Annotated in this window: 48 protein-coding genes (1 of these 48 cut by a window edge); 45 read left to right on the forward strand and 3 right to left on the reverse strand. The window is 56.6% G+C overall.

Going from position 1 to position 52,740, the window contains the following annotated elements; genetic code table 11:
* Positions 1–254: the end of a LysE family translocator gene (locus DQG13_RS10245; protein WP_113019656.1), read on the forward strand. It extends 343 nt beyond the left edge of the window; 254 of the gene's 597 nt are visible here — the last part of the coding sequence; its start codon lies off the left edge, out of view; it ends in the stop codon at positions 252–254.
* A 51-nt stretch (positions 255–305) separates the two neighbouring features.
* Here the strand turns inward: DQG13_RS10245 and lexA are convergent, their stop codons facing one another.
* Positions 306–926: a transcriptional repressor LexA gene (gene lexA / locus DQG13_RS10250; RefSeq protein WP_113019657.1), complete on the reverse strand. Its 621-nt coding sequence runs from the start codon at positions 924–926 to the stop codon at positions 306–308.
* A gap of 170 nt (positions 927–1,096) precedes the next feature.
* Here lexA and DQG13_RS10255 point away from each other — a divergent pair, with 170 nt between their 5' ends.
* The 40 genes from DQG13_RS10255 to gluQRS all read left to right on the forward strand — a co-directional run bounded on the left by DQG13_RS10255 (position 1,097) and on the right by gluQRS (position 46,611).
* Positions 1,097–1,456 carry a LysM peptidoglycan-binding domain-containing protein gene (locus tag DQG13_RS10255; RefSeq protein ID WP_113019658.1) on the forward strand — a complete coding sequence of 120 codons (360 nt, stop codon included), beginning with the start codon at positions 1,097–1,099 and terminating at the stop codon, positions 1,454–1,456.
* A gap of 205 nt (positions 1,457–1,661) precedes the next feature.
* Positions 1,662–1,847 (forward strand): DUF896 domain-containing protein, encoded by a 186-nt coding sequence (locus DQG13_RS10260; RefSeq protein WP_113019659.1) that lies wholly within the window; start codon positions 1,662–1,664, stop codon positions 1,845–1,847.
* A gap of 44 nt (positions 1,848–1,891) precedes the next feature.
* Entirely contained in the window at positions 1,892–2,413 is a 522-nt protein-coding gene (locus DQG13_RS10265; protein WP_146767137.1) for a hypothetical protein, read from the forward strand.
* A 37-nt stretch (positions 2,414–2,450) separates the two neighbouring features.
* On the forward strand, positions 2,451–3,248 hold the full coding sequence (locus tag DQG13_RS10270) for an HAD family hydrolase (RefSeq protein WP_113019661.1): 798 nt from the start codon (positions 2,451–2,453) through the stop codon (positions 3,246–3,248).
* 125 nt (positions 3,249–3,373) lie between these two features.
* Positions 3,374–6,820 carry a methionine synthase gene (metH, locus tag DQG13_RS10275; protein ID WP_113019662.1) on the forward strand — a complete coding sequence of 1,149 codons (3,447 nt, stop codon included), beginning with the start codon at positions 3,374–3,376 and terminating at the stop codon, positions 6,818–6,820.
* 36 nt (positions 6,821–6,856) lie between these two features.
* The gene (rnz, locus tag DQG13_RS10280) at positions 6,857–7,795 is read left to right on the forward strand and encodes a ribonuclease Z (protein WP_113019663.1); all 939 of its coding nucleotides are present in this window, start codon (positions 6,857–6,859) and stop codon (positions 7,793–7,795) included.
* A gap of 417 nt (positions 7,796–8,212) precedes the next feature.
* On the forward strand, positions 8,213–9,499 hold the full coding sequence (murA, locus tag DQG13_RS10285; RefSeq protein WP_113019664.1) for a UDP-N-acetylglucosamine 1-carboxyvinyltransferase: 1,287 nt from the start codon (positions 8,213–8,215) through the stop codon (positions 9,497–9,499).
* A 357-nt stretch (positions 9,500–9,856) separates the two neighbouring features.
* Positions 9,857–12,166 carry a DEAD/DEAH box helicase gene (locus tag DQG13_RS10290; protein WP_113019665.1) on the forward strand — a complete coding sequence of 770 codons (2,310 nt, stop codon included), beginning with the start codon at positions 9,857–9,859 and terminating at the stop codon, positions 12,164–12,166.
* Positions 12,163–13,719 carry a ribonuclease H-like domain-containing protein gene (locus tag DQG13_RS10295; protein ID WP_113019666.1) on the forward strand — a complete coding sequence of 519 codons (1,557 nt, stop codon included), beginning with the start codon at positions 12,163–12,165 and terminating at the stop codon, positions 13,717–13,719. The genes DQG13_RS10290 and DQG13_RS10295 overlap by 4 nt, the downstream gene beginning before the upstream one ends.
* A 91-nt stretch (positions 13,720–13,810) precedes the next feature.
* A complete protein-coding gene (locus DQG13_RS10300; protein WP_113019667.1) occupies positions 13,811–14,620 on the forward strand; it encodes an Fpg/Nei family DNA glycosylase in 810 nt (269 codons plus the stop codon).
* Between the two features lie 18 nt (positions 14,621–14,638).
* Positions 14,639–15,484 (forward strand): deoxyribonuclease IV, encoded by an 846-nt coding sequence (locus tag DQG13_RS10305; RefSeq protein WP_113019668.1) that lies wholly within the window; start codon positions 14,639–14,641, stop codon positions 15,482–15,484.
* The gene (locus tag DQG13_RS10310) at positions 15,481–15,819 is read left to right on the forward strand and encodes a cyclic-phosphate processing receiver domain-containing protein (protein WP_113019669.1); all 339 of its coding nucleotides are present in this window, start codon (positions 15,481–15,483) and stop codon (positions 15,817–15,819) included. The genes DQG13_RS10305 and DQG13_RS10310 overlap by 4 nt, the downstream gene beginning before the upstream one ends.
* A 55-nt stretch (positions 15,820–15,874) precedes the next feature.
* A complete protein-coding gene (locus DQG13_RS10315; RefSeq protein WP_113019670.1) occupies positions 15,875–16,645 on the forward strand; it encodes an ABC transporter ATP-binding protein in 771 nt (256 codons plus the stop codon).
* Positions 16,646–17,094: 449 nt separating this feature from the next.
* Positions 17,095–18,768, forward strand: a complete 1,674-nt coding sequence (locus tag DQG13_RS10320; RefSeq protein WP_113019671.1) for a serine/threonine-protein kinase — start codon at positions 17,095–17,097, stop codon at positions 18,766–18,768.
* Positions 18,769–18,938: 170 nt separating this feature from the next.
* Positions 18,939–20,063, forward strand: coding sequence for a CpaE/TadZ family protein (locus DQG13_RS10325; protein ID WP_113019672.1), 1,125 nt, complete (start codon positions 18,939–18,941; stop codon positions 20,061–20,063).
* Complete coding sequence (locus DQG13_RS10330) at positions 20,056–21,309, forward strand: TadA family conjugal transfer-associated ATPase (RefSeq protein WP_113019673.1); 1,254 nt, start codon at positions 20,056–20,058, stop codon at positions 21,307–21,309. Before DQG13_RS10325 ends, DQG13_RS10330 begins: the two co-directional genes overlap by 8 nt.
* Entirely contained in the window at positions 21,306–22,127 is an 822-nt protein-coding gene (locus DQG13_RS10335) for a type II secretion system F family protein (protein ID WP_113019674.1), read from the forward strand. Before DQG13_RS10330 ends, DQG13_RS10335 begins: the two co-directional genes overlap by 4 nt.
* Positions 22,124–22,873 (forward strand): type II secretion system F family protein, encoded by a 750-nt coding sequence (locus tag DQG13_RS10340; protein ID WP_113019675.1) that lies wholly within the window; start codon positions 22,124–22,126, stop codon positions 22,871–22,873. Before DQG13_RS10335 ends, DQG13_RS10340 begins: the two co-directional genes overlap by 4 nt.
* A gap of 23 nt (positions 22,874–22,896) precedes the next feature.
* Positions 22,897–23,106, forward strand: a complete 210-nt coding sequence (locus tag DQG13_RS10345; protein ID WP_113019676.1) for a Flp1 family type IVb pilin — start codon at positions 22,897–22,899, stop codon at positions 23,104–23,106.
* A gap of 80 nt (positions 23,107–23,186) precedes the next feature.
* Positions 23,187–24,188 carry a TadE/TadG family type IV pilus assembly protein gene (locus DQG13_RS10350; protein WP_113019677.1) on the forward strand — a complete coding sequence of 334 codons (1,002 nt, stop codon included), beginning with the start codon at positions 23,187–23,189 and terminating at the stop codon, positions 24,186–24,188.
* 24 nt (positions 24,189–24,212) lie between these two features.
* Positions 24,213–26,474 (forward strand): coiled-coil domain-containing protein, encoded by a 2,262-nt coding sequence (locus DQG13_RS10355; protein ID WP_146767138.1) that lies wholly within the window; start codon positions 24,213–24,215, stop codon positions 26,472–26,474.
* A complete protein-coding gene (locus DQG13_RS10360; protein WP_181592682.1) occupies positions 26,467–27,123 on the forward strand; it encodes a TadE family protein in 657 nt (218 codons plus the stop codon). Before DQG13_RS10355 ends, DQG13_RS10360 begins: the two co-directional genes overlap by 8 nt.
* Positions 27,124–27,127: 4 nt before the next feature.
* Positions 27,128–27,658, forward strand: a complete 531-nt coding sequence (locus tag DQG13_RS10365) for an A24 family peptidase (RefSeq protein ID WP_181592683.1) — start codon at positions 27,128–27,130, stop codon at positions 27,656–27,658.
* Positions 27,646–29,133 (forward strand): FHA domain-containing protein, encoded by a 1,488-nt coding sequence (locus DQG13_RS10370; protein ID WP_113019680.1) that lies wholly within the window; start codon positions 27,646–27,648, stop codon positions 29,131–29,133. Before DQG13_RS10365 ends, DQG13_RS10370 begins: the two co-directional genes overlap by 13 nt.
* A gap of 46 nt (positions 29,134–29,179) precedes the next feature.
* The gene (locus DQG13_RS10375; protein ID WP_113019681.1) at positions 29,180–29,470 is read left to right on the forward strand and encodes a Dabb family protein; all 291 of its coding nucleotides are present in this window, start codon (positions 29,180–29,182) and stop codon (positions 29,468–29,470) included.
* Between the two features lie 350 nt (positions 29,471–29,820).
* Positions 29,821–30,087, forward strand: a complete 267-nt coding sequence (locus DQG13_RS10380) for a hypothetical protein (protein ID WP_113019682.1) — start codon at positions 29,821–29,823, stop codon at positions 30,085–30,087.
* 136 nt (positions 30,088–30,223) lie between these two features.
* Entirely contained in the window at positions 30,224–31,306 is a 1,083-nt protein-coding gene (locus DQG13_RS10385) for a M42 family metallopeptidase (protein ID WP_113019708.1), read from the forward strand.
* Positions 31,307–33,247 carry an ABC-F family ATP-binding cassette domain-containing protein gene (locus DQG13_RS10390; protein WP_113019683.1) on the forward strand — a complete coding sequence of 647 codons (1,941 nt, stop codon included), beginning with the start codon at positions 31,307–31,309 and terminating at the stop codon, positions 33,245–33,247.
* A gap of 96 nt (positions 33,248–33,343) precedes the next feature.
* Positions 33,344–34,963, forward strand: coding sequence for an ABC-F family ATP-binding cassette domain-containing protein (locus DQG13_RS10395; protein ID WP_113019684.1), 1,620 nt, complete (start codon positions 33,344–33,346; stop codon positions 34,961–34,963).
* Positions 34,963–35,481: a hypothetical protein gene (locus DQG13_RS10400; protein WP_113019685.1), complete on the forward strand. Its 519-nt coding sequence runs from the start codon at positions 34,963–34,965 to the stop codon at positions 35,479–35,481. Before DQG13_RS10395 ends, DQG13_RS10400 begins: the two co-directional genes overlap by 1 nt.
* Positions 35,482–35,525: 44 nt before the next feature.
* The gene (locus tag DQG13_RS10405; RefSeq protein WP_113019686.1) at positions 35,526–35,999 is read left to right on the forward strand and encodes a low molecular weight protein-tyrosine-phosphatase; all 474 of its coding nucleotides are present in this window, start codon (positions 35,526–35,528) and stop codon (positions 35,997–35,999) included.
* 54 nt (positions 36,000–36,053) lie between these two features.
* On the forward strand, positions 36,054–37,607 hold the full coding sequence (locus DQG13_RS10410) for an FAD-dependent oxidoreductase (RefSeq protein WP_113019687.1): 1,554 nt from the start codon (positions 36,054–36,056) through the stop codon (positions 37,605–37,607).
* A 95-nt stretch (positions 37,608–37,702) separates the two neighbouring features.
* A complete protein-coding gene (locus DQG13_RS30735; RefSeq protein ID WP_181592684.1) occupies positions 37,703–37,873 on the forward strand; it encodes a hypothetical protein in 171 nt (56 codons plus the stop codon).
* 256 nt (positions 37,874–38,129) lie between these two features.
* On the forward strand, positions 38,130–39,893 hold the full coding sequence (locus DQG13_RS10415) for a cache domain-containing sensor histidine kinase (RefSeq protein WP_113019688.1): 1,764 nt from the start codon (positions 38,130–38,132) through the stop codon (positions 39,891–39,893).
* Positions 39,886–41,511, forward strand: a complete 1,626-nt coding sequence (locus tag DQG13_RS10420) for a response regulator (protein WP_113019689.1) — start codon at positions 39,886–39,888, stop codon at positions 41,509–41,511. Before DQG13_RS10415 ends, DQG13_RS10420 begins: the two co-directional genes overlap by 8 nt.
* A 133-nt stretch (positions 41,512–41,644) precedes the next feature.
* Positions 41,645–43,021 carry an ABC transporter substrate-binding protein gene (locus DQG13_RS10425; protein WP_113019690.1) on the forward strand — a complete coding sequence of 459 codons (1,377 nt, stop codon included), beginning with the start codon at positions 41,645–41,647 and terminating at the stop codon, positions 43,019–43,021.
* A 243-nt stretch (positions 43,022–43,264) separates the two neighbouring features.
* Positions 43,265–44,161, forward strand: a complete 897-nt coding sequence (locus DQG13_RS10430) for a carbohydrate ABC transporter permease (RefSeq protein WP_113019691.1) — start codon at positions 43,265–43,267, stop codon at positions 44,159–44,161.
* 17 nt (positions 44,162–44,178) lie between these two features.
* Positions 44,179–45,048 (forward strand): carbohydrate ABC transporter permease, encoded by an 870-nt coding sequence (locus DQG13_RS10435; protein ID WP_113019692.1) that lies wholly within the window; start codon positions 44,179–44,181, stop codon positions 45,046–45,048.
* Positions 45,049–45,218: 170 nt separating this feature from the next.
* On the forward strand, positions 45,219–45,641 hold the full coding sequence (locus tag DQG13_RS10440) for a hypothetical protein (RefSeq protein WP_181592685.1): 423 nt from the start codon (positions 45,219–45,221) through the stop codon (positions 45,639–45,641).
* A gap of 7 nt (positions 45,642–45,648) precedes the next feature.
* Positions 45,649–46,611 carry a tRNA glutamyl-Q(34) synthetase GluQRS gene (gluQRS, locus tag DQG13_RS10445; RefSeq protein ID WP_113019693.1) on the forward strand — a complete coding sequence of 321 codons (963 nt, stop codon included), beginning with the start codon at positions 45,649–45,651 and terminating at the stop codon, positions 46,609–46,611.
* 13 nt (positions 46,612–46,624) lie between these two features.
* Here gluQRS and DQG13_RS10450 read toward each other — a convergent pair whose 3' ends face one another.
* A complete protein-coding gene (locus DQG13_RS10450; protein ID WP_113019694.1) occupies positions 46,625–47,842 on the reverse strand; it encodes an aminotransferase-like domain-containing protein in 1,218 nt (405 codons plus the stop codon).
* 748 nt (positions 47,843–48,590) lie between these two features.
* A complete protein-coding gene (locus DQG13_RS10455) occupies positions 48,591–49,085 on the reverse strand; it encodes a MarR family winged helix-turn-helix transcriptional regulator (RefSeq protein WP_113019695.1) in 495 nt (164 codons plus the stop codon).
* Between the two features lie 204 nt (positions 49,086–49,289).
* On the opposite strand from DQG13_RS10455, the gene DQG13_RS10460 reads away from it, so the two are divergent.
* From DQG13_RS10460 to DQG13_RS10475, 4 genes are all read left to right on the forward strand, one after another.
* Entirely contained in the window at positions 49,290–50,519 is a 1,230-nt protein-coding gene (locus tag DQG13_RS10460; RefSeq protein WP_113019696.1) for an MFS transporter, read from the forward strand.
* Positions 50,520–50,680: 161 nt separating this feature from the next.
* A complete protein-coding gene (locus DQG13_RS10465) occupies positions 50,681–50,956 on the forward strand; it encodes a hypothetical protein (protein ID WP_113019697.1) in 276 nt (91 codons plus the stop codon).
* Positions 50,957–50,958: 2 nt separating this feature from the next.
* Positions 50,959–51,444: a hypothetical protein gene (locus tag DQG13_RS10470; protein WP_113019698.1), complete on the forward strand. Its 486-nt coding sequence runs from the start codon at positions 50,959–50,961 to the stop codon at positions 51,442–51,444.
* A partial coding sequence (locus DQG13_RS10475; protein WP_181592686.1) for a DEAD/DEAH box helicase occupies positions 51,441–52,740 on the forward strand: 1,300 nt, incomplete at its 3' end. The genes DQG13_RS10470 and DQG13_RS10475, both read left to right, overlap by 4 nt.

Genomic DNA, 52,740 nt, shown 5'->3' on the forward strand with positions numbered 1-52,740 from the left:
TGACATTGACCAACCCCGGGACATGGATTGCCTACGCAGGAGCTTATGCAGCCATTCAGTCCGATCTGAGCGGCGGCTGGGGGCTGGATTATGTGCTTGGAGTAGGGCTGGGTTCCGGCTTGTGGTGGTGCTTCCTCAGCCTCTTCGCAGGCTGGCTGCGGACCAAGCTGGATCAGGGCAGGAGGGAGGTTATGTACCGGGTTTCCGGAGCAATAATCATCTTCTTCGGCATCTGGGGAGTTCTTCAGCTGTAAACTCAAAGCCGGCCATTCGGTAAAAAGAATGCCGGCTTTCTTGTGATGTGGTTAATGGATATCCCGGAATAGTCCGATTACCTTGCCTAAAATGGTGACATTCTTCAAACGGATTGGCTCCATGGACGGATTCTCGGGCTGCAGCCGGATATGATCCTTCTCCTTGTAGAAGCGCTTGACGGTGGCTTCGTCCTCTTCCGTCATAGCCACCACAATTTCTCCGTTGTGGGCATTGGCCTGCTGCCTGACGATGACATAATCCCCGTCGCGGATGCCGGCGTCGATCATGCTCTCGCCCATGACGCTCAGCATAAAGACCTGATCATCATGCACCATGTGGGCGGGAAGCGGGAAATATCCTTCAATATTCTCCGTAGCCGTAATGGGAACGCCTGCCGTTACCTTGCCTACCAGCGGCACCTGCTTGATGGAGTGGGAGAACATCTCCAAACCTTCTTCGCCTCCCAGAATCTCGATGGCTCTGGGCTTGGTGGGGTCGCGGCGAATCATGCCTTTCTTCTCCAGGCGCTCCAGATGACCGTGCACAGTGGAGCTGGATGCCAATCCCACGGCTTCTCCAATCTCGCGGACGGAGGGGGGATAGCCTTTATCGCGGACTTCATTTTTGATAAATTCGAGGATCGCTTGCTGCCGATTGGAAATCCTGCTCATTCTGATCACTCCAGTATGGAAATAATTATTAAAATTATAACACAGAACCGGAGTTCGCACAAACATAAGTTCGAATGTTATTTTTGCGAACGTTTGTTTGTTTTTTCGTTGACACAAACGTTTGTTCGTGATATGCTCATTCCAGAACAAATGTTTGGGAGTGATCCGGAATGAAGATGAATCCGAACCGACTGATGAGACGATTGATTATGATGGCTGGGGTTGTTGCTTCCCTTCTGTCTGTTGCCATATTGCACGCTTATGCAGGGAATGATCCGGAAGAGGCGGCCGCTTCTCAGAGCTATACCAGCTATGTGGCAGCTTCCGTTGCTGTGCAGCCCGTTGCCTACAAGCAGCCTGTCAAGACCGTTTATACGGTTGATGTATGCCCCGGGGATACCTTATGGGAGATCGCTGCTGCCCATTTGCCGGAGGGAGAGAGCGTACGTTCGTATATGAACAAAATCAAAAAGGAGAACGGCCTTAAGAACGCCGACATCCGGGCCGGACAAATTCTTGTTCTTCCTTAATGGAATGCATCGTTGGACCATACACCGTGCCGCAGAGACCTTTTCAATCGGAGGAGACGGGTTTATTCCCACCTCCCGGGGAAGGTTTCTTTGTCTTTTTTGCATGGCCCTTGACAATCTTTCGGTGGAATGGCAAAGTAAAATAAGCTTCTTATCGAAGCAACTCGGGAAGCGGTTCAAACAGAAGTCAACAGGAGGAGCAGAGATGGAAGAACTCATCCAGAGGATCAATGAACTGGCCCGCAAGGCCAAAACCTCCGGACTTACGGATGAAGAATTGGAAGAACGCAATGAGCTTCGCCGCAAATATATTGATTCCTTTAAGGCATCCATGAAGGATCAGCTGAAGCATATCAAATATATCGGCGATGAAGACAACGGAAAGGCTTAGGGATTGACCGATTTTCATCCTTACTAATAGAAGGGGTCGTCAACGTGTCGCGTAAATGGGAACGTATGGTCGTCAAGAATCAAAGAACGGTAAACCGTTCGCGCAAGAAAAGCGGAATGGCTACAATTGAAGAAACCAGCCGCAAAAAGGATGCAGATGTTGTTATCAAAGGGCGCAGCTGGATGTTTGCCAGCCTGCTGGCGGTATTCGGTCTGTTCTATCTCATTACCTCGGCGGTAAACGGTGTTCCGATGAACGCCTTATATTGGTTCACGGGCTTAAGCTATGTTCTGCTGGGGGTTCTGATCTATCTGGTCCGCAGACCGGTAATCAGCATCGGCAAAAACTATATCACTCTTCGCCGGTTTGCAGGGGATAAGCGAATCGGCTCCGACAGCATCGAAGAGCTTACCATGAACAAGGGGCATATCATCATTCAAGTGAAGAACGTAAAGAAAAAATATATCTACACCAAGCTTCAGCACCGTTTCCCCATGGACGAGCTGAACGCCAAGCTGCGTGAATTCGCCGTCCGGGAGAGAGTTCCCTTCAAGGACGAAACCTAACAACCCTAGTAACCTTAATTCGGAAGGAAGAGAGACATTGGCATTGAAAGCTGTTTTGTTCGATTTGGATGATACGCTCCTTTGGGATGACCGGAGTGTCAGCGAAGCTTTTTTAGCCACATGCTTGGCCGCTTCGCAGAAGTATCCCGCCATCCAGCCTGCGGAGCTGGAAGCCTCTGTACGCCAGGAAGCCCGCGTTTTGTATGAAAGCTATGAAACCTTTCCGTTCACCAAAATGATCGGCATCAACCCTTTCGAGGCCTTCTGGGCCCATTTTTCCGAAGGGGAGCATGAAATGTTCCGCAAGCTGGAGCAGCAATCCCCGGCTTACCGGATCGAGGCCTGGACCAAGGGTTTGCAGGGGGTCGGCATTGATGACCCTGAGCTGGGCAAGGAGCTGGCGGAACGTTTCCCCGTGGAGCGCAGAAAGCGGCCTTTGGTTTACGAAGAAACCTTCCGGCTGCTGGATGGCCTGAAGGGAAAGGTCAAGCTGCTGCTTTTGACCAACGGAGCGCCTGATCTGCAGCGGGAGAAAATCGCCGGCGTTGCCAACCTGGAAAGCTACTTCGACCATATTGTCATCTCCGGCGTGTTCGGGGAAGGCAAACCGGCAGAATCCATTTTTCGGCATGCGGCTCGGCTGTTGGAGATTGAACCTGCCGAGGGCCTGATGGTTGGCGACAAGCTGACCACGGATATTCTGGGCTCCGGACGGGTGGGGATGCCTAATGTGTGGATCAACCGCCATGGCATCACCCGCACGGATGAGATTGTGCCCACCCACGAAGTGGCCAATCTGGAAGAATTAATTGCCCTGATCCAATCCTTACTTTAATAAGCTTTCCTCCTAAAACGCCGGCTGCCCCTGGGGAGTCAGGCGTTTTTGACCACATCTGTCTTTTTGGCAAGGATACCGGATTGACCCAAGCTTCGCAGCAGAGAAAGGGATGACTCTTGAATATGAAACCAACGCTTGAAGAGCAGTTACAGAAAAAGATTATGATTTTGGACGGCGCCATGGGCACGATGATTCAACAGGAGGATCTGACTGCTGCGGATTTTGGCGGGGAGGATCTGGAGGGGTGCAACGAGTATCTCTGCATCACCCGCCCGGATGTGATCTCGAACATTCATGATGCTTATTTTGAAGCCGGGGCGGATATCATTGAAACCAACAGCTTCGGCTCCACCTCTGTGGTATTGGCTGAATACGGGCTGGAGGCAAAAGCGCGTGAGCTGAATCTGGCGGCAGCCAGGCTTGCCGTTCAGTCTGCGAAGAAATATACCACGCCGGAGCAGCCCCGTTATGTGGCGGGAGCTTTGGGGCCAACCACCAAAACCCTGTCGGTTACCGGAGGCGTTACCTTTGACCAGCTAACGGATAGCTACTATGAGCAGGCGCTGGCTTTGATTGAAGGCGGAGTAGACGCGCTTCTTTTGGAAACCTCCCAGGATACACTGAACGTTAAAGCGGGCAGCATCGGCGTCCGGCGAGCTATGGAGGATCTGGGCGTCCGTCTGCCCATTATGATCTCCGGCACCATCGAACCCATGGGCACCACCTTGGCCGGGCAAACCATCGAATCCTTCTATATTTCCCTGGAGCATCTGAAGCCCGTCTCCATTGGCTTGAATTGCGCTACCGGCCCGGAGTTTATGCGGGATCATATCCGGACGCTGTCCCAGATCGCTTCCTGCTCCGTGAGCTGTTATCCCAATGCGGGGCTTCCCGACGAAAATGGACAATACCACGAAACTCCTGACACTCTGGCTCGGAAGATGGCCGGATTTGCCGAGCAGGGGTGGCTCAATATTGCCGGCGGCTGCTGCGGAACGACGCCTGCACATATCCGGGCTATGGCAGAGACGCTGTCCGGTTATGCGCCCCGCTCTCAGGCCGGCTCCCATCCTTCGGCAGTATCCGGTATCGACACCGTTTATATTGAACACGAAAACCGACCCTATATGGTGGGGGAAAGAACCAATGTTCTGGGCTCTCCCAAATTCAAACGGCTGATCGCCGAAGGCAAGTTCGAGGAGGCGGCGGAGATCGCCCGGGCCCAGGTGAAGGGCGGCGCTCACGTGGTGGATGTCAGCCTTCAGGATGCCGAGCGGGATGAAGTGGCGGATGTGGAGCAGTTTATGCAGGAGCTGGTGAAGAAGGTTAAGGCTCCTGTGGTTATTGACACCACCAATGCCGCGGCAGTGGAGATAGCGCTGAAATATACCCAGGGCAAAGCCATCATCAACTCCGTCAACCTGGAAGAGGGGGAGGAGCGGATTGAAAAGATCGTTCCCCTTGTTCACCGGTACGGCGCTGCGCTTGTATTTATGTGCATTGATGAGGATGGGCAGGCTGTGTCCAGCGAGAAGCGGTTCCAGGTAGCCAAACGGGGCTATGAGCTTTTGACGGGAAAATACGGCATTGCTCCGGAGGATATTATTTTCGATCCTATGGTTTTCCCGGTGGGAACAGGCGATGCCCAGTATCTGGGTTCGGCCAGTGAAACCATCGAAACGGTGCGGAAGATCAAAACCGCTTTTCCCGAAACGAAAACCATCATGGGAGTCAGCAATGTTTCCTTTGCCCTTCCCCCGGCAGGACGCGAGGTACTGAACTCCGTTTATTTGTATCATTGCACCAAAGCGGGGCTGGATTTCGCCATTGTCAACACCCAGCGCCTGCAGCGTTATCCGTCCATTCCCGAGGAAGAGCGCAAGCTGACGGAGGACCTGATTTTTAACACCAACGATGAAACCCTGGCAGCGTTCGTGGCCTATTTCCGCGAGAAAAAGGTAGAGAAAACCGTAAAAACCTCCAATATGACGGTGGAGGAACGCCTGGCCGCTTACGTGGTGGAGGGCACCAAGGAAGGGTTGCATCCGGACCTGGATGCGGCCATGCAGACCTACAGTCCGCTTGAAATTATCAACGGTCCTTTGATGGCGGGCATGGAGGAGGTCGGACGGCTGTTCAACAACAATGAACTGATTGTCGCCGAGGTGCTGCAGAGTGCGGAGGTGATGAAGGCCTCTGTTACGTATCTGGAGCCTTTTATGGAAAAGAATGAATCTGCCGTCAAAGGCAAAATTATTCTCGCCACTGTCAAGGGAGACGTGCATGACATCGGCAAAAACCTGGTGGAAATCATCCTCTCCAACAACGGCTACCAGATTATAAATCTGGGCATCAAGGTGCCGCCGGAGCAGCTGATTCAGGCATACCGTAAGGAAAAGCCCGATGTAATCGGCCTCTCCGGGCTCTTGGTGAAATCCGCCCAGCAGATGGTGACCACGGCGCAAGATCTGCGTACCGCCGGCATTGATGTGCCGATTATTGTGGGAGGGGCCGCCCTGACCCGGAAGTTTACCAAAACCCGGATTGCCCCGGAATATGACGGACTGGTGCTGTATGCCAAGGATGCCATGGACGGGCTGGATATTGCCAATAAATTGAGCGATTCCGCGGAACGGGCGATTCTGGCAGAGGAGCTGCGAAGGGCCAAGGAATCCCAACTGGCAGAGGCCGAAAAAAGCGGACAGGAGCTGCCCCAGGCTGTTCGTGTGCGGAATACTTCCATCAACAGGGAGCTTCCCGCTTATATTCCGCCCGATCTGGAACGGCATGTGCTGCGGGATTATCCCATCTCCCATTTGCTGCCGTATATCAACTTCGAGATGCTGCTTGGCCGGCATTTGGGCATCCGCGGCTCCGTGGAGGAGGCGCTCAAAAACAGCGACCCCAAAGCGCTGGAGATCAAGGAAGTAGTGGATGGCATTCTCCAGGAGGCGGTCCGGAGCGGCATTATCCGGGCGCAGGGGATGTACCGGTTTTTCCCGGCCCAGTCGGATGGCGATACGGTTATTGTATATGATCCTGCGGATGCGGGGAAAATATTGGAAAGATTCCATTTTCCCAGACAGGAAGCGGAGCCTTATCTGTGCCTGGCCGATTACCTCAAGCCGGTGGAAAGCGGTGTGATGGATACGGTAGGTTTCCTGGTGGTCACCACCGGGCGGGGAGTCCGGGAACTGGCGGAGCAATGGAAGGAGAGCGGGGATTATCTGCGCTCTCACGCCCTGCAGGCCACTGCGCTGGAGCTGGCGGAGGCCTTCGCCGAGCGGATTCACCAGATGATGCGGGATGTGTGGGGTTATCCCGACCCGGCGGATATGACCATGAAGCAGCGCTTCGGCGCTCGTTACCAAGGGATTCGGGTGTCCTTCGGCTATCCGGCCTGCCCCAATCTGGAGGACCAGGAGCAGCTGTTCCGGCTGATGAACCCTGGGGACATCGGCGTGGAGCTGACGGAGGGCTGCATGATGGACCCGGAAGCTTCCGTGACGGCCATGGTGTTCTCCCATCCCCAGGCGCAATATTTCAATGTGGAAAAAGTGCAGCGTTAGTCATTCAAAAGGAAACGAGAAACGGAGCTGTCGGGTATGGAATTGGTTTTTTTGGGCACCGGGGCAGGCATGCCCTCGCGGCGCCGCAATGTAACCTCCATCGCGCTGAACCTGCTGGATGAAACCGGCGGGTTCTGGCTGTTCGATTGCGGGGAGGGAACCCAGCAGCAAATTCTGCAATCCCCGGTGCGGCTGGGACGGACAGACAGAATTTTCATTACGCATCTGCACGGCGACCATCTGTACGGCTTGCCGGGCATTCTGACCAGCCGCTCCTACCAGGGAGGGGAAGGAAAGCTTACGCTGTATGGGCCCGTAGGTTTGCGGCAATTTACGGAGACGGCGCTGACCTTAAGCCAGGCCAGGCTGTCTTATGAGCTGGACGTTGTGGAAATTGTCGAGGAAGGCGTCATTGCCGAAGACGGCATGTTCCGGGTGGAAGCCAGGCGCTTGGATCACCGGATCGAGAGCTTTGGCTACCGCATTGTGGAAAAGGATAAGGAAGGCAAGCTGGACGCCGCCAGGCTGAAGGAGCTGGGCGTTCCCTTCGGCCCGTTGTACGGGGCTCTGAAGCAGGGCCGTTCTGTTACCCTGGAGGATGGCAGGATCATCAGTAGCGCAGATGTGGTGGGGCCTGCCGTTCCCGGCCGGATTGTGGCGATTTTGGGAGATACGCTTAAAACGGAATCGGCTGTCGAATTGGCAAAAAATGCCGATGTGGTGGTCCATGAAGCTACCTTCGACCGGTCGAAGGCGGACATGGCGGCGCGCTTTCATCACTCGACTACGGTGGACGCTGCCCAAACGGCGCTTCAGGCCGGTGCTCAGGTGCTCATCATGACGCACATCAGCTCCCGCTACGGGGAGGAAGAGACGGAAATGCTGCAGCAGGAGGCCCGCGAAATCTTCGCCAACGCCTATGTAGCCGAGGATTTCTGGTCGTACCGGATTCCGTACCGGATTTCCATGGAGTGAGATGCCGCGCCGTTGTTCCCGCGGTTGTGGGGTGCGGATGTTCCATTGTATGCGCAATGCGGATGTTCCGCTGGCCGCGGACAGACGATCCGTTATTTTGTTCATTTGGCTCGTTTCAAGATTTTCACGGACAGACGTTCCGCTATTTCCCTCCAGAAGCATGGGGACCCTTCGTTTTTTCATGCTTAACGAATCCTGTGTCCGCTCCGGAGAAAAAAGGGCGGATTTTTGCGAAATAACGGAACCACGGTCCGGCAAACTAGATGCATAACGCGTCCAACAATGCCGCCAGGCGTCTATCCTTGTCTTTTTCATAAAAATAGGCTTATTGCTCATTGACGAAGCCCTTGTGAAAAGTTATAAATAAATATGTGAAAACATATAATGGCCTATTCTGGAGCAGGAGTTAACATACACATGAAATGGATACAAGTAGAATCCGACCGTCCGTTGTCCGGTTCCGTACATATTCAGGGTTCCAAAAACAGCTCCTTGGCCTTGCTGGCAGCCGCCTGCATGTCCGGTGAACCCGTTGTGCTGCAAGGAATCCCCTATTTGCTGGATATGCAAGTGATCAAGAACATTACAGCCTCCATCGGCATCCGTATGGATTGCCGGGAGAACGGCGATATTTTCATAGATGCAAGCGGTCTCTCCCATTCCGATTTGGACCGGAAGGGAACCTCGGCTTACCGGGCTTCCTATTATTTTGTCGGCGCTTTGCTGGCCAGAACGGGTACCGTCACCATCGGGTATCCGGGCGGGGACAACTTTGTTTCCCGTCCCATCGACCAGCATATCAAGGCCTTGAAGGCGCTTGGCGCCACCTTTGAATTTAACGAGGATCATTATGTTGTGCGGGCCTCCAAGCTGAAGGGAGCCTCTATCTTTTTCGATACCATCACCTTCGGCGCCACCATCAACGCTATGCTGGCGGCGGTGCTGGCCGAAGGAAGGACGGAGCTGCACAATGCCGCGCGGGACCCCGAGGTGGTGGATACCGCCAACCTGCTGAACCGGATGGGCGCCAAAATTGTGGGAGCAGGTACAGATTGCATCCGCATTGAAGGCGTGCGCGAGCTCTCCGGCTGTACTTATTCCGTCATCCCGGACCGCCTCATTGCCGGCGCATTTCTGATGGCCGCAGGCATTACGGGCGGAGCGGTTACGGTTGAGGATATTATCCCCGAGCATCTCAGCTCCTGTCTGGCCAAGCTGAAGGAAATCGGGCTGGAGCTGGAGATCCGCGATTCCAGCATTACCGCTTATGGCGGAGGGCTGCTGAAGGCTACCCGGGTGCGGACCGGCATGTATCCTTTGTTCGCCACGGATATGCAGCAGCCGTTAACGTCCTTGCTGCTGTTCGCCCAGGGAAGAAGCATCGTTTCGGAGAAAATTTATCCCGAACGTTTCAGCCACGTGCCCCAGCTGCGCAGAATGGGCGCCCAGATCGAGGTGCGGTCGGGCAGCGCCTTTATTAAGGGCGGGCAGCCCTTGACGGGCAGCCATGTCCATGCCACGGATGTGCGGGCCGGCACATGCCTGATTCTGGCCGGACTTGGCGCGGAAGGGAAGACGTTTATCTCCGGAGTGGAGCATATTGAGCGGGGATATGCCGATGTGATCGGCATGTTCCGGACTTTGGGAGCTCGGGTGGAGCTTCTGAGCAACGTTTCCGAAGAAGCTGCCGTGGGCAGAGCATAATTGGTTTTACGGGCCTTCCCGGCACTCCGGGAGGGCCTTTATATGATCCCGCTTGGGCGGCAATTTGCATCTTCCAACGGGCAATAAGGTTTTGTTATTCCCCGGGCAAGCGCAGGAATTGACAGGCCTCTTACCCATTCGCGCTTATCCCGGTTGAAGTAGTCCGGAAATATCAGAGTTCGGCGATTCAAGGCTCTTTTTTGCGCATCGGCCTATGCGGAAGAGCCTATTTGGCGTTGGCCCGTGCAGGAAAAAATGACAAAACCGATTGCCGACCGAACGTATATTCTGTACAATGGAAACATCTGTGCAGCTTGTTCAAGGAACTGGGCTGCGAGAGGAAGGTGTGCAATCATAATGAATCCTTTAACAGGCAAAGCCTCATCCGTTGAGGAAACCATAGAGCTGTTGCGGCGGACGCCGGAAATTGCCCGCAATATTACCCATTGGCGGACCATCCCTCCCCGGGATGCGGTGTATGCGCCTTTCCCGGAGATGATTCATCCCAAGTTGCGCCAGGCTTTGCAGGAGCGGGGGATTACAGGCTTGTACCGCCATCAGGCGGATGCTTTCCAAGCCGTGCTGGACGGGCAGCATGTAGTGGCGGTAACGCCAACCGCCTCCGGCAAAACCTTTTGCTACAATCTGCCGGTATTAAACCGGATTCTGTCCGACGACAGCGCCCGGGCGCTGTATCTGTTTCCCACGAAGGCGTTAGCCCAGGACCAGGTGGCGGAGCTGAAGGGGCTGGTAGACAGCATGGAGGTGGACCTGAAGGCTCACACCTATGACGGGGACACCTCTCCTGCGGCGCGGACGGCGATCCGCAATGCGGGGCATATTGTAGTAACCAACCCGGATATGCTGCATTCGGCGATTTTGCCTCACCATACCAAGTGGGTCAAGCTCTTCGAGAATCTGAACTATGTGGTCATCGATGAGGTCCATTCTTACCGGGGAGTTTTCGGCAGCCACGTGGCCAATGTGATCCGGCGGCTCAAGCGAATTTGCCGCTTTTACGGCTCAAGGCCGCAGTTTATCTGCGCTTCGGCCACCATTGAGAACCCGAAGGAACATGCGGAGCGGCTGATCGGCGAAAGCATGGCGCTTATAGACAATAACGGGGCCCCGGCAGGGGAGAAGCATTTTGTGTTTTACAATCCCCCGGTGGTGAACCAGCAGTTGGGCATCCGCCGGAGCAGTGTGCTGGAAACCCAAAAAATTGCCGCAGCGCTTCTGAAGCATGGCGTGCAAACCATTGTGTTTGCCAGGAGCCGGGTCCGGGTGGAAATTCTGCTCACCTACCTTCAGGATTTGGTGGCCCATGAGCTGGGAGCCAAGACTATCCGGGGCTATCGTGGGGGCTATTTGCCCAAACAGCGCAGAGAGATTGAGCGGGGCTTGCGCAACGGGGAAATCCGCGGCGTGGTCAGCACCAACGCCCTGGAGCTGGGGATTGATATCGGGCAGCTGCAGGCCTGCGTGATGAACGGCTACCCGGGAACCATCGCCAGCACCTGGCAGCAATCCGGCCGGGCGGGGCGCAGGCAGGAGAGCTCCGTTACTGTTCTCGTGGCCAGCAGCAATCCGCTGGATCAATACATCATCGACAATCCCCGGTACTTTTTTGAAAGGCCGCCGGAGCGGGCCTTGATCTCCCCGGATAATCTGGTAATTTTAGTTGACCACATTAAATGTGCGGCGTATGAGCTCCCGTTTGAGGAGGGGGAATGCTTCGGGGAGGAAGCTCTGGCGGATATTCTGGAGTTTCTGGTGGAGGAGCGCATTCTGCATAAGGTGGACCGGCGGTGGTACTGGATGGAGCAATCCTTCCCGGCTCATGACATTTCCCTGCGGTCGGCGGCTCAGGAGAACGTGGTCATTATTGACATAACCAGCGGCAGCAAGGTGATTGGGGAGATGGACCGGTTCGGGGCCATGACCCTGCTTCACGAGGAGGCCATCTATATCCACGAGGGAGTCCAGTATCAGGTGGAGAAGCTGGATTACGAGGAAAAGAAGGCTTACGTGCGCGAGGTCAGTGTGGATTATTTCACCGATGCCAATCTGGCTGTGCAGCTGAAGGTGCTCCAGGTCCATAAGGAGGAGCGGGCGGAGGGGCTGGTCCGCCAGTTCGGAGAGGTCACCGTCAACGCCAAGGCCACGATTTTCAAGAAAATCAAGCTCCGCACTCATGAGAATATCGGTTCGGGTCCGATCCATCTGCCGGAGGAGGAGCTGCATACCAACTCCTACTGGTTTTCGGTGGATGAGGAGATTTTGCAGGGGAGAAATGCCAATGATCTGCAGTTTGCGCTGCTGGGAGTGGCGAACATCCTGGTTTCGCTGGCGCCGCTTTATCTGATGTGCGATCCCTCGGATATTCGGGTGGTGCCCCAGGTGCGGGCCGTCCACAACAAGCAGCCCACCATTTTCCTGTATGACCGTTATCCCGGAGGCATCGGGTTAAGCGAGCGGCTCTACGAGGTGCACGGACAGCTGCTGCGCCAGGCCAGAGACACCATCCAGCGCTGCGGCTGCATGAGCGGCTGCCCGGCCTGTGTGGGGCCGATTGAGGAGGTAGGTTTGTTGGGCAAACAATTGGCAGGGGAGCTGTTGGGCCATCTTTTGGATTCCCATGAGAAGGGGGAAGAAGGAAGCGCATGAGCGGATTAAAGGACCGGCTGCGCCGTTATGTTGGTCAAAATGCGGAAGCGGCATCTGATTCGGCAAAGGATTCTTCTGCCGGGGCGGAGCATGGGGAGCCGTCAGAGGCTTCGGCGGAGCCTGTGCCGGTGTCTGCTGCCGGAAGGGAGGCTTCGGCGCTGCTGCCGGCAGAGGAGTCTCGCCGGGAATGGGAGGAGTCTTTGGGAGCGCAATGGGACCGGCTGGATGCCGCGCTGGTCCACACGGAAGAGGGAGACTTTATCCGCCGCAAGCTCAGCTACTCTGCGGATTATATACACGGCTCCTGCAGGCTGGCTGATTTGTACCGTCATGCCGGGGAATTGCTGGCTTTTGCCCAGGATGGGGAGAGTGCGCCTGTTACGGCAGAGGAGCTGGTCTTCTTCGATACGGAGACAACGGGATTGGGCCACGGCGCAGGCAATGTGGCGTTTATGGTGGGATTGGGCTATTGGCAAAGCGGAACCTTTATGGTGGAACAGCTGTTCATCCGCAATCCGGCAGAGGAGCTGGCCATGCTCAGCTACTTGAAAACCATGCTGGAGCGGTTCCGGTTTATGGTTTCCTACAACGGCAAGTCCTTTGACTGGCCGCTTTTGCAAACCCGCTTCGTCATGCACCGGATGCGCGGTCCGGAGCCCGAGCCCTTTCATCTGGATTTCCTCTATGCCTCCCGCAGTCTGTGGCGGCATACCCTGCCCTCCTGCAAGCTGGGGAAGGTGGAGGAGACGCAGCTGGATTTTGTGCGGGAGGATGATGTGCCCGGCTCGATGGCGCCGGCGCTCTATTTTTTGTACCTGGCGGAAAAGAAACCCGACTCGATTGCTCCTGTTTTTTTTCATAACGGATTGGATATTCTGTCGCTGGCCGGTCTGGCTGTCCTGTTCGCCAAGGCGCTGCAGGGGGAGTATAACAGCTTAAGCCGGGTGCCGGAGGAGCAGTTCCGTTACGGTCTTTGGCTTTCCCGGATGGGGCGCTCGGGGCTGTCTGCCGTGACCATGGACCATCTTTATCGCTGTGTCCTTCAGGACGGGGAAAAAAGCGCAGCCTACCAGTACCTGGCCACTCCTCTGGCGGCTTATTACAAACAATGCGGACAATGGGAGCAGGCCACCGCTCTGTGGTGCAAAGCCATTGCCTCCGGCAAGGAAGCCCCGTCTTCCCTGGGACCGTCCCTTATTCCGTATATCGAGATGGCGATGTACTGCGAGCACCGCCAAAAAAGCTACGAGGATGCCCTGATGTATGCCGACGAGGCGCTGCAATGGGCCGAGGAAAGGCATCGTCTCTTGCAAGCCGCCTCAAGGCGCGCTTCCGGAAGGGGCAAACCCTCCAGGAGAAAAACAGGCGCTGTGCCCTTGGAGGAGGAGCTTCTGGAGCTGGCAGGAGCAGCCGATAAGGCCGGCAAGCCGGATAAGGCGGGAGAAATGGCCAAGGAGCTGCTGAAGCGTACGGAGCGTCTGAAGAAGAAGCTCCAGCGGTCAGCGGGCGACGCTGCAGGCCGGTACGCTCAAGAAGAGCAGGCGGAAGCGTAATCGGGCGGGGGCCCGATTTTGTGCATAAGAGAATAAACTCTGCGGTGTGGCGCATGCTAATGGAAAAACATCCCACCACGGAGGTTAAACCATGCCTGAGCTGCCCGAGATGGAAACCTATCGACAACTATTGATTCCGCGGCTTGCGGGAAAAGCCGTAACCGGCGTGCAGATTGAAAGGGAGAAGTCCATTAATGTGCCGGCGGCGGATTTTACCGCGGCTGTGCTGGGGGTGCGGGTGCAGGGAATTTCCCGGCGGGCCAAGCATCTTCTTTTTCATATGGAGCAAAATCGGGTGCTGCTGCTTCACCTTATGCTGGGCGGAGCGATGGTATGGGGCACTCCCGAGGAACGTCCCAACCGGACGGTTCAGGTGGAGCTGGCTTTTGGCGGTGACCGTCTCTATTTTATCGGACTGCGGCTGGGTTATCTTCATCTGCATCAGGAGGAGGAGGCTGTCCGTTTGCTGCGGAAGCTGGGCCCCGAGCCGTTTGATCCGGCGTTTACGGAACGGGAGTTTATCGGTCTTTTTGGCCAAAAGCGGGGTTATCTGAAAACCGCTCTTGTGGACCAATCCGTACTTTCGGGAATCGGCAACTGCTATTCGGATGAAATTTGCTTCACGGCGGGGATTTTGCCTCAGCGCAAGCTGGACAGTCTATCCGAGGAAGAGCTTGTCCGGCTGTTTCAGGCCATGCGGTCAACGTTGTCCGAAGCCGCCTCCCATGGCGGTTATATGGATATTCCTTTGTTCAAGGGCGATACGCTGACAGGGGGCTTTGACCCGCTTTGCCGGGTGTACGACCGGGAAGGCGAGCCTTGTGTCAGGTGCGGAACGGCGATTGCGCGAGTGGATTTTGCCTCGAAGAAATCATTTTCCTGTCCGGGCTGCCAGCATTAAGGAAACGGGAGGAACGCCATGCGTATCGGCTGCCATATCAGTATCCGCCGCGGCTATCTGCAGGCCGCCAGGACTGCCGTCTCTCTGGGGGCGCAGTCCTTTCAGTATTTCCCCAAAAATCCCCGCAGCCTTGTCCTGAAAAGCTGGGACCGCAGGGATGCTGCCGCGTGCGCGGCATTTTGCCGGGAATTTGGCCTTGTTTCCATTGCCCACACCCCTTACCCGGTCAATCTGGCGGTGCCGCCCGGAGAGCTGCGCGATTTGACTGTACGTTCCTTGCGCAATGATTTGGAGATTGCGGAGGATTGCGGCAGCTTGGGGATTATCGTCCACTTTGGCAAGGGCAAGCAGATTAATCCGTTACAAGACTATCAAAATATACTACAATGTATAAATGAGGTTTTGTCCCGATGGGAAGGGAATACGCTGTTTCTGCTGGAAAATTTGGCGGGAGAAGGCGGCAGCATGGGTACCACCCTGGAGGAGCTATGCCAAATCCGCAGGCTCTCCGATTATCCGGATAAAATCGGGTTTTGTCTGGACACCTGCCATTTGTTCGCCAGCGGAGTGTGGAGGCCGGGACATATGCAGGATTGGACGGCAAAAGGGGAAGCGTTGGGTTATTTTGCAGAATTGAAGGCCGTTCATCTCAATGATTCCCGCTATCCGTCCGGGTCAGGCAAGGACCGGCATGCTCCCATTGGCAGCGGCCATATCGGTGTGGAGGAGTTCCGCTCGTTCTTCTCCTATTTGGGGGAGCGGGACCTGCCTGCGGTTTTGGAAACGGAGCCCGGGCTTGACGGCACACACCGGGAGGAGCTGGCCTTGGTCAAGCAATTGATGATGGAAGGAGATGCTCCATGATCCATGTATTTATGGACGATGCCCGGCCCAGGCCTCAAGGCTTCACCCTTGCCCGCACGGCAGAGGAATGCCTGTTGTTATTGGAGCTGGAGGAGGTGGACCTGCTGTCCCTGGACCATGATATGGGGTTCGATCAGCCGAGTGGGCTGGAGGTAGCCAAGGAGATTGTGCGGCGGTCCTTGTTCCCTCGGGAAATCTACCTGCACTCCTCCAACATGGTTGCCCGATCGCAAATGTTTCAGGCGCTTTATCCTTTCCGCCCGGAGGGGACGCGGATTCATACCGGACCGGTTCCGGAGGAGCTGCTCCGCCGGATCGCCGGGGAGTGCGGGTAGGGCGGGGGCGGTAGGAATCAAGTTTGGAGAGAGATAGATAGAGAGGAGAACAACCATGATCAGGATGGAAGATATCAAATTTATCCGCAACCAACGGACCATACTGGACAACATTAATCTTACGATGGAAAAAGGGCAGCATTGGGTTATTCTTGGCCGCAACGGCTCAGGCAAAACCACGCTGCTGGAGCTGATGACGGGATATCAATTTCCCAGCTCGGGCAAGGTTCAGGTGCTGGGCCACCGTTATGGGCAGGTGGACATCCGCGAGGTGCGGAAGGAAATCGGCTACATCAGCCAGTCCCTGATTGAGCGTTTGGCCCTGAAGGACCCGGTATGGGAAGTGGTGGCTACGGGGGAATACGCGTTTTTGCGCTTTTACCAAACCATTGACCCGGCGGTTATCGAAAAAGCGGAGGGGCTTCTCCGGCAGGTGCGGCTGCATCATCTGAAAGACCAGCCCTTCGGTACCCTGTCTCAAGGCGAGCGGAAAAAGGTTGTGCTGGCCAGGGCGCTGATGGCCAATCCGGCGCTTTTGGTTATGGATGAGATGTGTTCGGGTCTGGACCTGTATGAGCGGGAAAAGCTGCTGCAGGATATCGGCGAACTGGGGGCGGCCGGAGAGTCGCGGATGATGGTATACGTCACCCACCATTTGGAGGAGATCATTCCCGCATTTACCCACGTAGCGCTGATTGAAAACGGCCAACTGGTTGCCGCGGGGCCCAAAAAAGAGGTGCTGACGCCGCAATTATTGAAGCGGGCGTACGATCTGGATGTGGACATTGAGTGGAGCCATGGGCGGCCGTGGGTAAAGGCATTATAATCTGGGGGCTTGCAGTGGGCGGATGTCGGCTGCAGGCCTTTTATTGAGTTTATAATTAATGATATAAACTATATATTGCATTAACAAGATTCAGCCCCCGACGATAGCGGAACTCAGCGGCGCTTATTGGCGGAAATTGGAGGAAAGTTTGTGGTAGCGGAACTGAACGGTCCTTAAAGTGTGCTAAAGCCCGAATTTCCTGCAAAATGGCTGTCGATAGTCCCGTAAGAGCTGTTCAGTTCCGTTAAAATGTGCAACTATTGGATGTGAGGTGCATAAGAGTCTCTCAGTTCCGCAAGTGCGCGGGGCTTAGCAATCGGCGTTCCACTAGGCCCGGCAGTCCACATTCCGTTAACACTGGCCCAGCAGTCGGCCGCAAAAAACCAATTGCCAATTTGCCCCATGTGACGCTATAATCAGGACCATTACCATTTTTAAGGAGTGGTGCTGTGAGGGAAGCCTGCGATTTTTTGCAGCCCGGAAGGCTGCTGGAGAACCGCTACCGGATTCTTGGGCTGCTGGGGCAAGGCGGCATGGGACGGGTGTTTCTGGCTGAAGACGAACGATTGCCCGGCAAAAAATGGGCTATCAAGGAGCTGAAGCCGGGCCCCGCCCAACGGGAGCTGCTGGCGAAGGAAGCCCGGGTGTTGGCAGAATGCAGCCATCCCGGACTGGCTGCGGTGACGGACTTTATCCCGGCCAATGCCCACGGCGTATGCTACCTGGTGATGGAATTTATCCAGGGCCACACGCTGCTGCAGGTGCTCCGGGAGAAGGGGCCCATAAGCTGGGCAAAAGCGGGCGGCATTGGCATCGAGCTATGCCAGGTGCTGGCCTATTTGCACGAGGGGCGGCCGGTTCCCATCATTCACCGGGACTTGAAGCCGTCCAATGTGATGCTGGATGAGAACGGCCGGGTCCGGCTTATTGATTTCGGCACAGCCCGGCATTACCACCAGGGGGCGAATGCGGACACAGTCCGCCTGGGAACCCTGGGCTTCGCCTCCCCCGAACAGCTGCTGGGCCGCCAGACAGATGCCCGGACCGATTTGTATGCGCTGGGGGCGGTGCTCCATTTTCTGCTGGCGGGAGGGAACAGGCAATTGCCGGATGGGGAACGGGGCGCTTTGCCGGAAGAGGTTCCGCCGGAAGCACAGGCGGTTATTGCCAAGCTGCTGGAGGAGGAACCGTCCAGGCGGTTTCAGCGGGCCGAAGAAGCGGAGGCCGCGCTTCGTGCCGCCTTGCTGCCCCACGAACAGGCAGCAGCCGCACATAAGCGAACCCCGGTGGCAGGGACAACCCACGCCAAGAATGCCCGCAATCCCTCTTCGCCCCAAATGCGGATTGTGGTGGGCGGATTGACGGGCGGCAGCGGCGCTACTTTTACCGCCATCGCCCTGGCCCGGTGCCTCCATGCTCTGGCTTTGCCCCATACGCTGTTAGAGCTGCCTGGGACAACCCCCGATCTGTACCATATCCTGCTGGGAGATCAACATGCGCCCAAGGGATACCGCTACTGGACGGAATCGGTTTGTCTGCGTCCCGGTGGCGGGGAGCCGGGCAAAGAATGGGTGAGCGGACATACGGAATGGGTGCCGCTTGCCCCTAACCGCGGTCTGGAAAAATGGGATTCCGCTTGCGCTAAGCAGCTTTTGGGGCGAATCATCCGGCCGGCGGCCATTATGGATATTGGATCAGCATGGACAAACCCGGCTCATGAAGAGCTGCTGGCGGAGGCCGATCTGATTCTGCTGGTATGCGATCCGTCTCCCTTGCATTTGAGCAGAGGGGAGGCCGCGCGCAATTGGGGCCGGTTGGGCAAGCTGAAGCAGAAAAACCGGCGGATTGAGATTATCGCCAACAAAGCGGTGGGCTTTAAGGGAAAGCAGGAATGGCTGGAGTCGCTGCCTGAGCGCCCCTTCTGCCAGATTCCCGAAATTCCGTCCTCGGCGGTATTATCCGCCCTTTGGCAAGGCAAGCTGCTGGCGGATCAGCCTGCCGTTCACCCGCTTTTAAGGACTGCTCTGGAGCCGGTCATCAGCATGATTCTGGCCAAGTGCGGCCATTCCGGCCAGCGGAGGTCTATTTGGCGGCGGCTCCGCACGGCAGGCAAGCAGGATTGAGCTTTACGAAAGCATTTGGAAAAAAAGGGGTTGCATTCCTGCTCGTCTGTGCTATACTCGTAGTTAATTGATCCATAACGAGATGCGGAAGCACCGCTGGCGTTGGTTTATTTGCGCCGGCAGTGCTTTTTTTGTGCTGTCCGGACGAGTTTTCACGGGAGGTGTAGCATTTGAAAAAATGTGCCGTGGGCCTGCTGTCTCTGGACAAGGAATACACGGAAAGGCTGCTGTCCTTTGTGCGTTTGTCCGAATACCGGCCGTTGGTGCAGATCGTCTGGTACACCAGCGGGGACTATTGCCGAAGCATGATGGCGGGAGAGAACAAACCGGATGTACTGCTTCTGGACACAGCCGATCCAGAAAGCGGGAGCCTGCCACTCCAGCTGCAGCAAGGCTGCCCGGTGGCGCTGCTAAGTGAGGAGGGGGCCGCTTTTGCCCAACAGGACGCAATTCTGCTGGAAAAGTATCAGCCCCTAAACCGGCTGCTGGACGCGGTGCTGCAATTGGCGGGCAAATCGGCGGACGGCAGGGGGCGGGAGGCTTCCGGGAAAGACGGCTGTTTTATTCTTGGCGTGTATTCCGCATCAGGGGGAGCGGGCAAAACCGTATTCGCCTATACCGCTGCAGGGCTGCTGAGCCGGATGGGTTTCCATCCTCTGGCGCTCACCTTGGAGAGCATTCCTTCCTTATGCTGGAGCGGTGACGGCGAAGACCGGTTCGGAAGAGCCATGTACCGGGTGACCGGCGGAACGTCAGAAGGAGGACCCGGTTTGGGGCCGGAGCTGGTGGAGGATGCCTGCCGCAAGATCAGATTTCTGCCTGGAGCTTCAAACCTGGAGGACCTGGAGGAGATGGACAGGGAGGATTCCCTTGGCCTGATCCGCCGCGCTTCGCAAACCTTGGGGGCGGACGCGGTTATTGTGGATCTGGACAGCAGCCTTCATCCCCGGATATTGGGGGCGTTGCAGGCCTGCCACCGGATCGCCTGGCTCATACCCGATCATGGTGTCGTCCGGCACAAAGCGGAACGGCAGCTTCCCAGGCTGGCGGAGGCAGTTCCGGGAATCCGGGACAAGCTGTCGGCTATTCTGAATGCCGGCAGCGGGCATCCGCAGGATTGGCAGGGCGGCGGCATGGAAATCGAGGAAATATTGCCGTACCAGGAGGAATGGCGCTTTCTCCGTGATTTCCGGCAATTGGAGACTTCCACGCTGTATGAGCGCCGGCTGCAAAAATGGCTTTTGTCCATGATGCAGCCCCCGGCCGGATTGGCAGGTGAGCGCAGCCATGGATGAGGAGGCCTTGATCCGCAGACTCCGGCAGGAGGTGGGATCAAGCATCGACTATTCACAATCGTTGTCTGATGAGCTGTTGACCAAGCGTATCGAAGAGGCGGTGTTTGCCTTGTCCCGGGAGCTGCCCCTTCACTTCCGGAAGAAAAACCAACTGATCCGCAGAGTGTTCTCCTCCTTCCGCGGGTTGGACATTTTGCAGCCCTTGCTTGACGATCCGGCAGTTACGGAAATTATGGTGAACAGCCATACGGAAATTTTTTATGAGCAGGCAGGGAAAATCCGTTCCTTTCAGGGCGGGTTCGATGAACCGGCCAGGCTGGAGGATATGATTCAGGCCATTGTGTCCAAGGTCAACCGGACGGTGAACGAAAGCCAGCCCATTGTGGATGCCCGGCTGGCAGACGGCTCGCGGGTGCATGTGGTGCTGCCTCCCGTTGCTTTGAAGGGACCGACTCTTACCATCCGGAAATTTCCCAGCCATCCCCTCACCATGGAGGAATTGGTCAACCGGGAATCCATTTCCGCAGAAGCGGCCGCTTTCCTGAAGCAAGCCGTCCAGGCCAAATACAATATTTTTATCAGCGGCGGCACCGGCTCGGGCAAAACCACCTTTTTAAATGCCCTGTCCGGCTGGATTCCCCAGGGTGAGCGGGTCATCACTATCGAGGATTCCGCTGAGCTGCAGATTCGGCAAGTGGACAATCTGGTATCCCTGGAGACCCGCAATGCCAACACGGAGGGCAAGGGACAGATCACCATGCGCGACCTGATCCGCGCTTCCCTGCGGATGCGTCCCAACCGGATTATCGTAGGCGAGGTGAGAGGCGGGGAAGCGCTGGAAATGCTCCAGGCCATGAACACGGGCCATGACGGCTCCTTAAGCACCGGGCACAGCAATTCCAGCAAGGATATGCTGAGCCGCCTGGAAACCATGGTGCTGATGGGAGCCGCGCTCCCGGTGCAGGTCATCCGCAGCCAGATCGCTTCGGCATTGGATCTTCTTGTCCATCTCAGCAGAATGCGGGACGGCAGCAGGCGGGTGGTGGAGATAGCCGAGGTGACGGGAATCCGGGAGGGGGACATCGAGATTGCCCCGTTGTTCTTGTTTCAGGAGGCGCCTTCCTCAAACCCGGGCAGCGGCAGAGTAAAAGGGGCTCTCTGCGCCACTGGCCATATGCTCGCAAACCGGCAGAAGCTGCGGGACGCGGGGCTGGAGGATGTGCCGGACAGGAGGGATGAAGCTTGAAATTGCCCATTGCCAAACCCAAAGGAAGGCACGCTGTCCAGTCCGCCCGGCAAGCATGGAGCGGACCCTCGGAAGGCACCGTTTATACCGCATATAATCTCTCCACCACAGAATATGCGTTATGTTTTGCCGTCGGCGGGTTGGTTTGCTTTTGCATCGGCTACCTTTTTTACCACTCGCTTGCCGCCGGGCTGCTGTTGTCCTTTGCCGCTTTTGGCGTACCCGGCCGGTACCGGCAGATGCGGGTACACAAGCAGATGAACGAGCTGCGCCTGCAATTCAAGCAGGGGCTCCATGCCCTGGTGACCTCTCTTACGGCGGGAAGATCCATTGAGAACTCCTTTGCCGCTGCCGCCGCCGACCTTGGTTTTTTGTACAGTCATCCCCAAACCTTCATTGTGGTGGAGTTTCAGCGGATTAGCCGGAGAATGGCCAATGGGGAGACCATTGAATCCGCGCTGGCGGATTTCTGCCGCCGCTCCGGGCTGGAGGAGCTGTCCCAGTTTCTGGATGTGTTTGTTACTGCCAAACGGACCGGCGGCAATATGGCCGAGGTGATGCGGCGGACCTCCCAGATGATCGGGGACAAAATGGAGATCCAGCAGGAAATTTCCGTGCAGCTGGCGCAACGGCGTTTTGAATCGAGAATTCTCGGCGCTGCCCCGCTGGGAGTGATCGGCCTTTTGTATTGGAGCTCGCCGGATTATATGGAGCCGCTGTACGGCAATGCCGCAGGCGCTTCCATTATGACGGCCGGCTTGGCCGTTATGCTCCTGTGCTGGTGGCTTACCGGGAAGCTAATGGAGATGAAGCTGTGAAAGCCTGGAGTATGCAAGCCTGGATACGCGAAGGGTTGGAAAGGCTGCGGATTTATGAGCGGTGGCCCTTATTGTTTGAAATGATTCATGTGCGGATGGCCGCTTTGCACGGGGCAAACCGCGCAGCGGAGGCCTGCCGCAGCTTTGCGGCGGAAACCGTCCTTCATCTGCTTGCATTGGCTGTTTTTTCGGCTGTTTTGGCTCTTGCCAGCGGGGCCGTCATGATCCCGTTCTGCCTGCTCTTGATGGTGTTTTTCGTCATCTTCCGGGTGAAATCCCTGGAAACCCAAGTGAAGCAAAAAAGACGGAGAATTGTCCTGGAGCTGCCGGAGCTGCTGAACAAAATCACCCTGCTGCTCCATGCCGGGGAGACCTTGCATCAGGCCATCCACCGTTCCTCCCAACAAGCGGATGAATCCCATCCTTTATATAAAGAATGGGTGAAACTGTCCCGGGCCTTAAAGGACAACCGGCCGTTCGTCATTGCCATGGAGGAGTTCAGCCGCTCCTGCGGCGTGCTGGAGGTATCCATGTTTGCCACCAATGTGCTGATGAATTTCAAGCGGGGAGGAAGCGACTTTGCCTTCTCCCTGGAGGAACTGTCCCATACCTTATGGGAAAGGCGGAAGGCGGCGGCCCGCACCATCGGAGAGGAAGCATCCGCCAAGATGGTGTTTCCCATGGTGCTGCTGTTTTGCACCGTGATGCTGATTGTCGCCGCCCCCGCCGTATTGTCCATGCAGTAAACCATTATTGAAGGAGGCTTCATATGAAAAAGGGATGGCATCAGATTAAACGGTTTTGGAACAATGAGGACGGGCTGGGTACGCTGGAAATGCTGTTGATCCTGGCGATTATCGTGATTATTGCCATAGCGTTTCGCAAATGGATCGTGGAATGGGTGAACCGGCTGTTTTCGGATACCAATGCGGATATCCAAAACACCAAGACTATTGTTCCCAACACCCCTGGTCCGTGACAAAACGCCGGGAGGATCGCCTTGGCACTCTATATGGAGTTCATGGAGCGGAACTGTGCAGAGTGTGCAGCCTAAGGCACATGCGCCCCATCCGCTGCCTCCGCCGGTTTTGCCGGAATGAAGCCGGCAGCTTCCATGTTGAATCCGCCCTGCTGATGCCGGTGGTGTTCTGGTTCACCCTGGCTATGCTGGGGCTTGGATTCCTGGCCTATGAAAAAGGGGATTTGATCCAAGCCGCCTATGAATGGTCGGAGCGCTCTGCTTATGTCTGGAAGGATTCCCATAAGGATGCAGTCTCCGGCGCATTTGTGTATCAGGACATGGATGATGTGTATGCGGGGATGGTGTCCGAAGGTCTGGGTTGGCTCCGCGCCTCTTTAAGCGGATTCCGCCAGGCGGATATTGCCCTGCCGGGGCTGCAGGTGTCGGGCCAATCCTTGTCCGGCCGGAAGCTATGGCGCTCTTCCCAAGGGCTGGACGGCAATATTTCCGGAAAAGGCAGCTACTTTAACCGGGTGCTGGAAGGGGAGGTGCGGGCGGATTGGTCAAGGGAATGGTCTTCCTGGGTGCAGAACATCCTGTCTCCCCAGGGCAGGCAGCTGGAAGAAGGGGCATCTGTATATGTGGCCGATCCGGTGGAATTTCTGCGCACGGTGGAGCTGGTTTCCACCTATGCCTCCAAGCTGAAAAGCCGGTTTTCGTCGCCGGAGGAGGCATCCAAGGCTTTGCGGCAATTGCTGCCGGGAGAGGCCCAGCCGGTCATCATCAAATCGGAAGCTCAGGCCAAAGCCTATCTCCAGCAGCTGCTCCATGCCAATGGAACATCGCTTGAGACCCCTTACGGGAACCGGGTAATAGATGTCCTGGATGCGGACGGCTTCGCCCATGAAGCAAAATATACGGTGAACAAAACGGACGCCAAGCTGCAAATCCAAAAGGATGCGGAGCTGATCCGCACAGGCAAGGTGAAGGGTGTGGTATGGCATTTTTTCCTGGTCCAAAAAACGGGCAAATTCGATACGACGCCGGCCCTCCTGCGGGAGCTGGCGGAGAACGGCATTATGGTGGTTTACCATCAATAAACAGCAGGCTGGCGGGGTGAAGCGGTGGGGAGGTTTTGGAAGCATACAAACGGGTCGGCGTCGGTTTATCTGATGATTGTTCTGGTGCCGATTTTTCTGTTTCAGGCGCTGTTTGCCGATCTGATCCGGCTGCAGCTGGCCCAGCGGGAGAATGAGCTTGCCTTAAAGGCGGCGCTGCGGTCGGTGATGTCCCGGTACGACCGCACGCTTGCCGGATACGGCTTGTTTGGGCTGCGGTGGGAGGAGAGCGGCAGCGTCCCGCTATACTTGGATTACCTGAACCGGAATCTGGCCGGGGGAGAGGGCTACCGTTATCTGGATTTGCAGATGGAGCAGTCGGGCAGCGGAATTGAGCCTGTTTATACCTTGGCCAATCCGGAGGTGCTGAAGCGCCAGATCGTGCAGGAGATGAAGCTGAAGGCGCCGGTGGAGTTTATCACGGAGCTGTTGGATAAATTCCAAAAAAGCAAAGCGGATCAGGCCATGAGCCAGGCCAAGCTGTATTCGGACAGTATGCGGGAGCTGGAGAAGCTCCACTGGAAGCGGGAGGAGGCATTGGACAAGGCATGGGAGAAGGCGCAAGCCATGCTGGAGCATGTGGAAGGGGCAGGGGCCACCTTGAGCAGCAATCTGACCCGGCTTACGGCCTTGGCCGGACAGATCGGAGACCGGACAGAAGAGCAGGTGCTGGCGGCTGTGTCCGATGCGGAGAGGACGATTCAATCGCTGAACGAACGAATCCGGCAGCTTCAGCAATCCATGCTTGCCCTTTCCATGGCAATGGCCTCGTTGACCGGCCAGGAAGGGCCTGGAGCCGCAGAGTCTCTGATGAGCGCCATGTCCGCGGTCCAGAACGAGTTGAATGCGGCAAGCACCCTTCTGTCGGAGCAGTCGGCCAATCTGGCCAAATTAAAGCAAACTCTTGCCGATATGGCCGAGTACGCCCTGTTGTTTGCTTCCTCCAAGCAGCTTGTATCCGCCACTGAGCAGAAGCTGGATACGGACTACCGCGCCCTTGGCGCCGCTCTGGACCAAGCGGAGGAGCTGCAGGGGAAGTGGCTGGCTGAGCTGGAGCGCTACCGGGCGGCCAGTACGGCCGACAGCCAGCTTTCGGAGAATCTGCTGCTTATGACCTCAGCTTATGACATGGCTTACTTCTCCCGTTATAAGACGGAAGCGGCCCGTATCCCGGCAGCCTTGCACGGATTGGCTCTGCGTTGGGCGGAGCAGGCCTGGTGGAACACCTCCCAATGGAGCAAGGTGGCGGAGGAGCTCCAGGAGCTATCGGCGTTTTCGGCATCCTTCAAAAGCAGCAGAGCGTCGCTGGAAGCGGAACGGCAAGCAAGAAATGATGCGGCCCGGAATGAAGAGGAGCAGGAGCGGCAAAAAATCGGCAACTCTCTGGCGGAAATCCGCAAAGCCGTGACCGGCTGCAGCACCGGAAGCGGGGAAATCGCTTTGTACGCAAAGCTGGGCGGACCTGACAGCCTTGCGGCCAAATACAGCGCCTACAGCAAGCTGGCGGCGGCCCCGCCGGGGGTAAACCGTCCCGCTGCGGAAGCGGACACATCCGTGGACCTGGGGATGGACATCATCGGCAAATTCAGCGGCTTTCTGGCTGGCTTGCGGGATGAGCTGTTCATCAATGAATATGCGCTGGATAAATTCAACTACCGCACCTGGGGAAAGGGAGAGGCGGCGCCAAATGAAGGCCTCGCCCGCTCCAAGCCGGGGGAGCATCCCTTGGTCCGGCAGGAGGCCGAATATCTGCTGTACGGCTTTAACAGCTGCGATTTGAACCTGGGCGCCGCCTATGGCGAAATGTTCCTGCTGTTTCTGGGGATACGCACGGCGGAAGCGCTGATGGAACCTTCGTCCGGCGCCGCCGGAGCAGTCGCTCCCCTTGTGGCCCTGCTGAAGGCCGCCGCCGAAGGGGCGGTGAGGGCGGTGCAGGATATGCACACATTGACGGGAGGAGGAGCCGTGTCCCTGTTTCAGAAGCTGGGAGCCTTCAAGGTAACCTACAAGGATATGCTGCGGGTGATATTCATGCTCCATCCCAACCAAACCTCCGTGCTCATCCGGATGCAGGCCTTGCTGGAGCTGAACACCGGCGTCGATCTTACCCGGACTACCACCTATGTCCAGGGAACATCCGCAGCCAGTGTCAATATGTGGTTTTTGCCGGGAGTATTAAAGGCCATCGAAAAAACGGGAGCCTTCAATCTGGACATAGAGGAAGGGCGGTCCCGGTTCCGGCAAACCGCCGTGTATGCCTATGATTAAACAAACAGAGGGCTCGATTACAGTGGAGGCGGCCATTGTGCTGCCAGCAATGGTGATGTTTGTTTTGTTTATGACCAGCCTGATTCAGATTGCGGCTGCTGAAGCGGCCTTGCGCTCGGCCGTCTCTGAAACCGCCAAAAGCGCCGCCGCCCACTGGGAGCCGGTGCGGATGGTTTACCGCGAGGCCAAGGATCAGGCCATGTCCACCGCACCCGGTCAATGGGCAGGCAGCATGGCGGACAAGCTGATGGACGCCCGGGCAGGCTGGGCGGAGGCGGAAGACTGGGTGCTCAGGTATGAGTCCCTGTTTCCCGATATGGTGGGGCTCTTGGTGCAGTGGGAGATCAACAAGCGGGAAAGTCTGGAGCAGCAGGGGATAAATACGGTGGACGCCGCTGTCCGCAAAGTGACGGACCCTCTGCTGTGCCGGGCCTTTGAGCCCATTCTCCGGCACTATGCCAACGGAAAGCTGCTGAAGGCGGAGAGGTTGTCGGTGGAAGCAGTCAAGCTTCCCTCCTTGGAAGAAGGAGGCGACGCAAATATGCGGATTACGGCGGGGTATGCCTTGCGGCTTCCTGTTCCGTTTTGGAATAAGACCCTTTATTTGGAGAAAACCAGTGTGGAGCGCGCTTGGGTGGGAGAGGAATGAGAGTATGGATATGTTGTTAGGCATGTTGGCCGTTTTGACGCTGACGGCGGGGTATACGGATTTGCGGCACCGGAAAATTCCCAATTGGCTGTCCCTGGCCGGACTTGGCGGCGGGCTGCTGGGGCATATGTGGACGGGAGGTTTTGCGGCTTTGGGCCGCTCACTAATGGGGGCGGGGCTGGGGTTTGGCGTTATGCTTCTGCTGTATGTCTGCAAAGCTGTGGGCGCCGGGGACGTGAAGCTGTTCGCGGCAATCGGAGCCATTGGCGGACCCTGGCTGACATTTTCGGCCATCACCTATTCCGTTTTATGGGCGGGGGTGATCGGCATCGGAATTCTCCTGTACCGGCGGCGGCTGCTTGCCGGAGGCAAGGGGATTTGGCTTGCAGTGACTGGATTTTTGTTTATCCGCCAGAAGCTTTGTCTGGATGAGCGGCTGACTCTCCGGTTTCCGTTTATGGCGGCGGTTATTCCCGGGATCTGTACGGCATTGTGGGAGACGGGGAGCAAAGGAGTGCCTGTATGGATGCCGTAACGTATCTGGATATGACCTTTACGGCAGAAAAGGGGCAGGGGCGCTATTGGCTGCTGACCCAAAAGGGGGCCATGATCCCCGCTGCCGCCTTATCCCGGCTGGACCTGCGGATGCTGGAGCGGCATTCCATCCCCCGGGTCCTGTCCCTGGATGTGGAGGAAATGAATGCGGAGGCCAGGCTGCGGTACAGGCTTCCCGTAGGAATGCCGCTGCAAAACCGCTTCCAGGCCGGAGACGCGGATGCGAGACTGCTGATGGAGGTGCTCCTGACCATTGTCTCCACCTTGGCGGACAGCCGGGTCTATTTATTGGATGAACGCAAATATGCCCTGCATCCTTCCCTTATTCTCATCGGTGAAGGCCCGCGGGATATTCAGATGGTTTATTTGCCGCTGCGGCATTTGGAGCAAAAACCCTCCATCCGCCACGAGTTGTACCAGCTAACCCTTCAATTGATGGAATGGGGCGGCATTTCCCTGGAGGAGTGCAGCGTTATGGTGGAATGTCTCAAAAGCTCCTTGTTTGAGCTGGAGGATTTCAGGCAGCTGCTCCTTGCCCTGCAATTCTCTCCCGGGCAGACGGCTTCTGCCGGCCGGCCAACTGCGGCGGAGGAAGCCGAACCTGCGGAGGCTGGCCGGGACCGCCCTCCGCCGCAGCCAACCTCTGCAACCGCTGCGCCGCCGCTTGCGGCAGATGTGCCGGATGACGGGGATACCCTGCGCTTTCCTTCCGTTCAATGGAAGCTCTCCTCCGCTGCGGCGCTGCGGCTGGCGCTGGTGCTGACGGCGGCGGGCTGGGGCGTTGCCGCGCTGTTCCCCTCACCGGCGGCAATGGGCGCCGCTGGCGCTGTTGCAGTGGCCGGTTTGGCCGTTTATGCCCTCTGCAAGGGGCAAGAAAAGAAGCGGCTCCTCATGGAATTGGAAGAGGAGGCGGAGGGGGACAGTTGGGCGCAGCCATTGGCGAAGCCGGACTCATTCTTTCTCCGGGAGTCGCCGGAGGAACGGACAGAGCTTCCCGCCGCCGCTGCCCCGCGCTCCTTCCAATGGACAGAGGAGCGGAACCGGCTGTACCGGGAAAATCCGGCGTTAACCGTTTTGCTGGAGGCGTCCGCGTCAAGCGGACCGGCAGTGCCGCCAACGGAGCTGCTGGTGCCGGAAACGGAGCTGCTCGCTCCCCAAGCGGCGCTGGAGCTGCTGGAGAATGAGGCTGTTGCTTCCTCCCTGGCGATCACCCGCTCCCGTTTTTCCTTCGGGCGCAGCCCCGGCGAAGCCGATTGTGTGCTACATGCCTCCGGCATATCCCGGATTCACGGAGAAATAAGGCGGGAGGGGGAGCTGTGGACACTCTGCGACCTGGGCTCCAAAAACGGCACAAGGCTGAACGGGGAAGCCCTTAAGCCCCATGAGGCTTATCCATTAAAAAACGGCGACAGAATCACCGCGGCCCAAACCCATCTGATCTTCCGAATCCGCTGAACCCGTGGTATAATCCCCCTTAAATAGATTTGAGGAGAGATGTGGAATGCTGCGGCATGTAGTGCTGTTTAAATTGGCCGATCCAACCCCGGACAAGCTTCAGGAAGTGAAGGACAAGCTGTTGAGCTTGAAGGGCAGAGTTCCCCAGCTTCTGGATATTGAGGTCGGCATCGATGTGGTCCGTTCGGAGCGTTCTTACGATGTGGCTTTGATTACGACCTTCGCCAGCTTGGAGGATATGAACGCGTACCAGGTGCATCCGTATCATGTTGAGGTCGGTAGCTTCATTGCCACCGTAAGGCAAGCCGCGGCGGCAGTGGATTTTATTATCGATTAACCGCAAAAAAACCGAACGAGGCCAGAATTGGAATGGCTGTGCCTTATAACCGCAAGACGCCTGCCGGAACGCCGGAGGGCGTCTTTTTTCATTTCATTTCCTTTCAAATTAATGTTTGACGAGGGATTAGGAAATTGTTATTATGTATTTATAATACTTAGTAAACGATAAAGTTTATAAATTAAACATTAATTGAAATAACCCAAAAGAAGTTATTTTAAAATTTTTTTAGCAAAAGTGTTTCATAAGATCAGCATCTGGTTAATACCTAATTAAAGGTATTTGGATAACGTAAGTCGAAGTATTTGGAAATATAAGACATCCGACCCTTCTAAGGAGTGTGAGCCACCATGGCATCTGCAAAGCGCGCTAAAATTCGTGAGGAAGTATTGCAGGAGCTGTATTCCTATCATTTGGTAGAAAAGGGCCGCAAGGCCATGATTCCAAAAACATGGGAAGAGATGAATCCGGAAAAATTCTTTGCCCTTGAATATTTGGCGGAAAACCGGCTTATCCGGTTCCAATCCGAAGGCTCCCACTATATGGCGAAGATTACGGCGCAAGGCATCGCCGCCTTGAAGAAGAAGAAGGCTGCCGCCGCGCAGGCAGTTTCCTGATTATAAAACTCAAGCAGGAACCGGACGGGGAAATCCCGTTATTCGGTTCCTGTTTTTGTTGTCCGTAGGAATTCCGCGGAATCTGGTGTACAATGAGAAGCTGGGAAACCTTTTGAGAGGCGGGATAAAATCAATGATGAATAAACCCTACATAGACCATATTGATTCTACTTATGTGCTGGCTGTCCTGGAGGATTTGCTGGCCATTCCAAGTCCCAGCGGCTTCTGCGAAGAGGTTCTGCTCCGGGTGGAGCGGGAGGCGGCCAAGCTGGGCTGGCAGACGGAACGGACGCCCAAACAAGCCTGCATCATCACCATCCCCGGCCAAGCGGGAACAGGCACACTTGCCTTAACTGCCCATGTGGACACCCTGGGAGCTATGGTCCGCTCCATTAAAGGCTCAGGCGCATTGCGCTTTACCCCCGTTGGCGGATATGCCATGAACTCCATTGAGGGGGAATACTGCACCGTCCATACCCGCAATGGGCAAACCTACACCGGAACCATCCTGACCACCAGCCCTTCCGTCCATGTATACAAGAACGCCAGAGAGTTGAAGCGGGAGGAGGAGAATCTGGAGATCCGGCTGGATGCCCCTGCGTCCAGCAAGGACGAGGCGGCGGCTCTGGGTATCCGCAACGGCGACTATATCTCCTTCGATCCCCGCACCCGTGTGCTGGAGAACGGCTACATTAAATCCCGGCACTTGGATGACAAAGCGGGAGTGGCCTGCCTCTTCGGGCTGGCGGAGCTTATTGCCCGGACCGGAGCCAAGCCGCACAAGACACTGAAGCTGATGATTACCTCCTATGAGGAGGTGGGGCATGGGGCGGCTTATATGCCTGCCGATGTAGCGGAGCTGATTGCCGTGGACATGGGCGCCATCGGGGATGACCTGGCGTGTACGGAGCAGGATGTGTCCATCTGCGCCAAGGATTCCTCCGGCCCCTACGATTGCGCCATGACCACCCGGCTCATCCGGCTGGCGGAGCGTGACAAGCTGCGGTTTGCGGTAGATATTTATCCGCAATACGGCTCGGATGCCTCCGCCGCCATGCGCGGCGGCAATAATCTCCGGGCCGCCCTGATCGGGCCGGGGGTCCATGCTTCCCACTCTCTTGAGCGCACCCACCGGGATGCGCTTATGAACACCATCTCGCTTCTGGCCGCTTATGTGCTGGAGGCGGAAGATAAGCCCGTAAAGGAGCCGAATGCGTAAATGAATGTCCTTACTGCAGAAAATCTGACCAAAACATATGGCGTGAAGGTGCTGTTCGAGCAGATTTCCTTCAGCGTTGCGGAACGCCAGCGGATCGGGCTGATCGGCGTCAACGGAACGGGCAAATCCTCTCTGCTGCGGATTCTGGCCGGGCTGGAAGCGCCGGATTCCGGGAAAGTGATTCAGCCCGGAGGCTTCCGCATCGCCTACCTGGACCAGGCGCCGGAGTTTACCGAAGCCGTCTCCGTGCTGGACTATATCTTCCAGGGCGATCTGCCTGCCATGCGGATCATTCGGGATTATGAAGCCGCCTTGGCCGCTTTGGGAGCTGACCCGGAAAATCCCGAGCAGCAGAAGCGCCTCTTTGCCGCCCAGCAAGCCATGGATGCCTCCTCCGCTTGGGAAGCGGAAACCCAGGCCAAAACCATTCTGTCCCGGCTTGGCATCCATGACTACTCCCAACAGGTCAACCAGCTCTCCGGGGGCCAGAAGAAACGGGTGGCCCTGGCCGCCGCGCTGATTCATCCCGCCGATCTGCTGATTCTCGACGAACCTACCAACCATATCGACAACGAAACGGCGGAATGGCTGGAGGGACAGCTGTCCCGGTACAGAGGCGCACTGCTGTTAGTTACCCATGACCGGTACTTCCTGGACCGTGTGGCCACCCGGATTCTTGAGCTGTACAAGGGCGACATTTATCCGTATGAAGGCAACTATGCCGTGTACCTGGAGAAAAAAGCCGAGCGGGAGGAGATGCAGGCGGCGTCGGAGGACAAACGGCGCAATCTGCTCCGCCGGGAGCTGGAATGGCTCCGCCGCGGCGCGCAGGCCCGCTCCACCAAGCAGAAGGCCCGGATCGAGCGGGCGGAAGCCTTGCAGAAGCAGGCCCCGGATGCTCCTCAGGAGGCCATGGAGATCCATGTCACCGCCAGCCGTCTGGGCAAAAAGGTGCTGGAGCTGGAGAATGTCTCCAAAGCCTACGGCTCCAAAACCCTGATCAAAGACTTAAGCGCTCTGATTCAGCCCGGCGACCGGATCGGCATTATCGGGCCCAACGGCAGCGGCAAAACCAGCTTGCTGCGGATGCTGGCCGGACAGCTTCAGCCGGATACAGGCAGCATTGAAACGGGAAGCACCGTCCGTATGGCTTATTATACCCAGGAGAACGAGGAGCTTGATCCCAACAAGCGGGTGCTGGAGTATATCCGGGACGCCGCCGAGACCATTAAGCTGGATGACGGCATTACCGTAACCGCCTCCCAGATGCTGGAGCGGTTTATGTTTCCCCAGGAGCAGCAGTGGACCTACATCGGCCGGCTGTCCGGCGGGGAGAAGCGCAGGCTGTACCTTCTGCGCACCCTGATGGGGGAGCCCAATGCGCTGCTTTTGGACGAACCCACCAACGATCTGGATATCCAGACGCTGACCATTCTGGAGGATTATCTGGAGCATTTCCCCGGGACCGTTATCGCCGTTTCCCACGACCGGTATTTCCTGGACCGGGTGGCGGACAAGCTGCTGGCCTTTGAAGGCGAGGGTGAAGTCCAGCCTTTCCTGGGAAGCTACTCCGAATATCTCGCAGCCCGCAAGGACAGGGAGGCGGAAGAACGGGAGGCCCCGTCCGCCACAGCCAAAAAAACTGCGGCACAAGCCCCGTCCGCCACAGCCGCCGCCGCAACCTCCGCCGTTTCCCGTCCCCGGAAGCTCTCCTACAAGGAGCAGAAGGAATGGGACGGCATTGAGGAGCGGATCGCCCGGCTTGAGGAGGATCTGGAGCGCATCCGCCGGGAGCTGGCGGCTTCAGGAAGCGATTCCGTGAAGGTGCAGGAGCTGTTTGAGGCGCAATCGGCCAAAGAAGTGGAGCTGGATGAAGCCATGACCCGCTGGACGGAGCTATCCGAGCTTATAGAAGCCATTGAGCGGGAAAAACGGGGATAATCCGCGAAATTCCTTTTTTCCGGCCCTGTTTTATGCTACAATAGCATTTTGAGTATATGACTATTCCTTCATGGATGAAAAGGCGGTTACGGACAGATGATTACAGTAAGCAATGTATCCCTTAGATATGGCAGCCGCGCGCTGTTTGATGAGGTTAATATCAAATTTACACCCGGCAATTGCTACGGGCTGATTGGCGCCAACGGAGCGGGCAAGTCCACTTTCCTGAAAATTCTCTCCGGCGAAATCGAACCCAGCACCGGCGAGGTGGCCATCGGTCCCGGCGAACGGATGGCTGTGCTGAAGCAGAACCATTACGAATATGATGACGTTCAAGTGCTGAAGACCGTTATCATGGGCCATACCCGGCTGTACGAAATTATGGAGGAAAAGGATGCCATCTATATGAAGGCGGATTTTTCCGATGAGGACGGCATGCGGGCTGCCGAGCTGGAAGGGGAGTTCGCCGAGCTGAACGGCTGGGAAGCGGAATCCGACGCCGCTGAGCTCTTGATGGGGCTGGGCATCACCAAAGATAAGCATGATCTCCTGATGCGCGAGCTGGATAGCAATGAGAAGGTCCGGGTTCTGTTGGCCCAAGCGCTGTTCGGCACCCCGAACATTCTTCTTTTGGACGAACCGACGAACCACTTGAACCTGGAATCCATCACCTGGCTGGAAAACTTCCTGGCCAAATTCGATGGCACCGTTATCGTCGTATCCCATGACCGGCACTTCCTGAACCAGGTTTGTACCCATATCGCAGATATCGACTTCGGCAAGATTCAAATGTATGTGGGCAACTATGACTTCTGGTACGAGTCCAGCCAGCTGGCCCAGAAGCTGATGTCCGACAAAAACAAGAAGGTAGAGGAAAAGCGCAAGGAGCTGGAGGAATTTATCCGCCGCTTCAGCGCCAACGCCTCCAAGTCCAAACAAGCCACCTCCCGGAAGAAGCAGCTGGAGAAGCTGACCCTGGATGATATCCGTCCTTCCAACCGGAAGTACCCGTATTGCAATTTCAAGGCCGAGCGGGAAGCAGGCAAGCAGCTCTTGGCGGTGGAAGGGCTCACCAAAACCATCGGCGACGAGAAGGTGCTGGACAATATCAGCTTTACGGTGAACAAGGGAGACAAAATCGCCTTTGTTGGTCCCTATGGTCTTTCCAAAACCACCCTGTTCCAAATTATTATGGGCGAGCTTGAGGCCGATGCCGGCTCCTACAGCTGGGGCGTCACCACCTCCCAGGCTTATTTTCCCAAGGACAACTCCGAATACTTCGACGGCTGCGACCTGACCCTGGTGGATTGGCTGCGTCAATATTCCAAGGAACAGGATGAAGGGTTTATCCGCGGCTTCCTGGGACGGATGCTGTTCTCCGGCGAAGAAGCGGTGAAGAAGGCCAATGTTCTCTCCGGCGGCGAGAAGGTGCGCTGTATGCTGTCCCGGATGATGCTGCAGGCGGCCAACGTCCTCGTTCTCGATGAACCTACCAACCACTTGGATTTGGAGTCCATTACGGCGCTGAACAACGGCCTGGTGGATTTCGACGGCACCATGCTGTTTGTATCCCATGACCATCAGTTCATCCAGACCATCGCCAACCGTGTCATCGAAATTACCCCCAACGGCATGATCGACAAAATGATGACCACCTTCGATGAATATCTGGAGAATGACGATGTGAAGCGCCAGCGGGAGAAGCTGTATTCGTAATGTTTGATCCCACTATCTATGAAAATGTAAAGATTGTGATGGAGGGTGCAGTCTATGACATGGACCTTGGAGGCCTTATTCAAGTGACGGCCAGAGAGGATCTGGTGGATCTGGCTTCCCTCTCCCGCACCTTCCGGATTGCCTTCCGCACCAAACCGGATGCCGGAGGTTATACCGCCTGGATGGAGCTGTCCTCCTCCCTGTCGAATATGGCGGCGGAAATTCTGGAGCAGCCGGAAGCCCAGGCAGGCTGCTCCATCATGATTTCCTTTACCGCCGCCCTTTCCAAGGGAGCCAATCCCCAGACAGCCTGCGAAAAAGCGGAAAGAGCCATCAGAGCAGTCTGGGGCGAACAGTACAGGATCGAACAGCAAATTACGCATAGCTACAGTCAGGGCCAAGAGGAGGTCCGCCACACCGTCCGGCTTTTGTTCGGAAGAACCTTCACGGAAGCGGTGATCGACGACCTTCCCGAGCTTGCCGCCCACACGGACAAAACTTTGGGAATATTGGGCTGAAAAAGAAAGCTTTGCTTCGCTGCCATTCAAGGGAGGATAAGCGCATGATTCAGGTTTTGTTTGTTTGTCTGGGCAATATCTGCCGTTCCCCTATGGCCGAGGCAGTGTTCCGGCATAAGGTGGAGCAGGCCGGACTTGCGGACAAGATCCGGGTGGACTCCGCCGGAACCGGCAATTGGCATACGGGCAAGCCGCCCCATGAGGGAACCCGCGGGATTCTCAAGGAATTCGGCATCTCCGACAAAGGCCTTGCCGCCCGCCAGGTGAACGGGCAGGACTTTGCCGTCCACCAGTATATCGTGCCTATGGATGCGGCCAATGTGGCGGATCTGCAGCGGTTTGCGCCGGAGGGGCACGCTGCCCAGGTGCTTCCGCTGATGGATTATGTGAAGGGACGGGAGCATACGGACGTGCCCGACCCGTATTATACCGGCAATTTCCAAGAGGTTTACGAAATGGTGGACGCCGGATGCGAGGCTCTGCTCAACCACATCCGCCAGCGGGAGAAACTGACTTAAAAAGGCTATACTAACTTAAACACACCTGGACTTCATTGGAGGTAGCCAACCTTTATGCTCCGCAAAGCGTCCGCATTCATGATCATCTCCTTGCTTGGCATCTTTTCCACCGCCGACCTTCGGGCGGTAACCTATGAGATTGTGATCTATGGAGGCGGTCCGCAAGCGGTATCCGCCGCGCTGACGGCAGTATCGTCCAGCCGCCAGGCGGATGTGCTGATGATTGTGCCGGAACGCCAATTGGGCTCCACCATGACTGCCGGCAGGCAGAATCTGTTTGATGTGAACTATCACAAACCTTCCAGCCTTCCACCGGGATTGCCTGCGGATTACGCAGGCTCCCAGGGAGGCTCTTTGTATCGGTTTGTGAAGGCGCTGGGAGCGGTTTTTGCCCCGTCGGAGATGGAGGCTTATTTTGTCCGCGAAACCAAGGCCTCAGGCCGCATCCGGGTGCTGTATGAAACGGATATTACCCAGGCGGATCTTAAAGAAAATGCCGCATCCATTCAAGAGCTCCATTTCCGCAAAATCCGCAAGGACCCCGAGGATGGCCGGTACCGCTTCAGCGGCGCAGCCTCCTCCTCCGTTCAGGCCGAGGTGTTCATTGACGCCTCGGAAACCGGGCGGCTGCTGCGGCTCACCGGAGCAGGCTACACCACCGGGCGGGAGGATACGGGCAAGGACCAGCTGCAAATGGTCGCCACCTTGATGTACAAGGTGAAGGGAGTGGATGCGTATGCCGCTATCGCCCCCAACAAAACGGCCAACGGCGTGGCTTATTCCACCAGAGGCTCCTTCCAGTTCTGGGGCGGACGGGAGGTCTACACCATTCCCGAGATTCTGGCTTATGACCGGAACAGCCCCTACTTCAGGCTGAAGGCGTACAATGCCGGGGAGGACGGTTATTCCCACGTGGGGGCGGACACCGGCAAAACTCCCTTTTGGCTGAACCACATGATTATTTATAAGGTGGACGGCCGCAAGATGTGGCGGGACCGGGAGCTGGACAACGGATTGTATCCCGAATCCCCGGAATTGGACCCGGAGGAGGCCCGGGAATTGGCGGTGCAGGAGCTCAAAACACCGGAATATTGGGAGATGATCCGGAAGCTGCCGGGGTTTGCCAATGTGGAGCCCGTTCTGGAGAATGGGGAGCCGGCAGTCGGAGAGATCCTGTACCTGCGGGAGACGATTCATGCCTGCAACAAGCCGGGAGCCCCTGCAGCCCATGCCCTGACGGAAGCGGATGTGATGAAGGGCGGGCAGGAATTTTACGACAGGCGGATCGGCGTGGGCTTCTATAACTTCGACTCCAATACGTATCAGAAGCAGGAAGCCTTGACCAATCCGCTGCATGAGCCTTGGTACGTGCCCTATGAGGTGCTGCGGACTCCCTATGTGGACAATCTTTTGCTGCCGGGTTATGCGGCCAATATTGACTCCTACTCCTGGTCGGCCATGCGGGTTTATCCCAATCTGATTATGCTGGGGGATGCGGCAGGCGCTGCCGCGGCGCTGGCCGCGGACAGGCGGATGGAGCTGGGCCGTCCGGATATGGGGCTTCTGCAGAATGTGCTGCTTCAACATCAGGCGATTCTGGAAAAGTGACGGATTGCATTCAGATAAATATATGTTATAATGGTTATAGAAATCATATATGTGACATGCAATGTACCGTTTTCCACTACAAGGAGGGAATCGCCATGATGAACCTGTTTGTGAAGGAAAAGGAAGCAGCACCGGAAGAGATCCGGAACCTGGAACGGCCCGCGGGGGCCCGCGATGAAATCCAGCGCATTCTGAAGGAAGACAGCAAGGATGTGTGGATGGACACGCCAACCAGCCTGTTCAATCTGTTCCCGCCCAAATATTAAGCCCTTGCGAATAGAATAATAATGACAGCCCTTTTGCTGCGGCAGAAGGGTTTTTTCTATTTCTGCGGATCTCCGTAGGAAAGTATCCCTCAAAAGCGGATTTGCCGCCGTATTTCCCGCCTGTTTAGGCTTATACTTATACTGGGAGCGCCGCGTTGCAAACGTTGTAATTCCGGCGCATCCGTTCCATAATCTGTGCATGTGCCGCTTTTCCCAAGCGCCGAGCGGCAACTTTCCCAAGCGGAGGATTCTGCGCATGGCCACCTTCATCAGCAAAGCCCCCTTTCGTAAAAAGCTGATCGCCGCTTTTATGGCGGTGACACTTCTGTCCATTTTGATTACCTCTTATTTCTCTTATTCCATCACTTCCAATATTTTGGAGGAAAACGCCTTGAAGCTGACCCAGGACACGGTGGTCAAAACCGCCCAAACCCTGGACGAGAAGCTGAGCAAGCTGACTGTGGTCATGATGACCTTCATGATCAGCCAGCAGTTTCAGAGCATGCTGAAGGATGTATCCCTGGGCAATCATAACCAGTATTATACCCACTGGACCAATCTGGACAATGTGTTCTCCCAGGCGCGGATTGCCGAGCCGCTGATTCAGGGCATTTTTGTTTCCACGCCTATGGGAGAATTTTATCCCCTATCCATGAACCGCAACAGGCAGGCTCCTTTCCAGGATACGGACCTGTACAAGCGGGTAGCCAGTGAAAAGCGGACGCTGTGGATTGAAGGCCATGAAGATCCGCTTTTTTACGGCAAACAGCGGGTGGTATCCCTGGTGCTGGAGCCCATTGCCGATTTTCCCCTGAAGGATGTTTACGTGGTGGTTAATATCCGCGAGGACGGTTTGCGCAGGCTGGCCGGCACGGAGGAGGGAAACGGCGGTTCCCGGCGGTTCCTGATGGGCGCAGGGGGAACGCTGGTCTGCAGCGAAACCGATCCCCTTGTAACAGAGGCGGCGGAGAGCGCATTGGTGCAGGAGGTAACCCGCGAGGGTCTGACCGGCTACACCTCCGTGAATAAAGACGGGAATACCTATTTGTTCAATTATGCCCGCATGCATGTCAATGACTGGACCATTCTGGCCATTCAGTCCAAGGATTACGTGTTGAAGGATATGATCTATGTCAAATGGATGATCGTGCTCATTACCCTGGCCAGCTTCCTTATTACCCTGTTTGTGTCCGGGGCGTTTGCCCGGTATCTGCTGAAGCCCCTGCAGAAGCTCCAGCGGGTCATGAAGCGGGTGGAGAGCAATGATCTTACCGCCCGTTTTGAAAGCCTGCAGGAGGATGACCTGGCCCAGGTGGGCTTCCGCTTCAACCGGATGCTGGATCAGATCGTGGTGCTGATCGACGAGGTGAAGGGGGCGGAGGCCAGCAAGCGGAATACGGAGATCAAAGCCTTGTCCGCCCAAATGGACCCCCATTTTCTCTACAACACCCTGAATGTTATCTATTGGAAGCTGAAGCTCAAGCAGGTGGACCAATCCCAAACCATGGTGGTCTCCCTGTCGCGGCTGTTCCAATTGGGGTTGAACAAAGGCAAGGAGATCACGACCCTGGAGAAGGAGCTGGAGCATGTCAGGCTGTATCTGGAGCTGCAGGCCTCCTGCTACGAGAATCTGTTTGAATACAGCATTCTGGTCAAAGACCCGTCCTTGCCTGCTTTGACGGTGCCGCGGATCATTCTTCAGCCGTTGGTGGAAAACAGCATTCTGCACGGCTTTTCCAGCATGGAAAGCGGGGGGCGCATCAGCATTGAGCTGGATTCCGATCCTTCTGCGGAAAGCTGGAGCATCCGGGTGGAGGATAACGGCTGCGGCATGGAGGAGGAGGTTGTCCGGGCTATGCTCCAGAACCGGCAGGGCAAGGGGTATGCCATCGGCAATCTGATTCAGCGGCTGCAGCTGTATTATGGCGGGAAGGCCCGGCTGCAGGTGGACAGCCATCCCGACCGCGGCACGGTGATATACATGTCCATACCGATGAAGGGAGCAGAAACCGATGTTTAAGTGGAAAGAGATCAGCATTTGCGTTGTGGATGACACCCGCACCGTAGTGGAAGGCCTGAAGGCGATGGATTGGCAGGCGGAGGGCATCCGCTTCGCGGGTACGGCCGCCAACGGAGAGGACGGTCTGGAGCTGATCAAGGAACAAAAGCCCGACATCGTCATTACCGATATCCGGATGCCGCGGATGGACGGGCTGACCATGCTCCGGTCCATTCTGGAGCTCCAGCATACCTGCAAGGTTATCCTGATCAGCGGCTACACGGATTTTGAATATGCCAAGGAAGCGGTTCAGCTGGGGGCCTTTGATTTTGTGGTGAAGCCGTTTACCGAGGAGGAGATTCTGGGGACGGTCCGCCGGGCCAAGGAGCAGATTGAAGCGGAGCGCTCCCGGCTTTTGTCGGTCCAGGAGATGGAGAGGAAGCTGCGGGAGAGCATTCCTCTCCTCCAGCAGGAATATCTGGGGCTGTTGGTGCGCCATCGCACCAACTGGGAGCGGACCGCCCGCCGCTGGGAATTTCTGAATATTCCCCTTGACCCGGAAGGCTTCTGTGTGATGGCTATGGAGATTGACCGGATTCAGGAGCATTCGGAGGATTCGTCCGTGAATGAGATGGAGCTGATGCGCTTCTCGCTCCAGAATATTGCGGAAGAGACCTTGCGGGAGTATACCAAGTGTATGGTTTTTCGTTCAAGCATGAACCGGTTCGTGGTTGTGCTGAATACCGGGCCGGAGGACAACCCGTCCCCCTGGGCCGAATCCATCTGCAAAAATATTGAACGCTTCACCAAATTTACCATCTCTGTGGGCGTGGGGGGAAATGTAAAGGATATCGGGGAATTGCCGGATTCATACGTTCAGGCAGTCCAGGCCCTGTCCTTCCACATGTTTACGGAGGGCAACGGGGCGTTGGGGTATACCCAGCTGTCCCGGACAGACCGGCAGGCGCCTTTGGCCTTGGAGCAAAAGGATGAGCTCCTTCTTATGCTCCGCTCCGGCAACGGGGACCGCGCCGCCGCCTTGCTGGCGGACATGGCCGATTCCCTCCAGCATATGACGCCCAAGCCCCATCCGGATTATGTGCAAAGCCTGTATGAGGAGCTGGCTGCCGCCGCCATCCGCACCTTTTATGAGCTGGTGCCGCTGCCTGAGCTGCAGCCGCTGATCGACCGCTACAAAACCCGCCGCCCGGAATTGCCGTTGGCCGGATTGGAGCAGCTGCTCCAAACCTTTTGCCGGGAGGGGGCGGAGCTGGTTAAGCTGCATCATGTGTCCGAGGGGCAGGCGCTGATTTATAAAAGTGTGGATTTTATCAAAAGCCATCTGGACCGGGAGGTGCGGGTCAGCGAATGTGCCGCCTGGGTCCATTTGAGTCCCAGTTATTATTCCGGCCTGTTCAAGAAGGTGACGGGTTTGACCGTTACCCAATACGTCACCGCCGAGCGGATCGCCAGGGCCAAGGAAATGCTGATCGGAGGCTCCCAGGTCCAGGAGGTGGCCAACGCCTTGGGCTATGAGGAGCGGCGTTACTTCAGCGAGGTGTTCAAGAAAATCACCGGCAAAACCCCTTCGGAATTCCGCGAGAGCTATCATCCGGAGGAGACGGATGGACGGGATTAGAAGGAGGCGGGCATTACGGACAACAGTGGAATCGTATCCCTGCACAGTAGGTTTACCCCACTCCTTTCCGGCGGGGAGAGCCGTATAATCAAAAGTGTAAAGAACACTATTCGACAAAAGAGGGGATATGCACATGTGGAAAAAAGCCATCGGCTTAAGCCTCGGCGTGGTCTTGACGGCAGGACTGGCCGGATGCGGAGGTTCGGACACCTCCAAGGACTCGGCTGCCGCCAGCACCGCTCCTACCGCCGGCCCGAAGAAAATCATCAAGTATTGGACCGATGACCGGCATGACCAGGAGTACATCAAGGAGTTGGTCACCAAGTTCAATACCACCAACAAGGACAATATTGAAGTGGAAATGACCGTCCTTTCGGAAAACTTCGGCCAAAGCGTGGATGTGGCCTTCGCAGGCAACCAGGCGCCGGATGTGCTCCGGCTGAAAAGCGGCAATGCCGAAACCTTTTATAAAAAAGGCTATATCGCTCCGCTGGACTCCTACACGACGGATGATCTGAAAGCCAAGTTCAAGGATCTGCTGATTGACAAGGTTAATATCTTCGACGGCAAGCTGGTCTCCCTGCCCAATACAGGCCTGACCCTGCGTCTGGTGTACAATCAGGAGCTGTTTGAAAAAGCGGGCATCGCCAAGCCGCCGGCATCCTTGCAGGAAATGGTGGACGACGCCAAAAAAATTACCGAAATGGGCAAGAAGGACGGCGTCTACGGCTTCGCTCTAAACTTTAAAAGCCCCAAGAGCGCCTTCGACCGTTCCATCCGGGAAATCCTCTCCCTAAGCGGCTACCAAGGTTTGGGGTATGATTTGAAAACCGCCCAGTTCGATTTCGCACCTTATGCAGAGGTTATGAAATACTTCAAGCAAATGAACGATGACGGCAGCATTCTGCCCGGCGCCGCCACCCTGGATATCGACCCCATGCGCGCCCAGTTCGCCGCAGGCAAAATCGGCATGTACCTGAGCTTCTCTACGGAGCCGGGCGTGTACACAGATCAATTCCCGACGAAAATCAAGTGGGCCGGAGCGCTTGCGCCTACCCTGGACGGCACCATTAAAGGCACCTCGGAGATCGTGTCCGCCGGCACCTGGCTGGGGATCACTAGCAAGTCGCCCAATAAGGACGCGGCTTGGGAATTCCTGAAATTTATGTACGCCGATGATATCCTGACCACCTATCACGAAAAAGGCTTCGGCATCGCCGTTGTGCCCAGCATTGCAGCCAAGGCGAAAAAACCGGAAATTCCCGGCATGGACGGCTTCCTGGTGGGCAAATACGACTCCATGTGGCCGGTAGCCCCCAACGTTACTCCGGAGGGCGCCAACTATGCGGACACCTTCTTCAAGTACATGCTTACCGGCGGGGATCTGTCGGCCATCACCAAGGATCTGAACACCCGCTATAACACTGCATTGACCAAAGCGGCCGAAAAAGGAGAGGTAAAGGTTAGCCCGGACCCGTCCTTCGACCCGGCCAAGCTGCAAGGCAAATAATCCAATCCCCCAAAAGTGAAGGGATGCTCTGCAGCGGATTCCCGGTACTTTTGGGGGAGCCCCCGAATGGAAAATCAAAAAGCAAACGGTTCAAGAAGGGGCGGTCGGCGCACTTGTGGACGAACGCTCCTTTTTTGCACCCCCAATCCGACATACAAGCCCAAGCGAATGCTTACGAAGCCAGTTTTTCGCCAACGCAGCTTCGCTTAGCGTTTAACTCAAAACTCTTAGGAGGAAAAGAAGATGTCCAAATGGACCCGCTTCCGGGAAAACACCCTGTTTCTTTTCCCCAGCGTCATCCTGACTCTGGCTCTCGGCATCTACCCGCTGTTCTGGGTGCTGCGATTTATGTTCTACGATTATGCGGGCTACGGCGACGCGCTGTTCGTCGGCCTGGATAATTTCCGGCGGCTCCTCCGGGATATGCAGTTTTGGGATTCCGTCAAAAACACCTTTGTGTACGCAGGCGGCAAGCTCATTCTAACCATTCCGCTGTCCCTGCTGCTGGCGGTGCTCCTGAACGGCAAGCTCCGCGGCCGCAATTTCTTAAGAGCCGTCTATTTCATGCCCACTGTAATCAGTACCGCCGTTATTTCCGTAGTCTTCTACATCATCTTCAATTCCTACAACGGCATGGTCAACCAGCTTCTGCTGAAATACCATATCATCGACGCCCCGGTGGATTGGCTCGGCCCCAAGTTCGCCATGCTCACGGTGATTATCCTGGCCGTATGGGGAGCGGTGGGCAACTACATGCTGCTGTTCCTGGCCGGACTGCAAAACATCCCCGCCGATCTGTACGAAAGTGCCTCCATTGACGGCGCCAACGGACCGCAGAAGTTCTGGTATATTACCGTTCCCATGCTGGGACCGGTGATGCAGATGATTATTATGCTGGCGATTATTGCCGCGCTGAAGGGGTATGAGAGCATCATGGTTATGACGGAGGGCGGCCCCATCGGCAAAACCGAGGTTATGTACCTGTACTTGTACAAATTGCTGTTCCCGGTATCCACAGGCTCCGTTGTTACCCAGCAGATCGGCTACGGCAGCGCCGTCGCTTTTGCAACTGCCATTATCGTAGGTGCCATCACCATGCTTTATTCCTATCTCAGCAAGAGAATGAACAATGTGTTCTAGAAAGGAGCGGGTTTAACATGAATGCGAAGCAAAACTCGGCTCCGAAGGTTCCCGGAGCGCTCCGGCTGCTGGGCCATCTCCTCAAGTGGGCATTTTTGCTGGCTACGGTGCTGTTGACTTTATTTCCTGTACTGATGACGATCTTTGGTTCGCTGAAAACAAATGCCGAGCTGATGAGCGGCGGCAATCTGCTGCCCCAGCACTGGCAATTCCATAACTATATAGAGGCTTGGCAGCAAACAAACTTTGCCCGTTATACATGGAACAGCGTGTTCCTAAGCGTTGCTTCCACCATCGGCACACTGCTGGTAGCGGCTATGGGCGCGTATGTTGTGGACCGTAGGCAGTTTCGGGGCAAATCCCTCTATGTAGGCATGCAGGCTGCCACCATGTTTATCTCCGTTGGCGCTGTTGTGCTGCGTCCCCAGTTCGACCTGATGGTATTGCTTCATCTGAATAAAACCCTGTGGGGCGTGGTGCTTATTCTGGTCAGCGCCCATGCCAGCACCTTCTTCATTCTGCTCAGCTTCCTGAAGTCCATCCCCAAGGAGCTGGATGAGGCGGCCATGATTGACGGGTCCAATTTTACCCGCAGCTTCTTCGTGATTATCCTGCCTTTGCTTACGCCGGGCTTGGGAGTTTCGGGGCTGTTCGCCTTCCGCCATGCTTGGAATGAATATATCCTGCCGCTGGTATTTACCATGACCAATCCCCAGATGCAGACGCTGACGGTAGGCCTTGCCAATCTGCGGTACGGCTCATCCGCCGCCATGCAGATCCATCTGATGATGGCAGGAGCCTGTCTGTCCATCCTCCCCATGCTGGTGGTCTATATTGCCGCGAACAAATCCTTCATGCAAATGAATGCCGGCTCCATTAAAGGGTAAAAGCGAGCTGCCGCGCTGCGGCAAGCAACAGGAAGACTGCCTGCGGGCGGTCTTTTTGGCGTTGCGGCGGAAGCGCAAGGCGGAGGCGGTCCGGTAGCACCTGCCGGGAAAACATGATATCCTAAAACAATAAGCAGAGCGACTTACTATGTACGAAAGGGGACGGACCCTTGAACCGGGATTTTATTTCCATCCCAGCGATGGAGGGGGAATTGAAGCTCTCCCATAAGAAGCAAGGCTACGGCTACACCGTCACCACCCGGGAGTTTATTATTCAAAAGCCCCATGCCAACTATTATTTGCAGCTGGCGGATATTCTCAGCATTATTCCGGCGGAGCCATACGGCTTAAAGCCGCTGCGTCATCTGCCGGAGTGGCCGGAGCATGCCGGGCTGGTCAGCGTGGCGCCGGGCTCGCGGCATTACCGGATCATGGTCCGCCGGGCGGTGCTCCATAACCGGAGCGGCATGCGGACGATTGCATCCTGCGATTTTATCCTGCCTCTGGACGAGCGGATGTTCCGCGCCGTGGTGAACTGGTCTGGGCTTGACCCTATCGGCGGCGGCTCGGCGGAAGATCATGGAGGAGGCTGAGGACGGCATGTGGAGAGGAAGGTTCGCGCCTACGCCGTCGGGACTTCTGCATCTGGGGAATGCCGCTGCCGCCTTGCTGGCTTGGCTGCAAATACGCTCCATGAACGGCGAATTTGTGCTGCGTATCGAGGATATTGACGGGCCGCGCTCCAAAGCGGAATTTGCCCGGCGGATTCCCGGGGATCTCCGTTGGCTGGGCCTGGATTGGGAGGAGGGGCCGGATGTGGGCGGCCCCTCCGGGCCTTACATACAAAGCCAGCGGCTCGGGTATTACGGGTCGGTGCTGGATGCGCTGGACAAGCTGGGGCGGACGTACTCCTGCTACTGCAGCCGGGCGGAGCTGGCGGCAATCGCCAGCGCCCCCCACGGGCTGGCTTCGGAGGGACCGGCTTATCCGGGGATTTGCAAGAAGGCAAGCAAGGAGGAGCTGGCGGAAAAGGCGGCCCGCAAGACACCTTCGGTGCGGTTTGAGCTTCCTGCGGAGCCGCTGGCGTTTGTGGATGAGGCGGCGGGTTTGCAGCAGGTGCCTGCGGGAGCGGGAGGGGATTTCATCGTCAAGCGGGCGGACGGCATTCTTGCCTACCAATTGGCGGTGGTGGCCGATGATGCCGCCATGGGCATCACCCATGTGCTGCGCGGCTTTGATCTCCTGGACTCCACACCCCGGCAGATTTGGCTGTACCAGGCTCTGGGGTGGCAGGCGCCGCAGTTTGCCCATGTACCTCTCTTGCTGGGGCCGGACGGCAGCCGCCTGTCCAAGCGCCATGGAGGCATAACGCTTGCGGATATGCGGCAAAGACAAATCAGGCCCGAAACGGTCCTTGGATTGATCGCCCATGCGTATGGGCTTCTGGACCGGTTCGAGCCTGCAGCCGCCAAGGAGCTGATCCCCCTGTTTTCGCTGCAGGCGCTCCCCAAGGAAGCGGTCCGGCTTTCGGAAGAGGATTTGGCGGCGGTAGCGTATGGGTAAAAAGCGGCTGATATCAGCTTAACGCCGCTTCCATGCCGGATTGGCTGCAGCAGCGGATATACGCCCGCTTCAGCCGGAGCATCCCTTCCCGGATTACCTCCGGCGCGGAGTGGCTGAAGTTCAGCCGGATGGTCCGGTTGCCTTGGCCATCCGTATAGAAGCCGGTTCCCGGCACAAAGGCGACGCCTTCTTCAATGGCCAGGCGGAGCAGCGTATCCATGTCCGCTTCCCCGGGCAATTCCAGCCACAGGAACATGCCGCCCTTGGGCGGGCGCACGGTGATTCCGGCAAATACGGGATCATTGCGCAGGCAGTCCAGCATGATTTGCATCCGGCCGGCGTATTCCGCGCGGATGCGGCGGATATGGCCGTCCAGATCAAAGCCCTCCAGGAGCTCCGCCAATGCCGCCTGATCCAGGCAGGAGGAATGGAGGTCGGCGCTTTGTTTGGCCTTGGCCAGTTGGCGGATGACGCTCTCATCCGCCGCCGCCCATCCGATGCGCAGGGCCGGAACGACAGTTTTGGAGAAGGTGCTGGTGTAGATGACACCCGGAAAGCCTGCCGCATCCGCCAATGCCTTGAGGGAGGGGGGAAGGGTGGACGGCTCGAAGCTGAGCTCTCCGTAGGGATCATCCTCCAGAATTACTGTCTCATAACGGCTGCATAATTGCAGAACCTCCTGCCGCCGCTCCAAGCTCCAGATGGCTCCGGTAGGGTTGGCGAAGGTGGGGATGACGTACAGCAGCTTGGGCTTGTTGTCCCGCAAGGCTGCCTCCAGAAGGTCGGCGCGGATGCCGTTCTCATCGGTATCCAGGCCCAGAATCCGCGCCCCGGAGCTCTGGAATACCTGAAGCGCCGCCAGATAGGTGGGATTCTCCGTAATCACCAGATCGCCGGGCTCCAGGAGAATCCGGGCGGTCAGATCAATGCTTTGCTGGGAGCCGGTGGTGATGAGCAACTGATCGGGCTTGGCTTGAATGCCTTTTTGGGAGAGCCGCAGGGATAGAAGCTGCCTTAAGCCCGGCAGCCCTTCCGTTAATCCGTACTGCATAACGCGCCGGTCCGCGAATACGCGGGAGTAGGCGCTTTTTAGTTCTTCGGCGGGAAACAGCTCCTCTGCGGGCAGGCCGCCGGAGAAGGAGATAATTTCCTTGCCTTGGGTCAATTTGAGAATATCCCGTACAGCCGAGGAGGTAAATTGGGACATGCGGGAAGCGAAGCGGAATTCCATGACGTAATCACTCCTAAAGAGGTTGGATATAACCGGATAATTGCTGCTGTTTAATAATGTAGCATATGAATGTTGCTAAGGCAACATATAATGATGCTATAGCAACAGTTTTTTTGGGGGATGGCAGCGGCTGAAGTACATGTTATTGCCAATTTCGTCCCTTATCAAAAGGATCAGGGTGATCCTAAAGAGCAATTGCAGAACAAGCAAAGAGAGTGATTTACCAGCCGCTCAGCTATTCGTTCAGGTATAAGGCAGGGATTTCCGGCGGTCGGAGGAGTTGGGAGGCCGTCGCTGGGACACAAGAGGAATGAGGAGCGAGCAGCAGAAGGAGTAGAAGGAGCAGGAGCAGCAGAAGGAGGAAGGATGATGATAACGGGCAGCATTTGTCTGTTATTTGGGGAATGGGTGTTTTTTTGGTAAAATAACGACATCAAATGTCTGTTATTTCCGCCAAATTCCTGGTTTTCGTGAAAAATAGGGTGCTTAGCAGACATTTTATGTCGTTATTCGGTTGTTTGTTGGCCAATCGCGGAGATAGCAGACATTGTTTGCCGCTTACATTTCATCCCTTCCACCCTCTGGGTTGAGGATGAGTTGAGCTGCTCCTTTTCCCATTGCCGGGTTTGCCGAGACCAATACTGCAGACAGAGCTAGGGAGCGCAGGAGTGCCGTCACCGCCGGCCCGGTCTGCTCTGGCAGGCTCACCGGCCAACACCCTATGCCGGGCGGATTTATAACCTTGCAATTATTCACGTGAACTCGGGCTGGAGGCGTCCTCCTCACCGAACATCGTTTGCATATTCCGGTCCAGCGCATCCATCACCCGCCAGAAGGCCTGCATGTCCTCTTCGCCGATAGAATGGCGCAGCCTGTCCCGCACATGGACGGCGGAGGGCAGGCAGGCCTCCAGGACATGGCGGCCTTCATCGGTGAGATGGACCTCGCTTTTCCGCTTGTCCGTACGGTCGGCCCGGCGGACGATCAGCTTCTTTTTTTCCATAGTCAATAGAATCCGGGTCATATTGGGCCGGTCATCCATGATGCTGTCCCCCAGCTCCGTTTGGGATTGGGGGCTTTTTACCGCCAATTTATTGAGGATAAACCACTGCTCCGGGGTCAGGTCAAAGCCGCTTTGCTGAAAGGTTATATAATGAAGATGACGGATCAGGCGCGAGGTCCGGTACATCCGGAAGGCCACCGTTTCTTGAATCGGCACAAAAGAAGAGGTTGTTTCTTGCATGGTAGGCTCCTTTTTGGCTTGCTGAAATTGGATTATATACTAGGATAGGACGGAAACGCCGCCGCTGTCAAATTCAGGTCCGGACGGGGAAAATGGCAGATTTGTTGCAAAGCGGAAAAGCCCATTTAAAAGTATTGCAAACATCCCGGCAGATGTGAGATTCTATTGGCGTGACCAACAGAATTTGCGGGCAGGAGTTGTCTTATGGAGGGTATACCAACGGTACAAATTCTCGGCTTGAGGATGTCACGGCAGGCCAGGGCCAATTTTCGCTGGGACTTTATTGCAGCGGCCTTATTCAGTCTTTTCAACGTTGTATTCAACCAGTTTTACGTTCCCATTGCCATCCGCAGCGGGGCAACGGATTTCCAGGTGGGGCTCCTGAGTGCGGCACCTGCCGTCGGCCTGCTGTTTTCACCGATCTGGGCTGGACTGGCGGAAAGAGGGCGGGCCAAGTATTTTGTGACGTTTCCCAATATGGTGGGAAGGCTTCTGATCTTTATCCCGGCTTTATTTGCTTCCCCTTGGGTGTTTGTCGGCATTGCCCTGGTCTATCAGTTCCTGCAGGGCATCCAGGCTCCTGCTTATGCCACCTTGATGACCCAAATCTATCCTGCCGACATCCGGGGGCGGATTATGGGGTATGTTCGCGTAGCCATGGGGCTGCTGATGATTCCGCTGGCCTTTACCGTGGGCATCTGGATTGACCGTGCGGGAAGCTTCTACCCGCTGCTGATCGCGGCCGTTACCGGTTCCGCGTCGATGCTTATCTTCAGCATGGTCAAGGAAGAGCGTCTGCCTGATCCCCAGGCCGCCGCCCGCAAGCGTGTCCGGTTCCGCGACCAGTTCACCGTTCTCTCCAATAACCGTCCGCTGGTGCTGTTTCTCGTGGCCACGACCTTTTCCGGCTTCGGCAATATGCTGGCCAACCCGTTGTATAACATCATTCAGGTGCAGCGGCTGGGGCTGTCCAACATGGACATCGGGATCGTGCGGATTTTTTATTTTGTATTTTTGCTCACGGCTTATTTCTTCATGGGCAGGGTGATTGACCGGTATGGTCCCAAACGGGCGATGATTTTCTGCATCGGCTGCCATGTGCTGTGCACCCTTCTGTACGGTGTCTTCGGCACCTATCCGGCTGTGCTCCTGGCCAGCGGCATGCAGGGTTTTGCCGATGCCACCTGGGATCTGGGATGTCTGGCGTATGTCTTCCGCCTGGCACCCGGCAAGGAAGGGGTTGTGTTCGGGCTTCACCTGATGCTGTTCGGCATCCGAGGCACCATCGGGCCGCTCCTGGGAACGGGACTGAACGGCGTGCTGCCCATTGAAGCGATTATTCTGGCGGCCAGCTTCTTCTGCCTGTGCGGGTTCCTGACCTTGGTGCTGGCCAAGGAAAAGGCGAAGGCTCCGGCAGAGCTGCAATCCATGTAAACCGGCGTTTAGCAAAAATGTATACCATCCGTTTTCATTCCCGTTCCGGCGAGTGTTGGTGTTGCCCAGAGCGGGATTTTGCTTTTGGAGGGCGCCTTTGTTGCTTTTTGGAGGCGGTCAAGGTATTGTAAGGACGAGAGATGTTACAGGGGGAACTGCTCATGGAGTTGAAGATAATGAACGCCCGCATGGAATTTTCCGAAGCGGACGGATATGTCGGCAAGGTGGCTTTTCTTGTGGAAGGCCATAAGGAGCCGTATGAAATTGTGCTGCACAGCAAAAAAGGAAAAGAATGGAGCTATGGCCTGTTCTTTCTGAACCAGTCCGGGGATGAGGATCAGATCCTTGAGGTGGAGGACTGGCTGGAAGAGGATGACGATGCCTATTACGGGCTGATTGAGGCGGCCAAGAAGACGCTGCCGGCGTCAGGAGGTTGATTATGTCCCATCCCGAACAGGCTTACTTGGATAAATTCTTCCCCAATGGGCATGAGCTGCCCCAGGACCGGCTGATTCCCGCTCTTCTGATGCAGAATGGCCGGACGGAGGTTATGTTTCTGGTCAAAGCGGGAGAGCCGCAGGCCGGGCTGCTTTCGCCGGAACGGGATGCGCTGGTGTCCCATACGGATATTTCGGTACAATTGATGGACACGCCGGACAAAAAAGGCGTTCCCGATCTGCGCATCGGCCTGGAGCTGACCTATCCCGACGCGGTGGTCCGGTTCCACGCGGTGATCACCGACGAAACCGGGCAGAAGCAGGCCACCCTGGCTACGGCGCTGCTTCAGGTGCGGAGACTCGCTTTCTTTTTTACCGACGCCGGCATGAGGTTCATTTCCTTCAAGGCCTTCGACTGGCAGCCGGAGGGAATGCCCCATCTGCAAAACATCATGACAGATATTAATCGTAAAGGAACGTGTACATGAGCGAAATGCCTTTTGCCTCGCTGGGGATTTCCCAGCCTTATATTAAGAAGCTGCGTGAAGAAGGAATCGTGGCGCCCACTCCCATTCAGGAGGCGGCGATTCCCATTCTGCTCACCGGCAAGGATCTGATTGCCCAGGCCCAGACAGGTACGGGAAAAACTCTGGCGTTTGCCCTTCCGCTTTTGGAGGGCTTCGATGCCGACTACCCCCATGTCCAGGGGCTGATTATTACCCCTACCCGGGAGCTGGCCCTGCAAATTACCGCCGAGCTGAAAAAGCTGGCCCCTCTGGCGGGAGCCCATATTCTGGCCGTATACGGCGGGCAGGATGTGGAGGCCCAAAGCCGGAAGCTGAAGGGCAGTCCGGCTATTGTAGTGTGTACGCCGGGACGGCTCTTGGACCATCTGCGCCGGGGCAATATCGATCTGGGCCGGGTGCGGAAGCTGGTGCTGGATGAAGCGGACCAAATGCTGCACATGGGCTTCCTGACGGATGTGGAGGCGATTATCCGCCGTCTGCCCAACGCCAGACAGACCATGCTGTTCTCCGCCACCATGCCTGACCAGGTGAAGGCGCTGGCCCGGAATTACATGAAGCAGCCGCAGGATGTGCGGATTCAGGGCAAGCAGGTGACGCTGGAGGAAATCCGCCAATTTGTGGTGGAAACCACGGACCGGGCCAAACAGGCCACCTTGTTCCGGATGCTGGAGGTTTACCAGCCGTTTCTGGCGGTGATCTTCTGTCGGACCAAAATCCGCGCCCGCAAGCTGACGGAGGCCATGCTGGACAAGGGCCTCAATGTGGACGAGCTGCACGGCGACCTGACCCAATCCAAGCGGGAGCAGGTAATGGAGCGTTTCCGCAAGGCGGATCTGCAATATCTGGTGGCCACGGATGTGGCGGCCCGGGGGTTGGACGTGGAGGGAGTCACCCATGTGTTCAATTATGACATTCCCTTGGACCCGGAATGGTATATTCACCGCATCGGCCGCACCGGCCGGGCCAAACAAACCGGCACTGCCATTACATTGGTGGCGCCCAAGGACCGCGGCCTGCTGGAGAAGATCGAGCGGGGCATTCATATGACCCTGAAGCGCCGGAGTATGGAGGAGTTCAACATCCAGGCGCTGGGGATCGACGAGGATTATGATCCGCTGGAGGGCAGAGGCGGCGGAGGCGGGCGCAAGCCGGGAGCCGACCGCGGCAGCGCGTCGCGTCCGGCCGGGCGCGGCAAAGGCGCGTGGAGCGGCGGCCGGAACGGCGGCGAGCGCGAGCACGCACCGCGGCGGGGCGGCA

The sequence above is a fragment of the Paenibacillus sp. YN15 genome (assembly GCF_003285005.1).
Taxonomy (GTDB): Bacteria; Bacillota; Bacilli; order Paenibacillales; family NBRC-103111; genus Paenibacillus_AR.

Bases quoted from the DNA above. Each gene is read 5' to 3' on its own strand.
- lexA (WP_113019657.1), bottom strand. From the start codon at position 926: ATGAGCAGGATTTCCAATCGGCAGCAAGCGATCCTCGAATTTATCAAA.
- DQG13_RS10255 (WP_113019658.1), top strand. From the start codon at position 1,097: ATGAAGATGAATCCGAACCGACTGATGAGACGATTGATTATGATGGCT.
- DQG13_RS10260 (WP_113019659.1), top strand. From the start codon at position 1,662: ATGGAAGAACTCATCCAGAGGATCAATGAACTGGCCCGCAAGGCCAAA.
- metH (WP_113019662.1), top strand. From the start codon at position 3,374: ATGAAACCAACGCTTGAAGAGCAGTTACAGAAAAAGATTATGATTTTG.
- rnz (WP_113019663.1), top strand. From the start codon at position 6,857: ATGGAATTGGTTTTTTTGGGCACCGGGGCAGGCATGCCCTCGCGGCGC.
- murA (WP_113019664.1), top strand. From the start codon at position 8,213: ATGAAATGGATACAAGTAGAATCCGACCGTCCGTTGTCCGGTTCCGTA.
- DQG13_RS10290 (WP_113019665.1), top strand. From the start codon at position 9,857: ATGAATCCTTTAACAGGCAAAGCCTCATCCGTTGAGGAAACCATAGAG.
- DQG13_RS10295 (WP_113019666.1), top strand. From the start codon at position 12,163: ATGAGCGGATTAAAGGACCGGCTGCGCCGTTATGTTGGTCAAAATGCG.
- DQG13_RS10300 (WP_113019667.1), top strand. From the start codon at position 13,811: ATGCCTGAGCTGCCCGAGATGGAAACCTATCGACAACTATTGATTCCG.
- DQG13_RS10305 (WP_113019668.1), top strand. From the start codon at position 14,639: ATGCGTATCGGCTGCCATATCAGTATCCGCCGCGGCTATCTGCAGGCC.
- DQG13_RS10310 (WP_113019669.1), top strand. From the start codon at position 15,481: ATGATCCATGTATTTATGGACGATGCCCGGCCCAGGCCTCAAGGCTTC.
- DQG13_RS10315 (WP_113019670.1), top strand. From the start codon at position 15,875: ATGATCAGGATGGAAGATATCAAATTTATCCGCAACCAACGGACCATA.
- DQG13_RS10330 (WP_113019673.1), top strand. From the start codon at position 20,056: ATGGATGAGGAGGCCTTGATCCGCAGACTCCGGCAGGAGGTGGGATCA.
- DQG13_RS10345 (WP_113019676.1), top strand. From the start codon at position 22,897: ATGAAAAAGGGATGGCATCAGATTAAACGGTTTTGGAACAATGAGGAC.
- DQG13_RS10350 (WP_113019677.1), top strand. From the start codon at position 23,187: ATGCGCCCCATCCGCTGCCTCCGCCGGTTTTGCCGGAATGAAGCCGGC.
- DQG13_RS10360 (WP_181592682.1), top strand. From the start codon at position 26,467: ATGATTAAACAAACAGAGGGCTCGATTACAGTGGAGGCGGCCATTGTG.
- DQG13_RS10365 (WP_181592683.1), top strand. From the start codon at position 27,128: ATGGATATGTTGTTAGGCATGTTGGCCGTTTTGACGCTGACGGCGGGG.
- DQG13_RS10370 (WP_113019680.1), top strand. From the start codon at position 27,646: ATGGATGCCGTAACGTATCTGGATATGACCTTTACGGCAGAAAAGGGG.
- DQG13_RS10375 (WP_113019681.1), top strand. From the start codon at position 29,180: ATGCTGCGGCATGTAGTGCTGTTTAAATTGGCCGATCCAACCCCGGAC.
- DQG13_RS10380 (WP_113019682.1), top strand. From the start codon at position 29,821: ATGGCATCTGCAAAGCGCGCTAAAATTCGTGAGGAAGTATTGCAGGAG.
- DQG13_RS10385 (WP_113019708.1), top strand. From the start codon at position 30,224: ATGAATAAACCCTACATAGACCATATTGATTCTACTTATGTGCTGGCT.
- DQG13_RS10390 (WP_113019683.1), top strand. From the start codon at position 31,307: ATGAATGTCCTTACTGCAGAAAATCTGACCAAAACATATGGCGTGAAG.
- DQG13_RS10395 (WP_113019684.1), top strand. From the start codon at position 33,344: ATGATTACAGTAAGCAATGTATCCCTTAGATATGGCAGCCGCGCGCTG.
- DQG13_RS10400 (WP_113019685.1), top strand. From the start codon at position 34,963: ATGTTTGATCCCACTATCTATGAAAATGTAAAGATTGTGATGGAGGGT.
- DQG13_RS10405 (WP_113019686.1), top strand. From the start codon at position 35,526: ATGATTCAGGTTTTGTTTGTTTGTCTGGGCAATATCTGCCGTTCCCCT.
- DQG13_RS10410 (WP_113019687.1), top strand. From the start codon at position 36,054: ATGCTCCGCAAAGCGTCCGCATTCATGATCATCTCCTTGCTTGGCATC.
- DQG13_RS30735 (WP_181592684.1), top strand. From the start codon at position 37,703: ATGATGAACCTGTTTGTGAAGGAAAAGGAAGCAGCACCGGAAGAGATC.
- DQG13_RS10415 (WP_113019688.1), top strand. From the start codon at position 38,130: ATGGCCACCTTCATCAGCAAAGCCCCCTTTCGTAAAAAGCTGATCGCC.
- DQG13_RS10420 (WP_113019689.1), top strand. From the start codon at position 39,886: ATGTTTAAGTGGAAAGAGATCAGCATTTGCGTTGTGGATGACACCCGC.
- DQG13_RS10425 (WP_113019690.1), top strand. From the start codon at position 41,645: ATGTGGAAAAAAGCCATCGGCTTAAGCCTCGGCGTGGTCTTGACGGCA.
- DQG13_RS10430 (WP_113019691.1), top strand. From the start codon at position 43,265: ATGTCCAAATGGACCCGCTTCCGGGAAAACACCCTGTTTCTTTTCCCC.
- DQG13_RS10435 (WP_113019692.1), top strand. From the start codon at position 44,179: ATGAATGCGAAGCAAAACTCGGCTCCGAAGGTTCCCGGAGCGCTCCGG.
- gluQRS (WP_113019693.1), top strand. From the start codon at position 45,649: ATGTGGAGAGGAAGGTTCGCGCCTACGCCGTCGGGACTTCTGCATCTG.
- DQG13_RS10450 (WP_113019694.1), bottom strand. From the start codon at position 47,842: ATGGAATTCCGCTTCGCTTCCCGCATGTCCCAATTTACCTCCTCGGCT.
- DQG13_RS10455 (WP_113019695.1), bottom strand. From the start codon at position 49,085: ATGCAAGAAACAACCTCTTCTTTTGTGCCGATTCAAGAAACGGTGGCC.
- DQG13_RS10460 (WP_113019696.1), top strand. From the start codon at position 49,290: ATGGAGGGTATACCAACGGTACAAATTCTCGGCTTGAGGATGTCACGG.
- DQG13_RS10465 (WP_113019697.1), top strand. From the start codon at position 50,681: ATGGAGTTGAAGATAATGAACGCCCGCATGGAATTTTCCGAAGCGGAC.
- DQG13_RS10470 (WP_113019698.1), top strand. From the start codon at position 50,959: ATGTCCCATCCCGAACAGGCTTACTTGGATAAATTCTTCCCCAATGGG.